General features: G+C 50.9%; 36 protein-coding genes and 1 tRNA gene (1 of these 37 running past the window's edge). 23 read left to right on the top strand and 14 right to left on the bottom strand.

From position 1 onward, the window contains the following. From tnpA to DZK30_RS22135, 3 genes are all read right to left on the bottom strand, one after another. On the bottom strand, positions 1 to 241 hold a 241-nt coding region (tnpA, locus tag DZK30_RS22145), incomplete at its 3' end, for an IS66 family insertion sequence element accessory protein TnpA (RefSeq protein ID WP_162903334.1). Positions 242 to 292: 51 nt separating this feature from the next. Next, positions 293 to 811 (bottom strand): Arm DNA-binding domain-containing protein, encoded by a 519-nt coding sequence (locus DZK30_RS22140; protein ID WP_118976363.1) that lies wholly within the window; start codon positions 809 to 811, stop codon positions 293 to 295. Between the two features lie 234 nt (positions 812 to 1,045). Next, positions 1,046 to 1,118 (bottom strand) — tRNA-Lys (locus DZK30_RS22135). Positions 1,119 to 1,284: 166 nt separating this feature from the next. Here DZK30_RS22135 and DZK30_RS22130 point away from each other — a divergent pair. Next, complete coding sequence (locus tag DZK30_RS22130; RefSeq protein ID WP_118976362.1) at positions 1,285 to 2,004, top strand: DUF4919 domain-containing protein; 720 nt, start codon at positions 1,285 to 1,287, stop codon at positions 2,002 to 2,004. A gap of 2 nt (positions 2,005 to 2,006) precedes the next feature. Continuing rightward, positions 2,007 to 2,450 carry a hypothetical protein gene (locus DZK30_RS22125; protein WP_118976361.1) on the top strand — a complete coding sequence of 148 codons (444 nt, stop codon included), beginning with the start codon at positions 2,007 to 2,009 and terminating at the stop codon, positions 2,448 to 2,450. Between the two features lie 24 nt (positions 2,451 to 2,474). On the opposite strand, the gene DZK30_RS22120 is transcribed toward DZK30_RS22125, so the two are convergent. From DZK30_RS22120 to DZK30_RS22095, 5 genes are all read right to left on the bottom strand, one after another. Further along, complete coding sequence (locus DZK30_RS22120) at positions 2,475 to 2,885, bottom strand: nuclear transport factor 2 family protein (protein WP_118976360.1); 411 nt, start codon at positions 2,883 to 2,885, stop codon at positions 2,475 to 2,477. A gap of 145 nt (positions 2,886 to 3,030) precedes the next feature. Beyond that, complete coding sequence (locus tag DZK30_RS22115) at positions 3,031 to 3,402, bottom strand: hypothetical protein (protein WP_162903333.1); 372 nt, start codon at positions 3,400 to 3,402, stop codon at positions 3,031 to 3,033. Between the two features lie 145 nt (positions 3,403 to 3,547). After that, positions 3,548 to 4,699, bottom strand: coding sequence for an FAD-dependent oxidoreductase (locus DZK30_RS22110; RefSeq protein WP_118976358.1), 1,152 nt, complete (start codon positions 4,697 to 4,699; stop codon positions 3,548 to 3,550). A 70-nt stretch (positions 4,700 to 4,769) separates the two neighbouring features. Beyond that, positions 4,770 to 5,375: a TetR/AcrR family transcriptional regulator gene (locus DZK30_RS22105; RefSeq protein WP_118976357.1), complete on the bottom strand. Its 606-nt coding sequence runs from the start codon at positions 5,373 to 5,375 to the stop codon at positions 4,770 to 4,772. A gap of 517 nt (positions 5,376 to 5,892) precedes the next feature. Continuing rightward, positions 5,893 to 6,885, bottom strand: coding sequence for a hypothetical protein (locus DZK30_RS22095; RefSeq protein WP_162903332.1), 993 nt, complete (start codon positions 6,883 to 6,885; stop codon positions 5,893 to 5,895). A 160-nt stretch (positions 6,886 to 7,045) separates the two neighbouring features. On the opposite strand from DZK30_RS22095, the gene DZK30_RS22090 reads away from it, so the two are divergent. The 4 genes from DZK30_RS22090 (at position 7,046) to DZK30_RS22075 (ending at position 9,356) form a co-directional block, all read left to right on the top strand. Beyond that, positions 7,046 to 7,633, top strand: coding sequence for a Crp/Fnr family transcriptional regulator (locus DZK30_RS22090; RefSeq protein WP_118976354.1), 588 nt, complete (start codon positions 7,046 to 7,048; stop codon positions 7,631 to 7,633). An 87-nt stretch (positions 7,634 to 7,720) separates the two neighbouring features. Continuing rightward, positions 7,721 to 8,074: a YciI family protein gene (locus tag DZK30_RS22085; RefSeq protein ID WP_205529528.1), complete on the top strand. Its 354-nt coding sequence runs from the start codon at positions 7,721 to 7,723 to the stop codon at positions 8,072 to 8,074. A gap of 12 nt (positions 8,075 to 8,086) precedes the next feature. Then, positions 8,087 to 8,533, top strand: a complete 447-nt coding sequence (locus DZK30_RS22080; RefSeq protein ID WP_118976353.1) for a DUF1569 domain-containing protein — start codon at positions 8,087 to 8,089, stop codon at positions 8,531 to 8,533. Between the two features lie 178 nt (positions 8,534 to 8,711). Then, complete coding sequence (locus DZK30_RS22075) at positions 8,712 to 9,356, top strand: hypothetical protein (RefSeq protein ID WP_162903331.1); 645 nt, start codon at positions 8,712 to 8,714, stop codon at positions 9,354 to 9,356. A gap of 77 nt (positions 9,357 to 9,433) precedes the next feature. Here the strand turns inward: DZK30_RS22075 and DZK30_RS22070 are convergent, their stop codons facing one another. Next, a complete protein-coding gene (locus DZK30_RS22070; protein WP_118976351.1) occupies positions 9,434 to 10,174 on the bottom strand; it encodes an SDR family NAD(P)-dependent oxidoreductase in 741 nt (246 codons plus the stop codon). A gap of 92 nt (positions 10,175 to 10,266) precedes the next feature. Here DZK30_RS22070 and DZK30_RS22065 point away from each other — a divergent pair, with 92 nt between their 5' ends. From DZK30_RS22065 to DZK30_RS22040, 6 genes are all read left to right on the top strand, one after another. Beyond that, on the top strand, positions 10,267 to 10,659 hold the full coding sequence (locus DZK30_RS22065) for a winged helix-turn-helix transcriptional regulator (RefSeq protein WP_118976350.1): 393 nt from the start codon (positions 10,267 to 10,269) through the stop codon (positions 10,657 to 10,659). Positions 10,660 to 10,993: 334 nt separating this feature from the next. Then, positions 10,994 to 12,979: a tetratricopeptide repeat-containing sensor histidine kinase gene (locus DZK30_RS22060; RefSeq protein WP_118976349.1), complete on the top strand. Its 1,986-nt coding sequence runs from the start codon at positions 10,994 to 10,996 to the stop codon at positions 12,977 to 12,979. After that, the gene (locus tag DZK30_RS22055) at positions 12,966 to 13,601 is read left to right on the top strand and encodes a response regulator transcription factor (RefSeq protein ID WP_118976348.1); all 636 of its coding nucleotides are present in this window, start codon (positions 12,966 to 12,968) and stop codon (positions 13,599 to 13,601) included. The genes DZK30_RS22060 and DZK30_RS22055 overlap by 14 nt, the downstream gene beginning before the upstream one ends. A 301-nt stretch (positions 13,602 to 13,902) precedes the next feature. Next, the gene (locus DZK30_RS22050) at positions 13,903 to 14,379 is read left to right on the top strand and encodes a low affinity iron permease family protein (RefSeq protein ID WP_118976347.1); all 477 of its coding nucleotides are present in this window, start codon (positions 13,903 to 13,905) and stop codon (positions 14,377 to 14,379) included. Between the two features lie 144 nt (positions 14,380 to 14,523). Next, positions 14,524 to 14,883, top strand: a complete 360-nt coding sequence (locus DZK30_RS22045) for a response regulator transcription factor (RefSeq protein ID WP_162903330.1) — start codon at positions 14,524 to 14,526, stop codon at positions 14,881 to 14,883. A 39-nt stretch (positions 14,884 to 14,922) separates the two neighbouring features. After that, positions 14,923 to 15,267, top strand: coding sequence for a nuclear transport factor 2 family protein (locus tag DZK30_RS22040; protein ID WP_118976345.1), 345 nt, complete (start codon positions 14,923 to 14,925; stop codon positions 15,265 to 15,267). Positions 15,268 to 15,290: 23 nt separating this feature from the next. On the opposite strand, the gene DZK30_RS22035 is transcribed toward DZK30_RS22040, so the two are convergent. Further along, positions 15,291 to 15,779 (bottom strand): GNAT family N-acetyltransferase, encoded by a 489-nt coding sequence (locus DZK30_RS22035; RefSeq protein WP_162903329.1) that lies wholly within the window; start codon positions 15,777 to 15,779, stop codon positions 15,291 to 15,293. Positions 15,780 to 16,096: 317 nt separating this feature from the next. Between DZK30_RS22035 and DZK30_RS22030 the strand changes: the two genes are divergently transcribed. The 3 genes from DZK30_RS22030 (at position 16,097) to DZK30_RS22020 (ending at position 20,301) form a co-directional block, all read left to right on the top strand. Then, a complete protein-coding gene (locus DZK30_RS22030; RefSeq protein ID WP_118976343.1) occupies positions 16,097 to 16,648 on the top strand; it encodes an AAA family ATPase in 552 nt (183 codons plus the stop codon). 400 nt (positions 16,649 to 17,048) lie between these two features. Further along, on the top strand, positions 17,049 to 19,037 hold the full coding sequence (locus DZK30_RS22025) for a T9SS type A sorting domain-containing protein (RefSeq protein ID WP_162903328.1): 1,989 nt from the start codon (positions 17,049 to 17,051) through the stop codon (positions 19,035 to 19,037). A 76-nt stretch (positions 19,038 to 19,113) separates the two neighbouring features. Further along, the gene (locus tag DZK30_RS22020) at positions 19,114 to 20,301 is read left to right on the top strand and encodes a T9SS type A sorting domain-containing protein (RefSeq protein ID WP_118976341.1); all 1,188 of its coding nucleotides are present in this window, start codon (positions 19,114 to 19,116) and stop codon (positions 20,299 to 20,301) included. A gap of 818 nt (positions 20,302 to 21,119) precedes the next feature. Here the strand turns inward: DZK30_RS22020 and DZK30_RS22010 are convergent. After that, positions 21,120 to 22,712 carry a bifunctional alpha,alpha-trehalose-phosphate synthase (UDP-forming)/trehalose-phosphatase gene (locus DZK30_RS22010; RefSeq protein ID WP_118976339.1) on the bottom strand — a complete coding sequence of 531 codons (1,593 nt, stop codon included), beginning with the start codon at positions 22,710 to 22,712 and terminating at the stop codon, positions 21,120 to 21,122. Positions 22,713 to 23,044: 332 nt separating this feature from the next. Between DZK30_RS22010 and DZK30_RS22005 the strand changes: the two genes are divergently transcribed. From DZK30_RS22005 to glgB, 3 genes are read left to right on the top strand one after another with little or no spacing between them, the layout of a single operon-like run. After that, positions 23,045 to 25,018: an alpha-1,4-glucan--maltose-1-phosphate maltosyltransferase gene (locus tag DZK30_RS22005; protein ID WP_118976380.1), complete on the top strand. Its 1,974-nt coding sequence runs from the start codon at positions 23,045 to 23,047 to the stop codon at positions 25,016 to 25,018. 26 nt (positions 25,019 to 25,044) lie between these two features. Continuing rightward, entirely contained in the window at positions 25,045 to 28,395 is a 3,351-nt protein-coding gene (gene treS / locus DZK30_RS22000; protein ID WP_118976338.1) for a maltose alpha-D-glucosyltransferase, read from the top strand. Next, entirely contained in the window at positions 28,364 to 30,352 is a 1,989-nt protein-coding gene (glgB, locus tag DZK30_RS21995; RefSeq protein ID WP_118976337.1) for a 1,4-alpha-glucan branching protein GlgB, read from the top strand. Before treS ends, glgB begins: the two co-directional genes overlap by 32 nt. Before the next feature lie 22 nt (positions 30,353 to 30,374). Here the strand turns inward: glgB and treY are convergent, their stop codons facing one another. Genes treY through glgX form a run of 3 tightly spaced genes read right to left on the bottom strand, consistent with a single transcriptional unit; the run spans position 30,375 to position 38,529 of the window. After that, a complete protein-coding gene (treY, locus tag DZK30_RS21990; protein ID WP_118976336.1) occupies positions 30,375 to 34,523 on the bottom strand; it encodes a malto-oligosyltrehalose synthase in 4,149 nt (1,382 codons plus the stop codon). Further along, positions 34,510 to 36,363 (bottom strand): malto-oligosyltrehalose trehalohydrolase, encoded by a 1,854-nt coding sequence (gene treZ, locus DZK30_RS21985; RefSeq protein ID WP_118976335.1) that lies wholly within the window; start codon positions 36,361 to 36,363, stop codon positions 34,510 to 34,512. Before treZ ends, treY begins: the two co-directional genes overlap by 14 nt. Continuing rightward, positions 36,364 to 38,529, bottom strand: a complete 2,166-nt coding sequence (glgX, locus tag DZK30_RS21980; RefSeq protein ID WP_240432971.1) for a glycogen debranching protein GlgX — start codon at positions 38,527 to 38,529, stop codon at positions 36,364 to 36,366. A gap of 351 nt (positions 38,530 to 38,880) precedes the next feature. Here glgX and DZK30_RS21975 point away from each other — a divergent pair, with 351 nt between their 5' ends. The 5 genes from DZK30_RS21975 to DZK30_RS21955 all read left to right on the top strand — a co-directional run. Next, entirely contained in the window at positions 38,881 to 39,159 is a 279-nt protein-coding gene (locus DZK30_RS21975) for an ArsR/SmtB family transcription factor (protein WP_240432970.1), read from the top strand. An 80-nt stretch (positions 39,160 to 39,239) separates the two neighbouring features. Further along, entirely contained in the window at positions 39,240 to 40,430 is a 1,191-nt protein-coding gene (locus DZK30_RS21970; RefSeq protein WP_118976334.1) for an MFS transporter, read from the top strand. 374 nt (positions 40,431 to 40,804) lie between these two features. Beyond that, positions 40,805 to 42,730 (top strand): gliding motility-associated C-terminal domain-containing protein, encoded by a 1,926-nt coding sequence (locus DZK30_RS21965; protein WP_118976333.1) that lies wholly within the window; start codon positions 40,805 to 40,807, stop codon positions 42,728 to 42,730. 145 nt (positions 42,731 to 42,875) lie between these two features. Next, positions 42,876 to 43,895, top strand: coding sequence for an aldo/keto reductase (locus DZK30_RS21960; protein ID WP_118976332.1), 1,020 nt, complete (start codon positions 42,876 to 42,878; stop codon positions 43,893 to 43,895). Between the two features lie 350 nt (positions 43,896 to 44,245). Beyond that, on the top strand, positions 44,246 to 45,379 hold the 5' portion of the coding sequence (locus DZK30_RS21955) for a T9SS type A sorting domain-containing protein (protein ID WP_118976331.1). The gene runs 567 nt beyond the window's last position; only the first 1,134 of its 1,701 coding nucleotides appear in the window; its start codon is at positions 44,246 to 44,248; the stop codon falls past the right edge of the window.

The following is a 45,379-nucleotide window of genomic DNA, read 5'->3' as shown; positions in this document are numbered from 1 at the left end:
TAAGGACCGTTATCTGTAGTGTTTGCTCGGCAACTATCCGCTTATACTGCGATAGCTCTGCCTCAAGCTCCTTAAGCTTTTTAAGCTGAGCTACCTCCATGCCTGAATACTTACTTTTCCACTGGTAAAAGGTGGGCTGGCTTATACCATGCTCACGGCAGATGTCTGCTACTGATTGCCCTCCTTCCTGGGCCTTGAGGATGCCAAGAATCTGGCTCTCTGTGAATTTGCTCTTTTTCATATTGTCTTCCCTTTTTAAAGATAGCACTTCTCTAATTTTATGTGCTACGGTTTATAGGGAAGCTTTCAAATAGATCTGCTCCAGCTTAATGTCGTTGATCTTGTATTCAAAATTCAGAAAAGCAAGTAATTTACTTCGTGTCGTACGCCATCTGCTAAGTGTCCCTTTAGCCAATTTCTGCTTCTCTACCTTTTTTTCCATTTTTTCAATCATGAAATCAATGGTCTGCAAAAGGGATTTGGTTTCATCAGGCTTCTTCTTATTCTGGTAAGATGCTTTTACCATTTCGGCGGAAACGTAATCGTGTTGGGCGGCAAGCAGGTCATAATGCTGTCGGAGCTTCGCCTTTACGCGGTCAATCGTTCCGTTGATCTGCCTGGAGTCGATACTGCTGCCTATAGCAATACCGGCTTCCTGGTTCCACATTTCAGGATTGACCTTGTGGCCTAATGACATTTCTGCCCGTTTACTGTCGACGGTCAGCCTCACAGTAATAGGGACTTTCCCATCTTTTGATGTTTTTGATTTCTCCAATATTAGAAGCATGGAGAGCTTTTCATTAACCTTCATAACACAACTTTTTAGGTGGACGAATGATCGCTCGAACCTAAAACCCTACCTACACAAACCTTCGGGTCAATCGAGGGTACCAAAATAAACAAATAAGTTTGGTACCCTTATGGGTACCCTTTTCGCTTGTTTTGCTTTGTATCTGATTGTTATGACTTTTTTTAAAAAACGCTGATTTTGAATTGTTTTAAGCGTTTTTAAACAAAAAAAGCCACTCTAGTGAGTGGCTTTCAGTGATTCCGCTGGGACTCGAACCCAGGGCCCATACATTAAAAGTGTATTGCTCTACCAACTGAGCTACGAAATCGACCGCTACTCGTTCGTTGAACGGAGTGCAAAAGTAAAGGCTTTGCTTTTAATTTCAAAAAAAGAGCCTCCTTTTCTTTCAAATATTTTTAGTATCTATACAAAGTAGCCAGGTAACTCCTTTTCTTATATTTGCCTCAACAAAAACTGACTATAGCATCTCCTTCATGAAATATTGCTTGCTATTACTGGCGGCTATTTGCCTTTTTTTCCCAGGCCAAGCCCAGCGTTTTAGCTACCGGCGGGATTATGAGCCTATGCTCCGGCGTAGCAAAGACCCGGCCGATGCGGTCTGCTATACCCGCCTGTTGCCCCGCTTTCTTAAAGGCGACAGCACCCTCAGCATATCGGAAATGCTGTACCTCATGATCGGATACACCGGACGAACACCCTTTACACCTTACGATGACTTGGTTACGGAAAAGCGGATATACGAATACAACAATAAAGCGCAGTACCAGACAGCAATTCACCTGTGTGATTCTTTCCTGAAGCGGCGTCCGCTCAACCAGCAGGCCATTATCGAGAAGGCCTATGCCTTCCACAAGCTAAACCGGCAGGATAGCGCTACCTGGTATAAGGCCCAGTTTGGCCGCTTGATGGCTGCAATGGATTGGAGCGCCGACGGGCGCACGCCCGACCATGCTATGTTTGCCATCGGTCCCCGTGACGGACAAAATTTCATCGACAAATATTACCATGCCGATCTGGGGCGTTCGGGCTCTGCAGAAGACAGCGACGGAAATTTTTGCGATATGTTGGAAATGAAATTCAAAAAAGGCGGGAAAGCACAATCCGTTACCCTTTATTTTGCCATACAGCATGCAGTCAATACTACTGCCGCGCCCCGGCGTCCGCAGCAACCATCTATGTCTAAACAGCGATAGTGATGAAAGCGCTTATACACCAATTCTTTGACGACTATACCCGGCGGTTCAACGATGCGCTCAATACTGAGACGCCCGATATCGAAGGCATGGCAGCGTGCTTTGCTTCCTGCTTTGTAGAGGCCGGACTAGCCGGTATTCATTGCAGCAGGAACAATACACAACTTCGCGACATGCTCCCTAAAGGATTTGCTTTTTACCGTAGCATCGGCGCCGTATCTATGAAGATAGGATCAAGGGTCATTACCCCACTCGACAAATGCCATGCCATGGTCAGGATCCACTGGCAAAGCCTCTATCGCAAACAAGAAGGGAACCGGCTGGAGATAGGCTTCGATGCGCATTACTTTGTGCAGGTCATCGATGGCACGGTGAAGATCTTTGCCTGCGTAACCGGCGATGAGCAAAAACAGCTTCAGGAAAAAGGCCTGACGCCTTATTCCTGATTTGAAGTACAGTCCCCGTCGACACTACAACCTGCGCTCCGCTTCGCTGATAGCCAGATCATTAATGCTCGCATAGCGTTTCCGCATAAGGCCCTGCTCATCAAATTCCCAGTTCTCATTGCCATAAGCCCGGAACCATTGTCCTTCAGCATTACGGTACTCGTACTCAAACCGCACGGCGATGCGGTTATCCATAAAGGCCCACAGCTCCTTCCTGAGCTTATAGTCCAGCTCACGCTCCCATTTGTCCTTGAGGAAAGCAACAATCTGCTCGCGGCCGTTAAGAAATACGGAACGGTTGCGCCATTCACTGTCGGGCGTGTAAGCCAGGCTTACCCTATGGGGATCTTTTGTATTCCAGGCATCTTCTGCCAGCTGTACTTTCAATGTCGCCGTCTCGAGGGTGAACGGCGGTAATGGCGGTCTCTGTTCCATACAGATCGTGTATTTGCGTCCTGCAAAGATAGACCAGATCCCGCTCCCGGGATGGTAGCGATCCACCGATATGTGGTATTTTTTACCGGTCGGCGCTTTCCATAAAAAGAAACAGCATTTCAGCCGGCCGCCGGAGATACGATGGTCAATTGCTTAAAGCCTGGAAAAGACTTTGCAGTTCGGGATAGCACTGCGGCCTTACTTTCCGGAACCGGAATTGTCCCTTTCCATTGTAGACCTGCTTAAGACAGGGATAGCCGGGGCCGTTCAATATAGTCCTTACTTTGTCGGGGTTGACATTGAGACAGAGATGATAGCCCACCATCTGCAAAGCCGCAAACAACTGCGGTTCGGCCCTTTCCTGGCTTTTGTGCACCAGGTAAATGGTATCTCTCTGGTCTACGACAGTCTCCATTTGTCCGGCATAGTTCCGGAGATAGCCCGACAGCTCCCTAAAGTGAGGCAGAAGCGGCTGATGATAATAGCTGGTCAACGGATGAAACAGTATTTTTTGCAAACATAAAAGATACCGCTAACCTGTGCGAACAGCCAACATCAATATGTGAGGATGAATGCAGGCAACGGTTTGCTACAGGCGTAGACACGTCAGCATGCGTTCAATACTATTTCATCCATGGATATGTAGCAACGGGCCACATGCGTTATTCTGTCAGGCCATCGAACATCGCCAGCATATGCGCCAGTCCTCCCGGGCTATGTAATATTTCTGTCTGGTCCATGGTAAGCCGCGCCGTCTCCCCTGCCCTGCTACGCATCTCCTGCTCGTATACTGCTATTGCCTGCCGGGTAGTAGCATGGTCTCCCATAAGGCAAAGACTCAGCTCCAGGGCATCGAGCATGGCCATGTTCACGCCTTCTCCCGCATAAGGCGGCATCAGGTGCGCCGCATCGCCCAGCAAGGTAATATCCGGCTGCGCTTCCCAATGCTGATCCGGTGGCATACAATATTGCGGGCGTGGCACAAAGGGCATAGTTGCCTGTTCTACCAGGGCCGACCAACTATCATCCCAGCCCTGGAACGCCTGACGGAACCAGGACAGTACCTCCCCTTTGTTCCCGAAGTCGATACCGCGCCACCAATCTTCAGCAAGCTTGCCGCCGGTGTAGAATACCAGGCTGCCGTCGCCCTTTGAGCTTAGTATTAATGTCTTTTCATCTCCCAGCACAAAAAGCTTGCCGCCATCGAGCCGCTGATGCAGCAAGGGTACGGTAACGGCCGACTGGTATACACTACCTTCAACCATGGTCACGCCGGAATAAAAGGGCTGCACAGCGGTGACCAAAGGCCTTACGACCGAGCGTGCACCATCGGCGCCGATGAGAACATCGGCCATTACCGTCTGGCCATTTTGAAAGGTCAGTTCCCAACCACCTTCCGCCTTCCGCTGCAAGGCCGTCAGCTGGCGATCCCATATTACGGTACCAGGCTGCAGCGACGCCAGGAGCAGATCGCGCAGGGGCCCTCTGTCGATCTCGGGCCGGAACAGGGCGCCATCATCATCATTCATCGGCTCGTCAAAGAGCAGGTTGCCCTGCTTATCCGCAATGCGCAGCTTATCGGCCCCGGGACGGTAACTCATCCGGAAGGCATCCATAAGACCTGCCGCTTCCAGCGCCCTTAGTCCCGACGCCACATGCAGGTCAAGCGTAGCGCCCTGTACCCGTACTTTTTCACTGGCATCGCGTTCGTATACCTGTACGGCAATGCCTTTCTGTTGCAGCAGCCTGGCAAGGGTAAGGCCTCCCGGACCACCGCCCACGATGGCCACTGTCTGATTCATGATCTCATTCATGTTATGATCGTTTGTACTTGTTTATTGATTTAAAAAACTGTCCATTGCGATATGCAAATAGGTAGACGATTTATTTTCCTGGCTTCTTCAGTCCCCTTATGACGGCTGCGGCAGCATCCAGCACCAGTTTTTCCGTAATGATCTGTCTGGGGCGGTCCCGGTATTCGAAATATTCCTGCACCAGGTCGAATAAAGGTGCAAACAGCAGGGCGCGGAGCACCTCATGCGGATAGCGGGGCAACAGGCCGGCACGAACGTGCCGTTGCAGGAACCGGTGTATGGGCGCAAAGAATGCCCCCATGCCGATATCCCGCTCCTGGTAAGCCTTGTTCAATAAAGGTGAAGACCGCCCATACTGCATGAGCACAAAACGCTCCCGGTTCTTCCTGAAGTAATGAAAAGTATTGCGCCAAATGGCGGTCACGCCCGCATCAAGCGTCATATCTTCGGAGAAATCCTTCAATACAGCTGTCTCATAAGCGCCCAGCACGACATCGATAAACAGCTTGACCAGCAGATCCTCTTTGTTTTCATATTTGATATAGATCGTACGCGGCGATATGCCTGCAGCCTTGGCCAGGCGCTGCATGCTCAGGTTTTCCAATCCTTCTTCGGCGATGATCCTGAGCGCTTCCTGCCGGATGGCCTCTTCTTTGACGACACTTTTGGGGCGCATATATAGAATAATTATAGCACAAAAGTAAGTAAACGATTATTTACTTAAAATAGATTTTAGCTATAGATAAAAAACACAAAGGATCGGGGGATTGCGGGCGGCATGACCTACTTGTATGTAACTGCCCAGTAGGACAATATCGTTCAGCTAAGTATTTTTCAAAGGAAAATTGCTTTAGTTAACCGCTGAGGTCGCTAAGGTGTATGCAAAGGGCCCAAAGACCTGCACGAAATACTTCATCAGGTAGTATTTTCCTGCTAAAAGGGAACAAGCCGGTAGCGTACGACGGAGCTGATCAGCTTGTCCCGGAGCGAAATGGAAGCGCTAAGAATATCTTGCTTCTTGAATAAGCAACCCTGCCATTGCTCCGTAGGAGCAAAAGGTCTGTAGACAAAGAAAAAAGCAATCCTGATATTGCTCCGTAGGAGCAAAATGTCTGTAGACAAAGAAAAAAGCAACCCTGCCATTGCTCCGTAGGAGCAAAATGTCTGTAGACGATTAAACGTCCCATATTGATTCAGCGGCAACTGACCTGAAAAAGAGAACCCGGCGCGATCGTAAATTCCCGTTTCAGGGACACGCCAGCTTTGAGTCTTCGGAATGGATAGACAATATTCATGCGGTTGAAATCATCCGCATCTTTCTCATATTCCTCGCCCTCGGTATAGTTCATCGGACTGACATATGCTTGCTTTTTGCTATTGTAGGTATAATTGAGTGTGTCTCCCGACACATCGGGCGCTTCGTTGTACCGGGGATTAAAAAACACGGTATCCGGGTCGGGGTTAGCGTTATTAAACGCGTCCAGGAATTCCCGTTCCTCCTCCGCATCGATAGCGCCGGCGGGGGCGATATCCTCTTCCGAAAAGGCCAGCCCTTTCGGTGTAAGGCGGGCCATAAAAGGGCGGTACTCGCCATGGGGCGTAAAGTAGGCCGCGATAAAATCGTTATAGCCTTCCAAGTTCTGAAAGGGATACAGCAAGGATGCCTCCGGCATGTCTCCGTTCCCATAAGGCTTATCTGCAAAAACAAAATCCTTTTTAACTCCCGGGAAGCAGTACACATAAGGATAGCTGAAACAGTTCGGATCGGGATTGAATACGCGCTGCAGCAAAGGCGTCGCCATCTCCACCCCAATAGTCCCGATAAAGGTCTCTTCATCGGAGAAGCGCTGAAAACAGATACGGGTGCTGTCCTTCTGATCCGGGTTGTGCCGGCCGTATAGCTGGAAACGGGCCGCGGGTGTACGCGGCGTAAAGGTCACAAGGTTATTTTTCGATAGCTCCCAGATACCCGTCTGTGCGCCTCCAAAAAAGACAATAACATAACGGTGGTTCTTCAATACATAAAGGTAGCTGGCGCCTTGCGGATCGCCTTTTACGCCGCGGTTGTATTTTCCATAAATGGCGCCGGTATCCTGTGCCATAGCAACAGGACCGGCATTGCCACATTGCAGCAGGAAAACAGTGATGGCTCCGGCCAATGCAGACTTCATACGGTTCCTTGACATAGGCTAAAGATAATGCATCCCCTTAAGACGCTGTACAGGATTGGATATCCGCTCTCTTCCGGAACGAATGTGCAGGAAGATAGATGCAATGTGCACACACTGGCACCTTACCTGCTGCAACATATTTTTCGTACCTTAACACCATACTGCCAAGAAAGCCATGCCCGATACCGCTCATTTCCTGGACCGCATCTTCAGCCCCGATCATTTTAGCAAAGAAGAGCTGGCGCTGATCCGTTCCCAATACACGCAGGTCCACTTTAAGAAACAGGACTACCTGCTGCGGGAAGGCCGCACCGCACAACATTACTGGTTTGTGGAGCGCGGGTTTATCCGCTCCTTTGCCATCGACACCCGCGGCAACGACATCAGCACCAATTTCTACACTACAGGGAATATCGCGATCGACTGGCCTTCTTTTTTTCTTCGCAGCCCTACCCGGGAAAACATGCAGGCGCTTACAGACTGTACCTGCTGGCAGCTGGGCTTCGAGCGCTTTCAATCCCTGTTTCACAGTATCGAACGTTTTCGCGAGCAAGGTCGCACCACCCTGGTGGGCAGCTATTTCGAGCTCAAAAACCGGAGCATATCCATGATCGCCGACCCGGCCAAAGACCGGTATAAGCGGCTGCTGGAAGAAAAGCCGCACATCCTGCAAAATGTTTCCCTGAAGCAGATCGCAACCTACCTGGGCATCACCGATACCTCACTCAGCCGCATCCGTAAGGAACTGGCGCAGGAACAATAGCCGCCGCATTATTTCTTGTCTTATGGCAAGTGCTTTCCTGTCAGCCGCCGGTAATTTTGTATCCATCATTCACACAAAAAAATGATTATGGAAAAGCTACAGGATTTTATGATGCTGTTCCGGCTGACACCGGACCCCAATCACCAGCCTACCGCAACAGAGCTGAGCAGGCAAAAACAACAATGGGGCGAATGGATCGCCGGTATTGCTGCGGCGGGCAAGCTGGTTGGCACCACCCAGCTCGGCTTCAATGGCAAACAGTTGTCGGCAGATAACAGGGTGCTGGATGGCATTCATCTTGCAGGGCAAACAGCCGTCGGCGGCACCCTTACAGTAAAAGCAGGAAGCCTGGACGAGGCATTGCAACTGGCACAGGGTTGTCCTATCCTTCATATCGGCGGCAACGTTGAGATCAGGGACACCATCCCTCATTCCTTTTAATACGACCTGCTTATGAAAACAATATTCGACCCCGAAACACGGGCTGCATTGACCGGGAGGATCGGCCGTCTCGAACAGGGATGTAAAGCGCAATGGGGAAAGATGAACGTATACCAGATGCTGAGGCACTGCCAGAAAAACGAAGAACTGTTCCTGGGACACAAGCTGTACAAAAGACTGCTGATGGGACGGCTGTTGGGGAAAATAGCGCTCAGGGACATACTCCGGGATGAGCGGCCCATGAAGCATAATCAGCCTACACACCCTGAATTCAGGATCAGGGAGAACGGCGACAACATCAAGGGCGAGCGAGAACGCTGGATCGCGCTGCTGAAAGCCTATGATGCTTATCCTCTCCGGGAATTGGTGCATCCTTTTTTCGGCCTGATGACGAAGGAGCAGATCGGCCGCTTCGTCTATAAGCATACGGATCATCACCTGAGACAATTCGGTCTTTAATAGCTGGCAATCGATGGTGCAATTTCCAAGTGATAATTCCAAGTGAATAATTGGCAATTTCCAAGGGAATAGTTGGCAATAGGTAGTTGGCAATATTCAAATCCCAATACCCAAATCCCAATACCTAATACCCAATACCTAATACCCAATACCTAATACCCAATACCTAATACCTAATATGCTACCCATCTTGTTTGCCGCGCTGCTGCCGACCGCAATGTTTTTATTATATCTGGGTACCGGAAGAGACAAGCGCCTGCTGGTCGTATGCCTGGCGTGGACTGTGGCCACGGGTATACTCGCCGGCTACCGCTTTTTTGAGAACACAAAGGCAATGCCGCCGCGGATGCTACTGGCCATCGTTCCGCCATTGGTTTATATTACCTGGTACGTAAGGAGAACGCCGGCCAGCCGCTTGCAGCCAGCATACCTGCTGGCGATACATACGCTGCGTCTGCCGGTGGAGCTTATCCTGTACCAGCTATATCTACAGGCAAAAGTTCCTGTATTGATGACTTACAGAGGCTGGAACTTCGATATACTGACCGGCATATCGGCGATCCTACTGCTGCTGACCGGCATTACCCGTCGCAGCAGCGCCGGCGCCGCTGCTCTTTTCCGGATCTGGAATATCATCGGGCTTGTTCTCCTGGCTATTATCGTTGGCATAGCCGTATTGTCGGCGCCGCTTCCCTTGCAGCGGCTGGCTTTCGACCAGCCCAATGTCGCCCTGCTTTTCTTTCCCTATACCTGGCTACCAGCCGTGGTGGTACCCGTGGTACTGCTATCGCATCTCCTTTGCCTGAAGCGTAAGGTAATATGATGGTAAAAGACCAACAGGCGAAGAGGCCATCTCAAAAGGCCTCTTCGCCTGTTACGATCCTAAATCCTGCCGATAGATCAGGCATTAAGGCCGCCGTCGATAGTAATCGCCGTGCCGGTAATGAAGCGCCCTTCTTCGCTGGCCAGGAAGGCCACCAGGCCGGCAATGTCGTCGCCGGTACCGTATTCAGACAGGGCCATCCGGCTCCGGAGGAAATCGGCCAACTCGGTGTCGGAAGGATTCATGTCGGTATTGATAGGACCGGGCTGTACCAGGTTAACAGTAATATCACGGCCGCCCAGGTCGCGTGCAAGGCCACGGTTGAAGCCTGTAAGGGCCGCCTTACTCATCGTGTACAAGGTAGATTGCGGTCCCAGGGCATTTTCGGCCATATTACTACCGATAGTAATGATCCTTCCACCGGCGGGCATCTGCTTTGCTACGGCCAGCGCCGCCACATAAACGGCGCGTACATTGACCCCCATTAGCTGCTCATAGTCGTCGAGAGTATGCTCCTCAAAGGCACGGCCGATGTAGATACCGGCATTGTTGACCAGTATATCTACAGGGCCTTCTTTGGCGATGGTACCGGCTATAGCTGCAGTAAGCGCCGCAGGATCGCCACTGTCGGCTTGTACGGCACGGGCATAGCCGCCATCTGCTTGTATCGCCGCTACCACCGCTGTGGCTTGTTCCTGTGACCTGGAGTAGGTCAATATAACCCTGGCGCCCTCGGCAGCCAGTCTTTTGCTGATCGCCACACCCATTCCCCGTCCGCCGCCGGTAATAAAGGCGGTCTTGTTTTCCAATCGTTTCATATACAGTTTCAAATTTTTATTCAAAAGTAGCGGCAACTGCTTAAATTTGTCCGTACGTATTAAATTGTATGGTACTAACAAAAAAGTAAGAAATGAGAAAAGAGAGCTCTACCAACGCCCTGAATGAAAAGCTGCTTAACGATAGCTGCGGCATGGCCAATGCCTTATCTGTACTGGGCGGCCGCTGGAAGCCGGCTATCCTGTGCCGGCTTGTTCATGGTAAGATGCGCTACAGCGATCTGAAGAACAGTATTGTCAATGTTTCGGAGCGTATGCTGATTGCGCAGTTGCGCGAGCTGGAGAAAGACCAGGTGATCCGCCGTATCGTGCATCCCGTAGTGCCGCCTAAGGTCGAGTATGAGCTTACGGAACTGGGAAAGACCATGAAGCCATTGCTGAAGGCTATGTCGGACTGGGGCAATATGCATCGGCGCAGTACGGAGCCGGAGTTTGAGCCGGCACACAATGATTGTGTGCTCACCTAAGCCGACCATAACAGGTAAAATGCCCGCCGCACAGCGCCAGAGGACAGTCTGGCCAATCAATGTTACCGTCTAAGCACTTTGTAGCGTATTTTACCTCCGGTAAATAAAAAAAAGCACCAGAAGGTGCTTTCCCTGTTGTATTGCCTGTACCAACATATATAACCAAAACCTTTTGCTGAGCGTCTTTTATGCTTGCATCAACCGGTAATATTACAGTAGACAAGTCAAAAGTAGGCCGCCTTCTCCAGGGACACAATACCCGCAAAAGAGTAGTTTCAACTACCTGCTTTCCCGGATTTTTATTCCGGTGAAATTCCTTTTATTTTGTTTTTTCATGATCCGTCCCTTTCACCTGCTCATCGGGCTGCTGCTATTGCTATCGCAAGCCGCGGCACTACCGGCGCAACCGGCAGGCGACCGCTATGATGACAGTATGCAGGTATTGCTCCGGCGCCCTCTTCCGGACAGTATCAAAGCGAGGTTGCTGCTTGAGCTGGCCAACTACTGGAAGGCTAACGACAAAAGCCGGTCGCGGCTTTACCTGGATCAGGCCAGGCCATTGGCTGAGCGGCACGACTATCTGCGGGGTATCTATTACTGGAGAGAAGGCAGTTTTTGGTACCCATCGGATCCGGACCGCTGTCAATCCTACTTGCTGCAAGCCGACAATCTGTTACAGTCCTACAAAAACAGGGAAGCCTTACAGATGCGATCCAAGATATGGTGGGGCTATGCCAGTTGCCTGCAGCTAAAGGAAGACGACCTGTCGTATGCCGACGTTATCATAAATAAGGCTATTCCGCTGGCACGCCAGGCCCGGGATTCGACGCTGATGGGGATACACTATAAGAGCCTGGGTGTTCTGTTTATGAATGCCGGTCAGTATGATAAGGCCGAACATTACCTCCATCAATCGCTGGCGCTCACACGTTCCGTCGCCAACAATACCAAAGGGCTGCTGCATATCTATGCATGGCTGGGAGAAACGTATATTTACCTCGGACGCTTGCCCAAAGCCAAAGCCGTGCTGGACACCATGCGATTACTACTGCCCGGGGTTCCGGGCGCTAAGATGCGTATGGGCTATCATAAGGTATCGGGGTTATATTTTCACCATGCACACCAATATGCCCAGGCCTTGTCCAGCTTCAACAACGGTTTGTCGGCTGCCGGCTCCGACGATTACCTGAGCCATAACGAGCTTACCTTCCTGAAGATAAAAACGCTGATCGCTGCCGCCCGTTACCAGGAAGCCGATACACTGATGAAGACATTCATGGCAGGGGAAGGCATCACTAACCTTACCGGGACACAGATGCCTGTTTATGAGGCTATGGCAGAATTATATGCAGGTCTTGGCCAGCCGCTCCGGGCCTATGAATTCCAGAAGAAATACAGCACACTACTGGACAGCCTTTACCGGAGCCGGCTGCTTATAGATGTCAATGCACTGGAGATCAAATATAAAAACACCGAGATCAGGCAAGAAATGGCTACCCTTAAAGCCCGGAACGAGCAGATCGCACTACGTGACCGGAACAGCCGTCTCCTGAGCTGGCTGATGGCGGTTATCAGCTTGTTACTATTCGTTGTAGCTTTGCTATCCTTACTATACTACCGGAACAGCCGGAAGCTGATGCGTCAAAGGGAGCTAAACTACCGGCATCATTTGAAAGAGGTTGCCCAACAACAGCAATTGCAGTTTGGACAGGCTGTGCTACAAGGCGAGGAGCAGGAACGGCGCCGGGTGGCGCGGGATCTGCACGATGGGCTTGGCGGTATGCTGGCCGGCGTAAAGATCAATTTATCGGGGCAGGTGGACGCGATACCCAATGGCAGGCGCACCGAGTGGACCAGGATCATGGGACAGCTGGATCATTCGGTAACGGAGCTCCGGCGCATTGCCCACAATATGATGCCGGTGAACCTGCTTAAATTCGGCTTGCATACCGCGCTGAAAGATCTCTGCGAATCGTTGATCACGCCCGCTACCCGCATCGATTTCCAGGCATTGGGTCTTGGGGAAAAGCTGGACGAAGAAACGCAGATCCATATTTACCGCATCGTACAAGAGCTGCTGTCCAATGCGATAAAGCATGCAGAGGCCCGGCACATTATCCTGCAATGCAGCCAGGACGGCAGCACCTTCCTCATCACCCAGGAGGATGATGGTAAAGGCTTTGATCCCGTGGCTACGCCGCCCGGCATGGGATTGAGCAATATCAGGAACCGTGTGGGCTTTCTCAACGGGCGTATGGAGATTGACTCGTCTATTAATGAAGGAACCATTATAAATATCGAATTATATGTTGGAGCATAAAGTAAAACTCGCGATCGTAGACGACCACCTAATCGTGCTGGAAGGGCTGCAAAAGCTGCTGACCAGCGCCGGAGACATTGAAATAGCCGGCAGCTTCACTACAGGCGCCGCTTTTATCGATTTTCTAAAAAGCAACACAGTGCATATTGTGTTGCTCGATATTACCCTTCCCGATGTCAATGGCATGGACCTGTGCCGTGATATCAAAAAGCTGTCCCCCGACACACATGTGCTGGGCCTGAGCAATCATAGCGAACGAAGCATGATCGTACAGATGCTGCACAACGGCGCGACCGGTTACCTGCTGAAAAATGTATCGGCCGAAGAGCTGACCCAATGTATCCACGAGGCGCTTAACGGCCAGGTCACCTTCAGCAAGGCAGTAAGAGAGATCATGGCCCGGCCATCTATGACGGAGCTCAAAGGCGTACCGCAGCTCACCAAAAGAGAAAAAGAAATACTTAAGTTCATCGCCGATGGGAAAACAACTTCCGCTATCGCCGCCGAGCTGTTCCTGAGCCCGCTTACCGTCGAAACGCACCGGAAAAACCTGATGCAGAAATTTGAGGTAAAGAATGTGGCGGCGCTCATTAAGGAAGCCGTACAGAGACATATGATCTAGAATTACCCCTGTAAATGCCTGCCGGGCCAAAACAGCTTGACGGGTCGCCAGCTGATCGCCGGCGACCCGTCTTTTTTTCCGACATCTCGCAAGCTTCCGGATCAAATCAAGTATCGCATTTTTCCTGGCTGCTGTATCCGGGACCAACCTGCTGATGCCCCCCCGGGTGATGCCGTCGCCGCCAACCCTTAACAGATACCCCGGTATATTGTCTACCAGTCCGAACCTTATGCATCGCCAGGGGTTATACAGGCGGTAAGCAGCCTTCACCAGGCGGTATTTTCCCCCAAATTTTCTCCCCATGAGCAGGAAAAAGCAAAGTTTTTTTGAGCGGACGGCCAACAGGATCACGCAATGGACCGGCTCTTCCTACGCCTTCGGCGCAGCGGCCTTATTGATCATTATCTGGATCGTATCCGGTCCTCTTTTCGGCTATTCCGACACCTGGCAGCTGGTGATCAATACCGGTACCACGATCATTACATTCCTGATGGTATTTCTTATCCAGAAAACGCAGAATAAAGATTCAAAAGCCATACAACTCAAGCTCAATGAGCTTATTGCAGCCAGCAAAGAGGCCAGCAATCGTATGGTTGACATTGAAGACCTGGACGAAAAAGAGCTCGATCTCCTGCACCAGTTCTATAGCCACCTGGCAGAACGGTCGCAAAAGGACATAGCCCTCCATCAGTCCCATTCGATCGACGCCGCCGACAAGATCCATGATAGTAAGCTACAGCTACGCCGCAAAACAGGAGAAGACAGCACGCAGCTATAAATTATGCCAACACCCAATAGTCTGGGCATAGAAGAAATATAATATTTTTGCGCGCAGCTTAGAACAAAATGACGAAATACTTGTTTCCACAAAGATTATCAGGACGGCTTAATGCCATTACACCCTGCTAATTTACCCTTGCATATGGGAAAAAATATCTACTTGGTAGAAGATGATCCTGACATTAGAACAATCGTGGAATACTTGCTTGCCGAACGGGGTCTACAGGTGACCAGTTGTGCCTCTATAGCCTATTTCAAACAGCAGCTAAGTCTCACCCTTCCCGACCTTATCATACTGGATATTATGTTACCCGATGGGAACGGCCTTCAGCTTTGTCATGAACTGAAGACTGGTGAACATACGCGTCATATCCCGGTCCTGCTGATGTCGGCCAATATCAACAATAAGATCGCAGCCCAGGATTCCGAAGCAAATGACTTTATCAGCAAACCTTTCGATATCGATGATTTTACTACCCGGGTGCAGCAGCAGATCGCCTGAACAATGACTGGATCAATCCTATAGCACAAAACCAATAATATGACAACAACCAACGGAACACCCCGTTCTATTGTACTCGCACTGATCGATGCTTTGAATAAAGAAGATTTTGAAAAAGCGCGAGAATATACCAGCGACAACATGACATTTGAAGGCGTGCTGGGGAAACGCGACGGCGCCGATGCCTATTTTGAGGATATGAAAAAGATGAAGCTAAAGTATAAGCTCCAGCAATCTTTCGAAGAAGGCAAGGATGTCTGCCTGTTCTATACCCTGGATATGGGCGGGGCCAATGTTTTCTGCGCGGCCTGGTACCAGGTAGCCGGCGATAAAGTCACTTCGCTTAAAGTCGTTTTTGATCCAAGACCTGTATTGGCACAGTAACATAGGTCCACTGCCTGAATCAGCTATCCCTCGTCTGTATCCTGCAGCGCCTTCCTGAGCACGATCATATGATTCAGCAATAAACGGTTTTCAAAGATGGGAACGGGATAATGATCCCGGTAAAAATGCTTACGGATACGGTCGATCTCGAAGCCCGCCTTCTGATACAGGTATAGCGGACCCCAGGCAGCGTTGGAAGTACCAACATCCAGCCAGCGGAAACCCATATCCCGCGCGGTTGTTATCGCATGGGTGAGCAGATGGAAGCCTATACCTCTACCCTGCCATTCTCTTGCTACCGCTATATTCATGATCTCGCACTGACGCGGACCGGTGATCGCCAATACATAAACGCCCACTATCTTTTCCGCTTCCTCCCACACATACAGCGAAGCGCCGTGCAAATAACGGCCGATCGCTTCCTTCGTTTCATCGGCGAGCAGCAACAGCTCAAATGGAATCGCTTCACCCGGCTGAAGCGCCCTGATCGGCTTTTGTTCTTTCGACCCCATAATCCAGTTCGTATTTTTCCTGCAAAGAAAAGGAAAGTGACTTGAGCAATAGACAAATCTGACTATCTGGATATAGGAAACAGGATACAATTCGCCTCCAATTAACGGCTGCTGAGCTTGTCGAAGCATCATCTTTGTCCTTTCGACGAGCTCGAGGACCGGCTTTGTTTCCTATATCCGGATAGTCACTTAGACAAAAACCCTGGTTTTGCCCTGCTTCTTATTACTGCTGCCGGTCCGGCCGCAATTTTACCAACTCATCATTTTATTCATCTAACCGGTGCCGGGAAACCCCCAAGAACCATTTTGTTGTTGCTATGCTTCACAGCGATCCATCCCGTTATTGTATTCTTTCCGGTGGCCCCGGCATGGGAAAAACAACCCTGATCCACCACCTGACCGACCTTGGTTACGCGAGCTTCCCAGAAAGCGGCCGCGCCATCATCAGGCAGCAGCAGGCGACCGGTGGACAGGCGCTGCCCTGGCAGGACCGTGAAGCCTTTGCAAGACTCATGTTCCGGCAGACACTCATCGACCGTAAAGAGGCTATGGACAAACAAGGGCTTGTTTTCTTTGACCGTGGGCTGCCGGATGTAATCGGCTATCTTGAATTTTGTGGCCTGCCCATCCCGCCGGAAATGGAAGCGGCAGCCCGGGATTACCGCTATCACCGGCTGGTAGCGCTTACTCCTCCCTGGCCCGGGATTTATACTAAGGATCCCGAGCGGAGGCAAACTTTCGAAGAAGCTGTAGCTACCTACCACATGATACAACAGGTCTATATCCGTTATGGTTACGAGCCGGTAGTGGTCCCCAAAGGCGATGTCCGGCACAGGGCCGCTTTTGTAATAGCCTGTATGTCCCGGTAGCGGTTCCGATACAAGAATACGCTGTATGATCAACCGGGAAAAGAGAAGGGTTTACGGCGCCTTGTAACCAGCCATCCTGTACAAATTAGGCTTCGTGGCCTACAAATAACGATCCGCTTCCACCGGATTGGGATCGGCTACCTGTATAGCCATATCCCTGCTATAGATTTGTTATCAGCATTACAGACCGGAATCCAAACCCGACCGAACATATCTAAAATCGTATAGCCATGGCCCAGACTCTTACACCCACCTCCCCTATCTCCACCTGACCTTACCGACAATTATTGTTGCTCCTTGCTTATCCAGCCGGCCTGCCTACGCAAGCCCGCCCCTCTTCTGTGCCGGACACGCAAGGCTATTGAAAAAATCCTTTTCCACAATTTAAAACGCAAATGCTATGCACACACGATTACCAAAACCGGGTGGTACCAATCAGAGGAAACCACTCCTTACCCGTAAGGGCGCTTGGGCCCTTTTTGCCTTCCACGCAGCGCTGATGACCGCGCCTTATGCCGGCATGGCACAGTTTACCGATGCAACCACATTCATCATGAACAACAATGATGTAAAGCATTATGTACTGGACAAGTTGCCCAAAACGGGTATCTGTATTACTGCCGGCACTATCTTTTACCCCGGCGGAGATCACGGTATCCAACTAAAGGTGATCCAGAATTATCCTGGCATGCCTCCCCTGACCATGGTGAACCGGGAGTTTAACAACAGTGGTTTTGACGAACGTCCCATTGGCGTGCATTTTATCAACGACAAAAGGGACCAGGTGGTAATCGTCGCTTCGAGGCGGAATATGACCCAACCGGAACCGGACAAGATCGAGATCCTGGTTTCGGGCGACGGTGGCGATCATATTGCTTCGCAGGTTATTGTTGCCGACGCGGGAGCCAATGACTGCCTGTATCCTATGTCTACTGCTATTTCGGGCAGCACCTTGTATATCTGCGGCTATAGCGCCGAGCCTAACGCCCTCTGGCCCAACGAGCCCGACAATTTCACGCCCAAAAAAGTATTCGTGCTCAAGTATTCTCTGGAAGATCAGGTAGTTGTCGCTTCCAGGCTCCTTGACTATGTGCCGCCCACCGGCGTGGTCTACGACTTTGATATGGCTACCAGGATAAAGCTGTTGGATAACGACCGGCTGTTTATTACCGGGAGCTGCAATGCCTACAATAGCCTGCTGATGCCGCAACTACTGGCCAATGAGCCGCAAAGCGCCGGTATGTATTGTGCTACCCTTTCGCTCATGATGGATAAGGATCTGAACCTACTCAGCGATAAACCCTTCAGCGAGTTCAATTATTTTGGCGGTAGTAACGGCCATGCCGAATACGGTACCGATATATGGGAAGATGTAAGCGGAACAGGCTTCTTCATCTTTGGCAACACGCGTTATGCATTCCCCAACAATGTTCCTTTTGACATGCGTTTTTATACCATTACGCATGTCGATCCCAATATGGATGTCGATCAGCTAAACCGTTATCGTGGTCCGGATTTCGATAATGGCTGGAGCGTGAACATTGTTGAGACCGACAAAAGCGACGAGGTAATTCTCAGTGGTTTCCAGAGCGGCCGGCCTTATGGCCCTTCGCAATACCCGACCAACACCGCTAATATCAATCCCTTCCTTACCCGCATCGCGCCCCGGTACAATGGCGACAGCATCATCATTGACACCAAATGGTTCAGTACCATTTTTTCCGCCGAAGGTACCGGCGATGCCAATATCTATACCAACAATTACCTTGGCCTGGGCAGCTATTTCAGCAGTATTGCCCATACCCCCGTTAATGCCATCACCGATCTCAGCACCGGCAGCAACGACGTCATCCTTACAGCGCCTATATGGAACAGCAATGCCAACAAACTCAATATGAAGCTGGCCCGTATGGACGACAATGGAGACATGGCTAAATGCCCTTATTATAAGGATCATATTCCCCAGCACATCCTGTACTCCGTCTATGAATCGGAAAAAGGCCAAAGTCTTCCTTCCGACCTGGTGGCATCGGCTACCGGTAACCCTACCGAGGACGATATCGTTCTGAAAACGGCTTCCTGCATCGATAAGGTGTTTAAACCTACCGGCATCGTATCGGGAAACAAGACAGCACCTGCGATATCGCTTCACCCCAACCCTGCCCAGGACTATATCCAGTTTGAGGCAAATGTAGCAGACGGCCAAAGCACCATTACCCTTACGCTCACCGATGTCAGCGGCAGGACAGTCGCTGCACTGTATTCGGGAAAGGCCGATGGACTGGTCAACAGGAAATTGTACCTGCCTAAATTGGCGAAAGGAGTATACGGGCTCTCGTATCGCATCAGCAACGGAACAAGTGGTGTGAAGAAGCTCGTCATCCGTTAGCTACCGGCAAGAACATCCTTATTTCCATTACACATCCATTTCAAACCATCCACTTTAATCTACAAACGACTTAAACATGAAAAAGAAAACGTTTCGCCTGCTAGCCGGCCTCATCGCGCTTACCGGCTCTGTCGCTACCGCCCAGAATGCTGTGGTTCCACTCTATTTCCATGGCAGCCCCGCCACTATGAGTACCCCTAATGCCATACAAGTCCTGTATAGCACGGTTTGCCAGATCAACTACAATTACAGATCCAATAACGTCGCTGTAAGCTTTTTCATTGCAGGTATCGATGATTCCAATCCTGCTTATGGCGCCAATGCCTATGCCGGGGGCATCAATATTTATAATGGCCAGAATGATAATACCAGCGATGGATATTCGAAGATCAAGGCTGCCGGGATCGATGCATCGGTTCTTACCCATGAGATAGGTCATTGCCTCAGCCTGCTACATCCCGAAGGCAACAATCCTCCCGGCAGCGGTTGCAGCGGCGCTGGCGACCCGGATTGCTGCAGCGATACACCACCGGTTATCAATGGCAACTGGATGAACCAGGGCAATATGGGTACCGGCACATTCACTGCCTGCCAGGCGTCCAGGGTATATTCCAGCTGTATCGGCCATGGCTTCAGCACTTCCGGAGCACTTAGCTTTTCATCCAATTATGTGGTCCCCGTGGAATCACTGAACCCTGCAACTGGCTTGCTGGGCTTCAGGTTTGACAATGGCTGCCCGGGTGCGGCCCTGCCCAATTATATAACCTGCGAGATACATACCTACTGCGGTAATGGCGCCGACCAGTCGGTGATCAACCAAACGATCACCAATTACAGCCAGCCTACATACATCAGCAATTGCTGGGGTATCCGCTATATCATCTATAAGTTTGCCTACAACGGCGGTAATATGATCCATACAAAAAGGGTAGATTACAATTATACCAACCCCAATGCTTGTGCCTGTACGCTCACACCACCGGGCGGCGAATCCAAACCAGCCGCTCCCGGTAGCCCTGATCCACTTATGACAAGCGATGAAAATAAGCTCTATATTCATACCGATGCCACACAGCTTTTCTATCATGCCAATAATGACTACGAGCGTATGGTGATCTATGATATGGCCGGCCGCAACCTGAGCAGTCAGCAGCTTACCGGCAAAGAAGGCCACATTGACATCAGCTCACTACCCCATGGCATCTTCCTGTTCAAAGCTATTGGTCATGACGGGAAAATCAAGGTATTGAAATTCCAACGCTAATTCCGGTGAATTGATCCGCCACCCAAAAGGACCCGCACTACTGCGGGTCCTTTTTACTATATGCCAAGCGGATATGGCTGTTTTCGAAAATCATGCCGGGTGCCGGAAGGTCGCTTCCGATTGCATCCCTGGCCTCAATTATAAACATTGCTATGCCGGCATCGGATCAAGCGGAATTTCCGGAAGATTGATAAAAAACAAATGGCTATCCGGATAAAGGAAACAATTTTTTGTACGTCTATAAATACCAGCCAACACGCTTTGGTTTACCCGTCTTCTTGTTTGATGTTAATATATTTTTCTTTTTTGCTCCGCCAAAAAAGAAACAAAAAAGGCGGCAAAAAAACAATGCTCCGCTGTTTTTTTGTGGCCAACACACCCGGGCTTAAAAACAGCTATCAACGTCAATACCGCATTGCCAGGCATAGGATCGCAGATCAACATTTTAATAAATTAACCAACAGGATCTTTTTTTCTTTGCTCTAATCTCCCTCTGCTTCCTGCTGCCGGAATCCAGACCTGGTGGAGCAAGCTACCAATACCCGCCAACGACCATTGGAAAATGGCTCGCAATACCCGTACGCCTAAAATTTGTTTGATTAAGTCTTGACGTTACCGCCTATACTCTTTAGCGCTAAACCTTCAAAAGATCATCAAGACATATCTCTACCCAAATTTTTCTATTGATTCGTTCTTTCCCCAACTTTTCCGCCTGACCCCTGGCATCTGCGTGACATTGGTATATCTTATCACAAATAAATGTCCTCGCTATCTTCGGATAACGACTAAGTCAGGAAACCCCTTCCCTCCGCATACGGTTAACTAACGCGTTTAGGAGAACGGATGGGAATGCCTCTTACTATCGGAGGCGGCGGTGTATTTGCTTCCGGCTGCAGATGGTCCATGATCGACGCTACATCATCGCGGGAAATGAACTGTTGCAACATGTGCTCCTCCATTTCCCTGCTGAAAAAATATTCATTGAAGGCATGTTGCTCAGTCTTATTCCTATCCAGCGCATCGAGGAAACCGGCAGCCCAGCGTTGTACTGTATGGCGCGACAGGCTTCGCTGCATGGCGCCAAGGCGTCGCAGCTGCTCCCGCACGGGCATGATCAAACCTTCAAAAATGGCATCTGCCAATTCCTGCTCGTTATGCGGGTTAATGATCAACGCCTGCGTCAGCTCCTGTGCAGCGCCAGCCAGCTCGCTGAGGACCAGCACGCCTGGCGATTCCGTTTTGCTGGCGATGTATTCTTTACTCACCAGGTTCATGCCATCGCGCAAGGGCGTTACCAGTGCCACGTCAGCCGCAGCATAGAGACCCGATAACATTTCCGGATCTAACGAGCGATACCAATAGCGGATGGGCTCCCAATCAAACCCGCCATAACGCGTATTGATGTCGGAAACCAATTGGTTGACTTCTTCTTTAAGCTTGTGGTACTGGGATACCTGGTCTCTCGACGGCACGATCAGCTGGATAAATATCACTTTTTCATGAAATTCGGGATGCTGCTCCAGGAAACGATCGTAGGCTTTAAGCCGGTGCAGGATACCCTTACTGTAGTCCAGCCGGTCTACAGAGACCATCAGTTTGCGACTGCCACAAAAATCAAGGATGCGATCCCGCACCTTCTTTACTATGGGCATGCAGGATAGGCTCCTGTATTTTTCATAGTCGATACCCATCGGGAAGGCCTCTACTGTTATGGTCCTGTCTTCCACCAGTATCTCATTGGACAATACCGAAGCATCCAGGAACCCTGTATCTGTTAGCTGCTGCGTCACTTCAATAAAATGATCAACATCCATTTGCGTATGAAAACCGATAATATCTGCGCCGAGCAGTCCTTTCATCAACTCATTACGCCAGGGCAGGAAACGGAACATTTCAAAATTGGGGAAAGGAATATGCTGAAAGAATCCTATCGATGCCCCCGGCAGCCGTTCCCGTACCATATCGGGCACCAGCAGCAAATGATAATCATGGATCCATATTTTGTCTCCGGGCGCTGCCAGCGACACTATCTTCTCGGCAAACCTCAGATTAACCATTTTGTACACTTCCCATTGATCTGCCTTGAAGCATGCATAATCTGGGAAGTAATGAAAGAGTGGCCATAGGGTCTCATTGGAGAAGCCTTCATAAAAATCCCTGACCTCCTTTGTGCTTAGCGGAACCGGCGCCAGGCGCTGCTTTTCGAGATGTGCCTCGATGCGCCGGAATTCCTCTGCGCCGGTGGAGACGCCGGGCCAACCGATCCAGATCGTATTATCTTTACCATAAATGCTGGACAAGCCTGTTGCCAGGCCACCCTCGCTACCCTGGCTCAATATCTCACCCTCCTGCAAAGTAATTTTTACAGGCAGCCGGTTAGAGACAATTATCGTCCTGGATTCCTTCATCATGTGCTTGGTGGTTAAATGGTAAAGCGGAGGTAAATAATACCGCAAAAAACGTTCCTTAAAGGCGCCCGGCACCAACAATTCTGCAATCGTTAAACATTCAGCTGCTTACAGATAAGCCGGCAGATATAGGTTTGTTTTCCATGCTTGGACATTGCCACAGGTTGTGTAAATAAGACCCCGAAGCGATGCCGGGCAAGGATTTCCCCATATGGTAAGGTTATCTTAATATTGACAGGACCTATCCGATATCAGGCTGATTATACCCTATCTGCGCTAACCTTTTATACCGGTTGTTGTTACTTCTGACCATCCTTAAAACAATCGATTCCATTATGAGTACGAAGGCCAGGGTATCGCCGGCAATACCACCGGACGGTATCAAAAGAGTCGTGATCAAGAATGTAAGGCCGGCCGTAGACGGAGGACAATATCCGGCAAAAGGGGCCGAAGGTTTCCTGCAGTACTTCAAAGCAAATATTATTGCCGATGGCCATGATAAGCTTTATGCCCGTGTGCTGTTGAAAATACCCGGAAGCAAAGCCTGGCAGGCGATCCCTATGACGCTTGTGCATAACGACCTCTGGCAAGCCAGCTATAAGCCCGAAATTACCGGCCTGGTGGAATTCAGAATCCAGGCCTGGATAAGTGAGTTGGATAGCTGGCGCGACGCCACGGAAAAGAAACGGCAAGCCGGTATCGATACTACGCTGGAAGAAAGAAGGGGGTTCATGCTATTGCAACACCAGTTGAAGCTAGCCTCAAAAGCAGAAGAAAAAACATTAAAGGGATTCCTGGACAGCCGCGAGGGTATCCTGCCTTCAGATATACCCGGGGAACTGTACAACTGCCTCCTTCTGCTTGTACCCAAAGAACGCATCAGTGTAACGGATAGTTATTTTATCGATATCGAACGCACGCGCGCCCAATTCAGCACCTGGTATGAGCTGTTCCCCAGAAGCTGTGCAGCAGCACCAGACCAGCATGGGACCTTCGCCGACGTTGCCCGTCAACTGCCTTACCTGGCCGCCGCCGGCTTCGACGTGCTTTACCTGCCACCCATCCATCCTATCGGCAGGCAGAAACGTAAGGGAAAGAACAACAGTCTTATCGCAGGGGAATCTGATCCTGGTTCGCCCTGGGCCATCGGCAGTGAAGAGGGCGGGCATAAGAGCATTCACCCGCAATTGGGGAACATGGCCGATTTTAAGAACCTGGTGCGGGAGGCCAAACGGCAAGGGATTGACATTGCCATGGACATTGCATTTCAATGCGCGCCTGACCATCCGTATGTCCAGCAGCATCCCGAATGGTTCCGGTGGCGGCCCAACGGTACGGTACAGTTTGCCGAGAACCCGCCCAAAAAATATGAAGACATTTTGCCTTTCGATTTTGAATCGACCGAATGGCCCGCTTTGTGGGAAGAGCTGCTCAGCATCTTCCTGTTCTGGATCGGGAAAGGGGTCACCATTTTTCGTGTTGATAATCCCCATACGAAATCGTTGCGGTTGTGGGAATGGCTGATCTCATCGGTAAGAGCGGAATTTCCAGAGGTGATCTTCCTCGCGGAGGCATTTACCCGTCCACACATTATGGAACACCTGGCCATGGCCGGCTTTACCCAATCTTACACTTATTTTACCTGGCGCAACAGCAAGCAGGAGTTGCAACAATACCTGACAGAGCTCACTAAGGGACCGCAGCAGTATTTCTTCCGCCCCAATTTCTGGCCCAACACGCCCGATATTCTCCCGGAACACCTGGTCACCGGCGGCGACAACATGCATGTGATCCGCTTATTGCTCGCAGCCACACTGTCTTCGAGCTACGGCATTTACGGACCGGTATTTGAAAGAGGAATCAATAAGCTCATGCCAGGCAAGGAAGAATATAGCGACAATGAAAAATACGAGATCAGGCATTGGGATACGCTTCCCGATACGGCGATCAGCAGAGCGATCGTAAAGATCAACCACATCAGGAAAAGGTTCAGGGCCCTGCAGCAAACCAATAATATCGAATTTCTCGATACATCTAATGAGCAGATCATGGCTTATGTCAAATACAGCGAGGAAGACGGGGAGCATCTGCTCATCGTCATCAGCCTTGATCCGCACCACGCGCAAAGCGCCTGGATCCATACGCCCAGGGCCAGGCTGACTGGCGACCGCGGCGATATCTTGTATCTATCCGATGAGCTGAACCAGGAACATTACCAATGGGACCAGGACTGGAACTATGTAGCCCTGGAACCTGGGTTCAAACCGGCGCACATTTTCAGCATAGCCAACCAACCCACGCAATCTTAATTAAACACCCCCTCAAGTTGAGACCGATGAACCGCGAACAGGACGACCGTCACTATTGGTATAAAGACGCTATCATTTACGAATTGCACATTAAGGCCTTCTTCGACAGTAACGGCGATGGCGTAGGCGATCTGCAGGGATTGATGCAGAAGCTGGACTACCTGCGCGACCTGGGTATTACGGCCATATGGCTTTTGCCTTTTTACCCATCGCCGCTGAGAGACGACGGATACGATATTGCCGATTATTATACATTCAATCCGGCCTACGGCGACGTGGACCTTTTCCGCGAATTCCTGACCGCAGCGCATCAACGTGGGCTTAAAGTGATCACCGAGCTGGTGATCAATCATACTTCAGACCAGCATCCCTGGTTCCAAAAGGCAAGGCAGGCGCCCAAAGACAGCCCTGACCGCAGCTTCTATGTATGGACCGATAACCCGGCACAATATAAAGACGCCCGTATCATCTTCCAGGATTACGAGACCAGCAACTGGACCTGGGACCCGGTAGCGGAGCAGTATTACTGGCATCGTTTCTTCCACCACCAACCGGATCTTAACTTTGACAACCCCGAAGTCCAGGCCGAAGTTTTCCGTATACTGGACTTCTGGTGTGGGCTGGGCGTGGATGGGTTCCGGCTGGACGCCGTGCCCTACCTGTTTGAAAGAGAAGCAACCAATTGCGAAAATCTGCCCGAAACCCATGCCTTCCTGAAGCGCCTGCGCCGGCATGTGGACACTCATTATCCCAACACGTTACTGCTCGCAGAAGCCAATATGTGGCCTGAGGACTCCGCGGCTTATTTCGGTGAAGGCGACGAGTGCCATATGAATTATCACTTCCCGGTGATGCCCCGCATGTTCATGGCCCTGCAAATGGAAGACCGCTACCCTATCACGGATATCTTCGACCAGACGCCGGCCATACCGGACAACTGTCAGTGGGCAATATTCCTGCGTAATCACGATGAGCTGACACTGGAAATGGTGACGGATGAGGAGCGTGACTACATGTACAAAGTATATGCTACCGATCCGAAAGCCCGTATCAACCTGGGCATACGCCAGCGCCTGGCGCCACTGATGCAGAACAACCGCCGCAAGATAGAGCTTATCAATTCGCTGCTGCTATCACTACCCGGCACGCCCGTGATCTATTACGGCGACGAGATCGGCATGGGCGACAACTTCTACCTTGGCGACCGCGATGGCGTACGTACACCCATGCAATGGTCGCCAAACCGTAACGGCGGCTTTTCCGAAGCCAATCCGCAAAAACTTTACCTGCCCCTGATCCTGAGCCCCGAGTACCACTACGAGATCGTCAATGTCGAGTTGCAATCGGCCAATCCCTCCTCCCTGCTTTGGTATATGAAGCGGATGATCGATCTCCGCAAGAAGTTTAAGGCCTTTGGCCGTGGCGACTTCCGGTTCCTGATGGTCGACAATCCCAAAATACTGGCTTTTATTCGTAGCTATGAAGAGGAGACCTTGCTGGTAGTGGTCAATCTTTCCCGCTATGCACAACCCGCAGAGCTGGACCTGCACGCGTTTGAAGGCTTTCAGCCGATAGAACTTCAAAGCAGGAATAAATTCCCGGTGATCAAGGATACACGCTATTTTCTGTCCCTGGGAGGTCATAGCTTCCAATGGTTTGCCCTGCAGAATCTATCCGCTGCCGTGATCACCGAAAAAGACCTGCCCGAGTACAGTCTGGAACATTTTGATGCGCTCACAGAAGGCCTGTCAGGAGAGTTGCTTCTCAACACGATCCTTCCCGAGTGGCTGAAACGGGTGCGCTGGTTCGGCGGGAAGGGAAGAGAGATCCATCACATCGAGCTCGAAGACCAGCAAAACCTGGTAGTTGAGGGTACACAGACAGTAGCATGGCTATTGCTCAAAGTCCACTATTACTACGGCTTCCCGGAGATCTATCAGCTACCCCTGGTGTTTATTCCTAAAGGAAGTGCAGAAGATATGACGAGGGATTATCCGCAAAGCATTATCGTCAACCTTAGCCTGGGAGCAGAAGAAGGCTATCTATGCGACGCCCTGTATGATACGCGGCTGCATCGCTACCTGATGCAGCGGCTGGCAGCAGGCGAAGGCTATTTGAAGGGAATGAAAGTATCTTGTAACAGCACTGAGGCGCTTCGCGAAATAGCGGCTGCGACAGGCCGGCAGCTTAAGTCCAGACTATTGCATGCCGAACAAAGCAATACTTCTGTCATCTTCGAAGATAAATTTTACCTGAAGCTCTACCGTAAGGTGGATTATGACATTAACCCCGACCAGGAAATGATCCGGATGCTGACCGGGCCATTGCAATTTGAATATGCACCGGCCTTTATGGGTACTGTCGACTGGATATCGGGGAAGGGAAATATTACCCTGGCTATGGTGCAGCAGCTGGTCGAAAATCACGGGGATGCCTGGTTGTATATGCAAGAGAAACTTACTGCTTATAACGACCTCATTCTTTCCCAGCCTGCCGATCAGCTTCCCGGTACGGACTTATGCGGTACCATTACGGCTCCCTGCCGCTTCGAAGAGCTTCCCGACCAGATACGGGAACTTATCGATCCTTCCCTGGCGGCACAGGCCCGCCTGATCGGTATCCGCACTGCTGAAATGCATTTGAAACTGATGTCGGCAACGGGGTATCCTGCCTTCCGCCCGGAGCCATATTCCCTGCACTACCAGCGCTCTATCTATTCCAGCCTCATTACACAGGTACGGGAAGCTTTCGATAACCTGGAAAGAAACCTGCCCAACCTCGATGTTTCCATCCGGGAGGTAGCGCAAACTGTGATCGCATCCCGCAGCACTATCATGTCGGCCATGAAGGCTATCTATCGCCGCAAGCTCGACCTGATGAAAATAAGGATCCACGGCGATTACCACCTGGGGCAGATCTTATTTACCGGAAAGGACCTGGTCATACTCGATTTCGAAGGAGAACCTGCCCGCAGTTACAGCGAACGGCGGCTCAAGTTCTCTTCCCTGAGAGATGTGGCGGGCATGATCCGGTCGTTTCACTATGCCGCTTACGGCAGTCTTTTCCTGGAAGGCGAAACACGTAATGAGGACGTGCAGAAGCTGACCCCTTATTCAGAGCTGTGGAGCCATTACATGTCAAGCTTTTTTATGCAAGCTTATCTTGAAATGGCCAGGGGAACAGGCTTAATACCGGATGCAGAAGAAGATATCCGTATACTACTTGATGTCTTCCTGTTGTCTAAGGCTTTCTATGAGCTGAATTATGAATTGAACAACCGCCCCGGCTGGGTAATGATCCCCTTAAAAGGTATTATGAGTATTCTTCAAAACGAAACGGCAGCACATGAGCTCACAGATAGTAAAGCGTCCCAATAAGAAGACAGATGTGGAGCCGGCACCTCCCAGCCTGCTTTCGGAATTCGATATCAGCCTTTTCCGCGAAGGGCGCCATTATATGCTGTATAAGCATCTCGGAGCGCAACCCTTCGCCCACAACGGCCGGCAGGGTATTTTGTTTTCTGTATGGGCGCCGGGCGCCAATTATGTATCGGTGATCGGCGACTTCAACCACTGGGACAAGAGCAGCCATAAGCTACAGCCCCGATGGGATAGCAGCGGTATCTGGGAACTATATGTCCCCAACGTACCTGCAGGCGCGCTTTATAAATTCCATATCGGTAATGCTTCGGGATCCAATGCCGACAAAGCGGATCCTTTCAGCTTTGAAATGGAAATGCCACCCCATACTGCATCCCGTATCAGCGCTCCCTCCTGCTTTACCTGGAATGACGAAGCCTGGATGGCACAGCGAGATCAGGAACCCATTACCGGGATACCGCTCAGTATTTATGAGATGCATATCGGTTCCTGGCGCAGGATAACCGAAGAAGGCGACCGATGGATGAGCTATCGCGAGGTTGCCGAATGGCTACCTTCTTATTGCGGGACTATGGGGTTTACACACGTAGAGTTCCTGCCCGTTATGGAACATCCTTTTTTCGGCAGTTGGGGTTACCAGCTAACCGGTTATTTTGCGCCTTCCGCACGATTTGGAACACCCGATGATTTCCGCTACCTGGTCAATGCCTTGCACGAAAGTCATATCGGCGTTATCCTGGATTGGGTACCCTCGCATTTCCCGGGCGACGCTCATGGGCTGTTTCATTTCGACGGCACCCATTTATACGAGCATGCCGACCCCAGGGAAGGTTATCACCCCGACTGGCAGAGCTATATTTTCAACTACGGCCGCAACGAGGTAAGATCCTTCCTGATCTCTAATGCTATTTACTGGCTCGCCGAATTTCATATTGACGGCCTGCGCGTGGATGCGGTTGCTTCTATGCTCTACCGTGATTATTCCCGCAAAGAGGGTGAGTGGATACCTAATCATCTGGGCGGCAGGGAAAACCTGGAGGCGATCTACTTCCTGCAGCAGCTCAATGATGCCGTGCATACCTTACAGCCAGGAACATTTACCATAGCCGAAGAATCGACGGCCTTTCCCGGCGTAACGCAGCCCATCGCCGAAGGCGGCCTGGGCTTCGACTTTAAGTGGATGATGGGCTGGATGCACGATACGCTGGCGTATTTCCATAAAGATCCCGTTTACCGTTCTTTTCATCAGCACCAGCTTACGTTCAGCATGCACTATGCTTATTCCGAGCGTTTCGTCCTTCCCCTATCGCACGATGAAGTGGTACATGGCAAAGGAGCCCTGATCGCCAAAATGCCGGGCGACGAATGGCAACGTACAGCCAACCTGCGGCTGCTCTACGGTTACATGTTCGGGCACCCCGGCGCCAAGCTGCTGTTCATGGGCGACGAATGGGGCCAGGACCACGAATGGCGGCACGATCACAGTCTCAGCTGGCATCAGCTGGATCATCCTTTTCATAAAGGAATATCGGAACTGGTACGCGATCTTAATCACCTGTACACAAGCGAACCGGCGCTGTACCAGAATAATTACAGTCCTGAAGGCTTTGAGTGGATCGATTTCAACGATACACAAAACAGCGTCTTCTGCTGGATGCGAAAAGGGAAAACAGAGGATGATTACCTGCTGTTCATCGCCAATGCCACGCCGCGTGTACTACGGCAATATGAACTGGGCGTACCCGGCGAAAGGCCCCTAAAGGAACGGCTGAATACAGATAACGCAAAGTATGGCGGCAGCGATGTGCGCCATGCAGACTTATTGTACCCGGTCAAACAGCCGATGCACGGCAGGTCTTGCTCCGTATCGCTAACATTGCCGCCACTGGCACTGCTGGTGCTGCAACCAGAAGGCAGCAATGTGCCGATACAAGAGGAACAATTTGAATCGTAACATTACATCAGGGAACAAGCGTTTAACGATTATAGCGTCTTACCCATTCCCGTAAATGCCGGGCGATCGTTTCGTCCGGTAATTGCTTCAGCCGCCAGTTCCAGTTACCGTCCGTAGTTGCCGGTACATTGATACGACTGTCCGAATCAAGTCCCAATATATCCTGAAGCGGCAAAATAAGAATACGGGCTACGGATGCGTAAGCCATGCGGCACATTGCCTCTGCGACATTATTTTCTGTAATATCAAAACCGGAATAGGCCGACAAAGCGGCCTTCGCATCGGCATCCAGCTGCCGGTACCAACCCAGCGTCGTATCGTTATCATGAGTGCCGGTATAGACCACCGATTGCCTGTCGAAATTGTGCGGCAGATCACGCAGTGTACTGTCATCGCCACTGAAACCAAACTGCAACACACGCATGCCGGGTAGCTGGTAATGATCTTTGAAATCGAATACCTCCTGGTGGAGATCGCCGAGATCTTCAGCAACAAAAGGCATTGTAGGGAAAGCTTGCTGCAGCAGCGCAAACAGGTGATCCCGGGGTCCGGCACGCCATTGACCATCCACAGCCGTAACGGCATTGCCCGGCAGCTCCCAGTAATCATAAAAGGCACGGAAATGATCCAGCCGTACCAGGTCGTACATGGCAATATTGGCTGCAAGCCGTTGTAGCCACCAGGAATAACCCTCTTTACGCAGGGCATCCCAATTGTAAGTAGGCATCCCCCACAGTTGGCCGGTTTCGCTGAAATAGTCGGGGGGTACGCCGGCCTGCGCCTGCTTGTGGCCTCCGGCATCTACCATAAAGCAACGGCGATGTACCCAGGTATCCACCGAATCATGATTCATATAAAAAGGCAGGTCACCCATCAACGCCACACCGTATTGCACGGCGACATGCTTCAACTGACGCCACTGCCGGAAGAAAAGGAATTGCAGCCACTGCTCATAGTCTATGGCTTCCCTATCCTCTTCTTTGATCGCGTCCAGGGCCGGCCGATGCCTGTCCCGTAGGGGCTCCGGCCATTCGTACCAGGGTGCGTCTTTATATTTTTGTTTGAGCACCACAAACAATGCATAATCTTCCAGCCAAAATACCTGCTCCTTGAGAAAGCATGCGAAATCTCTTTTCAGTATAAGGAAATCATCCAGAAGAAAGGTTTTCCAGGCCTGCCACAACAAAGCGGCTTTCCATTCCCATATTTCCTTATAAGACACTTTTGTACTTTGGGACCAGGCCGTGTTTTTACTATCATTTCCGCATAGCAATCCATCTGCAACCAACAACGCCATATCGATATACAAAGGCTCGCCCGCAAAAGCCGAGCTGGCGGCATAAGGCGACCATCCGCTTGCTTCCGATATAGGATTGAGTGGTAATAGCTGCCAGATCCGCTGCCCCGACCGGGAAAGGAACCGGACCCATTCCTGCGCGCTCTGGCCCAGGCTACCAATACCCTGCTCCGAAGGAACTGAGAAAAGCGGTAACAGCGCACCTGCGTTACGGCCACGATCAGGGATCACGCCGGTAAAGACCGCCACCGGAAACACGGCCAGCTGCGCCCGCCAATCGATCTGATCGGCAGACATGACCATTCCGGTAAAGAGGGCTTCCCATTGTACTGGCGCACCCGGAGGCGGCTCAGGCGCTTTGCTCTCAATACCCGGTGTTGGTGCTAACGGTAAGACCACCCATACCCACCGTTTTTCGTAACGACGTAAAAAGGAAAGATAGGGCCCGTGGCTCGTCAGCGGTTCGTACAACCCGAGATTAAACACCTCGGGCCAGGTATGCCGCAGCTGCAGCAGACGATGCAGGGCAAACAGCTTCTTCGCTGCCTGCGTTTCCTCCTTTAACCATGATAAGTCTGCAACATTATTTTCCACTATACGTCGCAGCAGCTGCCACCTGTCTTCATAGTCGACAGGGCGCCGGTTGTCCGGATCCACAAAGCTCAGGTCGGGATATTCCGTACCCTGGTAGATATCCGGTATGCCAGGACAGGTGCATTGCAACACCAGCTGAGAAAGAGACTGCCGTTTTATCTCATCACATTGTTGCTTTAGCCTATTCCTTATAGCCTGTCCCACAACTGTAGTACCATCTGCCAGTACAAGACCATAGCGGATCAACTCGCTTTCATAGGCTTCATCGGGGTTCTCCCAGGAGGAATGGCTTTTGGCTTCCCTTGCAGCCTTTTGCAGATACTCCGATAACCTTTCTGCGTAGTCTTCCTCACCGGTTTTTTCCAAAGGCAGGCTACCATATACGGCCAGAAGCACCATATACTGATCTTTGGCACTTAGCGAACCTGCGCTGTCTTTGGCACTTAGCGAACCTGCGCTGTCTTTGGCCCCTTGCAGCCAACGATTGACATCATTTTTCCAGGCTTCGGGATCATGGCTGGTTGCCCGCAACCGGGCTCTTGTTTCTTCTCCTCTTTTGGTATCGTGCGTCGCCGTAGCATTCAGTGCGAACGGTGTTTCCTGCTGTCGCCGCTGCATACGTTCATGAAAGACAGCGACGCTGATACCAAAGCTTTCCGGACTGTCTCCTACCTCATTATGCGCAGGGAACCGCAAGTAGTTGTACATAAACGTGTCTTCGACACCTTTGGCCATAAGCGGCCCGCTCAACTGCATAAAGCGACGCCAGAAATGCAGCAGGCGTTCCCGGTAAGTCACATCGCTTAAGGCATCGGGCATAAAGCAGCTTTCGAAAAAGGAAAGCGCTTCGCCGCCGACCGATCCCATGTGGCCGGCCAACGACAACAAGCGCTCAAACTGCTCCTGCTCTGTTTTGCTGAACGGCAGCTTATTCGGATAAAAACGATAAACGGGACAGCAAACCAATAAGACCGTGAACAGTTCTTTTAAAGATCCCTCGCCGATACCTGCAGGCAGCTGCATTTCAGGCAGGGCTACCCATAACCGCAGCAGGTTACTGAGCTCTCCCTGCATATGCACGTCCAGTATTTTCCGCTTATAACGGTAAACCTGCTGCTGCACCGGTCCTTCACCGGGCGCCAGGGTCTCATAGAGATGGGTAAATGTTTTTTCCGCCGCACAGCTCGTCAACACCTGGTTGACCGATGCCAGGAAATCGTATCCGGTAGTTCCCTGTACCGGCCACACAGCGGGAAGCCGCTCCTCTGCCGCCAGTATCTTTTCCACAACAACATATGCGCCGGGACCTGCATGTTGCCGCAACTGGTCCAGGTAAGCATCAGGGTCGTATAAACCGTCTATATGGTCAATGCGGATCCCCTGGATCACTTCTTCATCTATCAGCTGGAGCAACAGCCGGTGGTAATGGTCAAACACATCGGGATGCTGCATATTCATCCCGATAAGGCTATTGATGGTAAAAAAACGGCGGTAATTGATCCGCTCATCTGTTTCCTGCCAATAGCATAGCCGGTAAAATTGCTGTTCACATAAGCGCTGTAGCAATACCTTATTTTCACTGATGAGGGCAAGCCCCTGTGTGAAGCGCTTGCTAACAGCTGTATCTGCCAGCGACCAATCCAGGTGATTCAGCAAAAGCTCCCAGGTATCCTGGAAAGCCTCGCTTTCTGTAACCTCCGACAGCTGGTCCAGTTGCTGCCGCACCTGCCCAAAAGGAAGATCATCGAAATACTCGTGATAGAGGATATCATAGCAGGCGGTATAATTGAGCGGATAGCAATTATCGAAATAGCGCAGCCGGAGACGACCCTTTTCATAAACCACTTCCAGCTCGCCCGCATCCAGCACTTCGGGGAAAGGGCGGCCCAAGAAGGGCGCCATCAGCGGCTCATCGGGATTCTTATCAAAATAGTGATCGTAAAAGGACATCTTTCCTTTTTCCAGAAAATCGCAAAGCCAGGGATTGAGCGGCGAAAAGGCCATATGATTGGGTACAAAATCCTGGACCCATCCCATTCCCCGTTGTTTCAGCGCCGATGCGATCTCACGCAATTCGGCCAGGGTGCCGATCTCAGGATTGATCGCATTGGGATCGATACCGTCGTAGCCATGCGTCGATCCCGGCACTGCGGCAAATATGGGCGACGCATATACGGTACTGATGCCGAGCTGGTGCAGGTAAGGAATCACCGTACGCAGACGGGCAAAGGTGAACTGCTTACTGAACTGTATCCGGTATGTTGCTTCAGGAAGGTACATGGTAGTTGGCGAGAATAATGGCAGATCGGGGTTGAAGGGTCAGCAGCGTGTCGTGATCGTATCGCGGATAGCTATCGGCATCGCCCATCCAGGTCTTATCGGAAGAACACAGGAGCACTTGTAAGGGAAATAGCTCGGGCCGTAACCGCACTTCATGTGGCTGTGTAGAGAAGTTGAACAGGCAATATACATGCTGCTCTTTGTAAGACCGCTCCAGGATAAGCGTTCCTTTGTCTGTATCGCAAAGCACCTCAACGGCGGACCGCTCATAGTGCTTCAGGGCCGGATGGGCTTGCCGCAACCCGATCAGCCGGGCATAGTACCGGAACAAAGTATCTTGTGCCTTGCCTGTCCTTTCGGACCAGTCCAGCCGCGAACGAAGGGACGTGCCTTCTTCGTTGGCGGGAAAGGGTATGCCTTCGTGCTGAAAGGCAGCGAACTCTGCTTTTCGACCTTCTTCCACTGCCCGGATCAGGTCCTTATCCCCGTGATCGGTGAAATACAGGAAAGGCGTGGTTGCGCCCCACTCTTCGCCCATAAACAATAAAGGAACGAAGGGTGCTGTCAGCACAACGGCAGCCAGCAGCTTCTGCATTTCGTAGTCCACCAAAGCGGACAGGCGCTCGCCCAGCATCCGGTTGCCCACCTGGTCATGATTTTGGGCAAACACGACAAAATGATCGCCGCTAATGCCCCAGGTCGGCGTGCCGAAATTCCGGTGCCGGTGCCCGGAATACTGGCCGGTAAAGACATAGGCATTTTTCATCGACACCGCAAGATCTTCCAGGCCATTAAAGTCGGCGTAGTATCCTTCCCGTGCCTGGCCGGCAGCGACCCTTAAGGCATGATGAAACTCATCGCTCCATTGCGCCCTGAGCCCGTATCCTTGCTCTGCCAGTGGCCGCACAAATCGGCTGTCGTTGAGATCCGTTTCCGCGATCAGGTATTTCCGGGTACCAGAAAGGCTTTCAAGCAGCATCACCGCATCATTTATGGCTTTGACAATGTGTACCGGGCTAAAATCCCGTATCGCATGCACTGCGTCCAGCCGCAGCGCGTCAATGTGAAAGTCGCGAAGCCACATCAAGGCATTCTCAATAAAAAAGCGACGCACCGGGTCGCACCAGGCGTCGTCAAAATTCACCGCTTCACCCCAGGGCGTCTTATACCGGTCTGTAAAGTAAGGTCCATAAGCCCTGAGGTAATTGCCTTCGGGACCCAGGTGGTTGTACACCACGTCCAGGATAACGGCAAAGCCTTTGCTATGGCAATGATCCACCAGCTCCTGCAGCGCCCGCGCACCGCCATAGCTTTCCTGTACAGCAAATGGATAAACGCCGTCGTAGCCCCAGTTACGCCTCCCTGGAAACTGCGCCACGGGCATTAGCTCGATGGCATTGATGCCCAGGCTTTTCAGGTGATCGAGCTTTCCGGTGATGCCGTTGAAATTACCTTCTTCGCTGAAGGTGCCGGTATGCAACTCATAAATGATATAATCACCAAAGTCCGGGTTGTGCCAGTGTTCATCGGTCCATGGAAATTGAAGCAGGTCCAACGCCTGCGAAGGCCCATGCACACCATCGGGCTGTGACAGCGATACTGGGTCGGGCAAAGGTTTTGCGCCATCAATAGCGACGCGGTACAGGTCATCGTCGCGTATACGGTCTGTCCTTAAGTGCCAATAGCCGAGCGCTCCTTTTTCCAACGGTAACTGCTCGCCGGTACTCTCATTGTGCAATACCACACTTTCCCTGGCGTTAGGCGCCCAAAGCAACACTTCGGCAACGCCCTCCCGGAAATGGACGCCAAGCATTCTTCTTTTAATTTCTGGCTGGTTCATTTATTGGGTCTTTTGCTGTAAGACAATAACTGAGCGGGCTGCCGCCGTCAGCTCCTGGCCATAACGGTACACCTGCTGGTCGTCTTCTTCCAATGCTGTATCGACGATCTTTAACCACTGCTCGCCGTAAATTGCCTCAGGCAACCGGTATACCAGGTCTTCATAGTGGGCATTGAAAATGATATAGAAATGACTGTCTATAATGGGCGCACATTCGTACGTATGGGCATTGATCCCCTGCCCGTTCAGGAACACAGCCAGCGACTTTGCATAATCGTGGTTCCAGTTCTCTTCGGTCATCTCTTTTCCTTCCGGCAGGAACCAGGCAATATCGGCCACCGCGCCGCCTTTCACCTTTGCTCCTTTGAACCAACGTGTACGGCAAAAGATCGGATGCTCCTTCCTGATCCATATCAGCTTTTGCGTAAAGGCCAGCAGGGCTTCATCTTTATTGGGCCAGTCCATCCATGATATTTCATTGTCCTGGCAATAGGCGTTGTTGTTACCTTTTTGCGTGCGGCCGATCTCGTCGCCCGCCAGCAACATCGGAACGCCTTGCGATAAAAAAAGCGTCGTCATGAAATTACGTACCTGCCGGCGCCGGAGCTTCAGAACAGCTTCATCTTCTGTATCACCTTCTTCTCCGCAATTCCAACTCCGGTTATGGCTTTCACCATCATGGTTCTCCTCACCATTCGCCTCGTTATGCTTTTCGTTATAAGAGACCAGGTCGTGCATGGTGAAACCATCGTGGGCCGTAACGAAATTGATGCTCGCCGTGGGATAACGATCGTCTTTATAGAGGTCGGCCGAACCGGTAAAGCGGCCGGCAAATTCAGCCAGCATGCTGTCGGCGCCACGCCAGTAGTCCCGTATACAATCCCGGAACATTCCGTTCCATTCGGCCCAGCCCGGCGGGAACTTGCCTACCTGGTAGCCGCCCTCGCCTACATCCCAGGGCTCGGCGATCAGCTTGACCTGTGAAATAACAGGGTCCTGGTGAATGATATCGAAGAACGATCCCAGGCGATCCACCTCGTGCAACTCACGGGCCAGCGTCGACGCCAGGTCGAAGCGGAAGCCGTCCACATGCATATCCAGTATCCAATAGCGCAGGCTGTCCATGATCATGCGCAGCACATTGGGCTGGACAGTGTTGAGGGTATTGCCGGTGCCGGTATAGTCCATGTAATAACGCTTGTCATCCTGCAAACGATAATAGGACGCGTTGTCGATTCCCCGGAACGACAAGGTAGGTCCGAGCTCGCTCCCCTCGCCCGTATGGTTATAGACCACATCCAGGATCACTTCGATCCCGGCCTTGTGCAGGTCCTTTACCATTTGCTTGAATTCGTTGATCTGTCCGCCGCATTCGGGTGACGAAGAATAGCGGATATCGGGCGCATAATAATTGATGGTGTTATAGCCCCAGTAATTGATCAGGCCTTTGTCCTGCAGGTAGCGATCGGTAACAAAATGATGCACCGGCATCAGCTCAATAGCCGTAATGCCTAGCTCCTGCAGGTACTTAATAGAAGCGGGATGAGCGATGGCCGCATAAGTACCCCTTATCGCTTCCGGTATTTCCGGGTTGAGCCAGGTATATCCTTTCACATGGGCCTCGTAGATAATCGTATTCTGATATGGGATATTTAATGGCTTATCCTCTTCCCAATCAAAATCGTTGGCTACTACAATCGCTTTCGGCATATAAGGAGCGCTATCCGTCGTGCTCATCTTCATGTCCTTTTCCTTGCTTCCTACTTCGTAGCCAAATAAAGCATCGTGCCATTCCAGTACGCCCGATATAGCCTTGCCATTGGGATCGATCAGCAGTTTATGGGGATTAAACCGCAACCCTTCTTCGGGCTGGTAAGGCCCATGCACCCGGAACCCGTATAGCTGGCAGGGTTTTATTCCAGGTACATATACATGCCATACACTATAGGTACGATCCGTCATGCGCAGACAGGCCGATGGCACCGTATCGTTCTTGCTATCAAAAAGGCAGACTTCCACTGCTGTAGCATTGTCGGAGAACAATGAGAAATTAACGCCTTTGCCATCCCAGGTGGCACCCAGGGGAAAAGGAAACCCTGTATACGTTTTCAATTCCATAGGGAAGATCAACAACACAATATCGTTATTGTTGGGCGGCCACATCATTCATCTCCTTAGTATAACGATTCCTTATCAACTCCCTTTTTATAAGGTGCCATCGTTACAGACAAATGCCTTTCGCTCATAAAACATTACCGTCAGACGTATCGTTTAAACTGCTTTGAAAAGCATTTTAACCACTCCTGGCCGGCCTATCAAAACCGATAAACTTATTAAAATAAGGCAATAGCCTAACCATCACCAGCACTAACCGGGAGTAGGCGATCGCCTGCTCCTTTTTCATTGTTGCTACAAGGTATTAAAGAAGACAATGGGTACTTAAGCAATGACGATAGAAACATTTACATGTTTCTATGTTTTACTATTACCTTTGCCCCGGAATTTCATCTGTTTCTAATGATGGATAATAAAAAATTTGAAAAGATATCCCGCGCGTTGAGCGACGCCAGCAGGATTACCATTCTCCAGCAATTCAAGCGAAAGAAAGGCTGCCTGTACTGCTCAGAGATCACCGAAATGCTTGAGTTGACCCAGCCTTCCGTATCGCATCACCTGAAGCAATTGGTCGATGCCGACCTGCTGATACCGGAGAAAGAGGGAAGGAACCTGAAGTACGTTTTAAATGAAAAAGTGCTGGACGCTTATATTAATGGCCTCAATGCTTTAAAAAAATAGCCTTTTTCCTATACGCTTAACGCAAGTAACCCACTTTTATAATACATCGAAACATTTAAATATTTAAATAAATAAAACCAATGAAAAGATCGATCTATGCAATGGCCCTTGGCGCATTTGGTATTATCACCACCGAGTTTGGCGTTATCGGTATCCTACCCAACCTGGCCAAGGTGTTTGGCGTATCGCTGGATACTGCGGGCTGGCTGCTCAGTGCCTTCGCCTTGACGGTAGCGGTGTCGTCACCACTGATCACCGCGCTCACCGCCAGGCTTAACCGTAAGTTGCTCATGTCTGCCGTCCTGGCCGTATTTATAGTATCTAACCTGCTTTCTGCATTTTCACCCAATTTTACTGTACTGATGATCGCCCGTGTGCTCCCGGCCGTACTGCACCCGCTTTTCTGGAATATCTCTCTGGCAGTGGCCCTGAAAGAATCGGGAAGCAAGGGCGTCTCCGTAGTCATGTCAGGTGTGAGCATTGCTACCGTTATGGGTGTTCCCATCACCACCTACGCCGCTGAGTTCTTCCACAACTGGCAGGCCTCCTTCTACCTGTCCAGCCTGCTGAGCCTGATCGCATTCCTGGGCCTTCTGTTCTTTGTACCCTCAATGCCCACACCGAAGAAAAAAGCAGGTGCCAGCCAGCTGTATGTATTGAAAAACCCGCAGCTATGGCTCAACCTGGTCTCTACCGTACTCATGCTGGCCGGTATGTTCTCCAGCTATGGCTACCTCGCCGCCTATATGGAAAAGATTACCCACATGAATGGCACACAGGTGAGCATTATGCTGTTGCTGTTCGGTGGCATGGGTGTACTGGGCAACTGGCTCACCGGCATTGCCCTTAGTAAGAACGTAATGCTGACCACACGCATCTTTTTTGCATCGTTGATATTGGCCCAGTTGCTTGCCTATACCTTCGGCGGCATCTTTATAGCGATGGTGTTTATCCTTTCGCTGTGGGGCGCCATACATACCGGCGGATTCCTTATCGGCAATATCCGCACTACCCGTTCGGTGCCGCATAGTGCACTGGAATTGGTCAACAGCTTATTGACTTCCTGTTATAACATTGGCATATCGCTGGGCACTATGCTGGGCGGCTTCGTGATTGCGCATTATGGTGTGCACGAGGTGGTATGGATGAGCATTTCACTGCTGGCCGCTACCCTGGCGCTAAGTTTTATACGGGTAGGCAAGCAACATCCGGTGGTGACAGAAGCCACCGAAGCGGAAAAAGAAGCGATGCCTGTAGTGATGCATGCCTGAGCATAGTTTGCCTTAAATTGAAATTGCCGTGATGGTCTGTTCCCTGAGCCTGTCACGGCATTTTTGTGACATGCCAGGACCAGAAGTTTTTTTACCTGAGCGCTGTTGTACCTGCTGCCCATACACAAAGAATTTCATCTGCTTATTGATACGCTGCAGCCACTACAAGAACTATTGCCGGTTTACAGCCAGAAAGTATCCCGGAAAACCTGTATTTTTGGCTAACTCCGGGCTTATGCCCAACGGTGGGAAATCGTAGAGGGTCTTACTTTAACTTGCCATTCCTACTGACAGGACCAAAGTATCGAAAACTGCAACGGCAGCAGATCCGCGCTTTACCGGGATAGCACAATCCTTTGTTTAACCCTATTCTCATGAACCGGCCCCTATTGTATACCCTCATCATCTTGATGCTTTGCTGCAGCTGCACCAGCCTGCAGGCACAATACTACAACCAGGAGTCGGGCTTTATCAAAGCCAATAGCGTATGGGTCTTCGGCCAGAAAGCAGGGATGGATTTTAATACCGGACTGCCCTTTACCTCGGCGGTGGATTGCTGGGAGGGCGCTGCATCTGTAGCCGATCCACGTACCGGAGCACTTCTTTTTTACTGCGCGGGTCCCATATGCTTCAACCGCGACCATATGCCCATGCCCAACGGAGATTCGCTGCTGGGCAACAGTTCACAGCCCTTTAATGTGCCCGGCAGCACCATCCAGGGTGTTTGTATCGTTCCCGTTATCGGCACGCCGCATCAGTATTATATCTTTTCACTAAGAGGCGCCAGTACAGCGGCCGGCAACCCGCCCATGGGTGGTAATTTGTTTTATTCCATAGTGGATATGAGCCTGGACGGAGGCAAAGGTGATATTGTACCTGGACAAAAGAATATACCGCTCAATACAGCACTGATGAGCGAAGGCATGATCGCCATTCCCGGCACGCAATGCGACATCTGGCTCATGGTCCACCTGCAAACAACACCCGTCTTCCTAGCTTATCACATTACGGCATCGGGCCTGAATCCTGTTCCCATAGCGACTCCCACTGCCTCCTATTTTTCTTCTTATAGCTGTCATAGCATGGCAGTCACTTCGGATCTGAAACGGATGGCTGTAGCGGAATGGGGCTTTAATGATATGAACAATCCGGGAGGTCTGCTGATCTATAAGCTGGACCGGTCGACCGGCACGGTATCGGACCCGGTGCACCTGGGCGGCCTGGTCCCCAACGGTACTTATATACCTGCCTTTTCTCCCGACGGCAGCAAGCTGTATGTAACCTACAGGGCCCATCCCGAAATATTCGGCTCCGGTATAGACATTCTTCAATATGATGTGAGCAGTCACGATTCGCTCGCCATTACGGCCTCAAAGGTGCTTGTCGGACGGGTAGATACAACCGGTAACCTGCCCGGTTACCTGCGGCAATACAACGGTAAGATCTATATCACCAGCGCCTGCCCTTTCCTGCATACGATCAACAAGCCTGATCTGGCCGGCCTGGCATGCGACTTCCAGATCAACAGCGTACCGCTATTGCATCAAAGCCGTACCGGCCTGCCTGCCGAGGTATTGCTGTCGCCGGTGGATACTGCATTTAACCAGCAGGATACTGCATCTCTTTGTATCGTCGACGGGAACCAGCAACCTGTGGTATTGTCCGCAGATGCCGGTTCTGAGTACCACTGGAATGATGGCAGTACAGAGCGCACTCTAACGGTGAAGGCTTCAGGCGTTTACTGGGTAAGCTATAAAGACCAATGCCGCACCCGCGTTGATACGTTTGCCGTAAAAGAGCATACCCTATCGCTGGACCTGGGGCCCGATACCCTGCTTTGCGATGAATCAGGGTTCACACTGAATGCGGACTTTCCCGGCGCCTCGTATCTGTGGCAGGATGGCAGCACCGGAAGCCGCTATGCTGCTACCCAAACGGGCCGGTATTGGGCCCGTATCGAAAATGAAGGCTGCACTGCTTCCGATACGGTTTCGGTCCGACTCATCTCCTGCCATTGCGGCTTTAATGTACCCAATGCCTTTTCCCCTAACGGAGACGGCATCAACGATCAACTGCTCCCGGTCATCGCGCCGGATTGTCGCGTACAGCATTTCGCATTTGCGGTGTTTAACCGTTACGGGCAGCGGGTGTACCTGAGCAATGACCCCGCAAAAGGCTGGAACGGCTATTTCAATAACCGGCCTGCGGACCCCGGGACCTATTTTTATGAGCTCAGCTTCAGTGGCGGTATTCGCCAGGAGTCCTTCTACCGGAAGGGGGATGTTGTCCTGCTCCGCTAAGCCTGTTGTACACGCTTGTTGTGACGTGACGCTACCAGATGCTCATCCGGGCGGCAGGTTTTCATTTTTTATTACCATAGCCCGCAGCTGCCTTTTTGTTTTGCGGATCGATAGTGTGTACTTTTAAGTCACATTTATCTACAGGATGAAATACACCACACTCGGCCATTCGGGCCTCATTGTTTCCCGGCTTTCTTTCGGCGCTATGACTTTCGGCAGCGACCCTTCGATGCCCAGCGTTTACAAAGTATCAGACGCTGACGCCTCGGCCATGGTAGGCAAAGCCCTGGACAACGGCATTAATTTCTTCGACACGGCAGACGGCTACTCCGGCGGGCAATCGGAGCTGATGCTGGGCAAAATACTGGCGCCCCGGCGGCACGACGTGATCATTGCCACCAAGGTAGGTTTTCGCACAGGCCAACCTGTTACCCAGGCCGGTCTTTCCCGGCGACACATCGTGTACTCCTGCGATCAGAGCCTGAGGCGCCTTGGGACAGATTATATCGATCTTTATATTCTTCATAAGGAAGATCCCTGGACGCCGCTGGAAGAATCGCTTTTGGCGCTGGACCAACTGGTAAAAGCAGGTAAAGTAAGGTATGTAGGCTTCTCCAATTGGTCGGCCTGGAAAGCGGCAGTGGCTTACCAGATGCAGCGCGACAATGGCTGGGCTACCTTCATTAACGCACAGCTCAATTATTCGCTCACCGGCCGGGACGCGGAACAGGACCTTATCCCCTTCATGCAGTATGCAGGCATGGGTATGACGGTGTGGAGCCCGCTGGCCAGCGGATTCCTGAGCGGCAAGTATACCCGCGAAAACCTGAAAGATGAAAATAACCGCCTTTCCGGCTTCGACCTGCTGCCTACCGATAAGGAACAAGGTTTCCTGATCATTGATAAAATGAGGGAGATGGCTCCCGGGTACCAGGCATCCGTAGCGCAAATAGCGTTGGCATGGCTGCTGAGCAAGCCTGTTGTTGCCAGCATCATTATCGGCGCCAGCAAAATGCATCAGTTGGAAGATAACCTGGGTGCTATTGACGTACCCCTTTCGGCGGCCGACATCGCTACCCTCGACAAGCTGTCGGAAAAAGCGCCGTTATACCCGCATTGGTTTAACCAGATGCTGCAGGATACCGTGCATAAAGATATCCTTTAAAAGCGCCGGACACTACTGGACTGCAACAAAGAGCGATTGCGATCATTCATGTAAAGAGCATGCTGCGTCCCAAAAGAGACTGTATCCTATGTTTGCGCAAGCAAGTGTAGGAGACAGCCTCTTTTTTTAAAAACTCCTATCCCGATTGCCGTTCCGTCCTCCGGATACCATCCCGCCGCAATTCTTTAGCCAGTGCAGATTTTTTTTTCCTTGACTAAGAACGGGAGTTTGGTTACCGTCTAAGAGTTAATCACTATTGTACAGCAAGTTGTCGCCTGTACAATATATGATTATAATCATTTTAAAAAAAGTATATTACATTTTCACCACCAAACCAACATTCAAAACTTATGAGATCTACCATGATCCCCCGGCTGATAGCCCTTCAATTACTGACGGCCGGTATTGCCGCCCAGGCCCAGAGTTATTACATTAAGATCAACGGCGACAAATACACCCGTATTGCCGACCATGCTGCCTGGGAGCAGAATAATGCTACCCTGGCCGAAACGCTGGACGCTTACAACCTCGACCTCCCCAGTGGCAATACGGCCATCGGTACCATGCGCTTCCGGGGCGCAACGGGTAGTATGAGCTATGCCACGCATTATCGCCTGAATAGCACCAGCGAACAGCTTGTGGCACGTAAGCTGCAAGTATCGGGCGTCGTGGGTACGTCCTTCTTTTTACTTGCGGAAAAGGTAGTATCGGGCACGGTAAGAAGTGCAGCCATACTGTATTACAACAGGATTAACGGCAATCTCGACAAAGCCTGGGAACTTAAGGCTTTACCTTCCGGGTTTACTTTACTCCGTGCTTTTGATGTCATCATGGATGCAAATCACGCTGAGCTGCATGTACTCTGTACAGTAAAAAAAGACGGTAAACAAAGTGTAATGGAATTGTTGTTCAACCCTGTTACGGCTCAGTACAAGGTATTACAATACAACCCGGCATCACTTCTCCCGGAACAATACAAATCCGTTTATTATTTGCGTTTAGATCATTATGGCTTTATCAATCCGGGCACGAAAACATCCTTCTATGGTACCGGCATAGCACAGGGCAAATCCATAGCTTTCTGCAATTGGGGTAACAAATACGAACAGTATAATCTCCTATCGCTAACGGGGACCGATGAAGTAGCCGGCGTACAGATGAACGGATCTTATGCTAACAATGGCAGCCAGTATCAGCTCTCCATGGCTTTTATGGATGCAGATGGCGATATGTGCATACAGCAGAAAACAGATCCGACCACACGTAATTGGAGAAGGGCTTATCACCTGACAGGCGGCAAATGGCGTATGAGCATGGGTCACGATGGCCATGGTATCAAGGGATACACTGGCATGGATTACTTTATTGTGAGCGCGCTACACCTCAATTTCAGCGATCATGAAGGACAGATAAGCACCTTACACTATAATTTGCTTAACGGAGACATCAATAAAGCCAACATATGGCACTTCTCCGGTATTGGC

Source organism: Taibaiella koreensis (genome assembly GCF_003545715.1).
Lineage (GTDB): Bacteria > Bacteroidota > Bacteroidia > Chitinophagales > Chitinophagaceae > Taibaiella > Taibaiella koreensis.
The sequence above is the reverse complement of the archived record's forward strand: the minus strand, read 5'-3'. Positions and strand labels throughout refer to the sequence as shown.

Bases quoted from the DNA above. Each gene is read 5' to 3' on its own strand.
- DZK30_RS22140 (WP_118976363.1), bottom strand. From the start codon at position 811: ATGAAGGTTAATGAAAAGCTCTCCATGCTTCTAATATTGGAGAAATCA.
- DZK30_RS22130 (WP_118976362.1), top strand. From the start codon at position 1,285: ATGAAATATTGCTTGCTATTACTGGCGGCTATTTGCCTTTTTTTCCCA.
- DZK30_RS22125 (WP_118976361.1), top strand. From the start codon at position 2,007: ATGAAAGCGCTTATACACCAATTCTTTGACGACTATACCCGGCGGTTC.
- DZK30_RS22120 (WP_118976360.1), bottom strand. From the start codon at position 2,885: ATGGAACAGAGACCGCCATTACCGCCGTTCACCCTCGAGACGGCGACA.
- DZK30_RS22110 (WP_118976358.1), bottom strand. From the start codon at position 4,699: ATGAATGAGATCATGAATCAGACAGTGGCCATCGTGGGCGGTGGTCCG.
- DZK30_RS22105 (WP_118976357.1), bottom strand. From the start codon at position 5,375: ATGCGCCCCAAAAGTGTCGTCAAAGAAGAGGCCATCCGGCAGGAAGCG.
- DZK30_RS22095 (WP_162903332.1), bottom strand. From the start codon at position 6,885: ATGTCAAGGAACCGTATGAAGTCTGCATTGGCCGGAGCCATCACTGTT.
- DZK30_RS22090 (WP_118976354.1), top strand. From the start codon at position 7,046: ATGCCCGATACCGCTCATTTCCTGGACCGCATCTTCAGCCCCGATCAT.
- DZK30_RS22085 (WP_205529528.1), top strand. From the start codon at position 7,721: ATGGAAAAGCTACAGGATTTTATGATGCTGTTCCGGCTGACACCGGAC.
- DZK30_RS22080 (WP_118976353.1), top strand. From the start codon at position 8,087: ATGAAAACAATATTCGACCCCGAAACACGGGCTGCATTGACCGGGAGG.
- DZK30_RS22075 (WP_162903331.1), top strand. From the start codon at position 8,712: ATGCTACCCATCTTGTTTGCCGCGCTGCTGCCGACCGCAATGTTTTTA.
- DZK30_RS22070 (WP_118976351.1), bottom strand. From the start codon at position 10,174: ATGAAACGATTGGAAAACAAGACCGCCTTTATTACCGGCGGCGGACGG.
- DZK30_RS22065 (WP_118976350.1), top strand. From the start codon at position 10,267: ATGAGAAAAGAGAGCTCTACCAACGCCCTGAATGAAAAGCTGCTTAAC.
- DZK30_RS22060 (WP_118976349.1), top strand. From the start codon at position 10,994: ATGATCCGTCCCTTTCACCTGCTCATCGGGCTGCTGCTATTGCTATCG.
- DZK30_RS22055 (WP_118976348.1), top strand. From the start codon at position 12,966: ATGTTGGAGCATAAAGTAAAACTCGCGATCGTAGACGACCACCTAATC.
- DZK30_RS22050 (WP_118976347.1), top strand. From the start codon at position 13,903: ATGAGCAGGAAAAAGCAAAGTTTTTTTGAGCGGACGGCCAACAGGATC.
- DZK30_RS22045 (WP_162903330.1), top strand. From the start codon at position 14,524: ATGGGAAAAAATATCTACTTGGTAGAAGATGATCCTGACATTAGAACA.
- DZK30_RS22040 (WP_118976345.1), top strand. From the start codon at position 14,923: ATGACAACAACCAACGGAACACCCCGTTCTATTGTACTCGCACTGATC.
- DZK30_RS22035 (WP_162903329.1), bottom strand. From the start codon at position 15,779: ATGGGGTCGAAAGAACAAAAGCCGATCAGGGCGCTTCAGCCGGGTGAA.
- DZK30_RS22030 (WP_118976343.1), top strand. From the start codon at position 16,097: ATGCTTCACAGCGATCCATCCCGTTATTGTATTCTTTCCGGTGGCCCC.
- DZK30_RS22025 (WP_162903328.1), top strand. From the start codon at position 17,049: ATGCACACACGATTACCAAAACCGGGTGGTACCAATCAGAGGAAACCA.
- DZK30_RS22020 (WP_118976341.1), top strand. From the start codon at position 19,114: ATGAAAAAGAAAACGTTTCGCCTGCTAGCCGGCCTCATCGCGCTTACC.
- DZK30_RS22010 (WP_118976339.1), bottom strand. From the start codon at position 22,712: ATGATGAAGGAATCCAGGACGATAATTGTCTCTAACCGGCTGCCTGTA.
- DZK30_RS22005 (WP_118976380.1), top strand. From the start codon at position 23,045: ATGAGTACGAAGGCCAGGGTATCGCCGGCAATACCACCGGACGGTATC.
- treS (WP_118976338.1), top strand. From the start codon at position 25,045: ATGAACCGCGAACAGGACGACCGTCACTATTGGTATAAAGACGCTATC.
- glgB (WP_118976337.1), top strand. From the start codon at position 28,364: ATGAGCTCACAGATAGTAAAGCGTCCCAATAAGAAGACAGATGTGGAG.
- treY (WP_118976336.1), bottom strand. From the start codon at position 34,523: ATGTACCTTCCTGAAGCAACATACCGGATACAGTTCAGTAAGCAGTTC.
- treZ (WP_118976335.1), bottom strand. From the start codon at position 36,363: ATGAACCAGCCAGAAATTAAAAGAAGAATGCTTGGCGTCCATTTCCGG.
- glgX (WP_240432971.1), bottom strand. From the start codon at position 38,529: ATGATGTGGCCGCCCAACAATAACGATATTGTGTTGTTGATCTTCCCT.
- DZK30_RS21975 (WP_240432970.1), top strand. From the start codon at position 38,881: ATGATGGATAATAAAAAATTTGAAAAGATATCCCGCGCGTTGAGCGAC.
- DZK30_RS21970 (WP_118976334.1), top strand. From the start codon at position 39,240: ATGAAAAGATCGATCTATGCAATGGCCCTTGGCGCATTTGGTATTATC.
- DZK30_RS21965 (WP_118976333.1), top strand. From the start codon at position 40,805: ATGAACCGGCCCCTATTGTATACCCTCATCATCTTGATGCTTTGCTGC.
- DZK30_RS21960 (WP_118976332.1), top strand. From the start codon at position 42,876: ATGAAATACACCACACTCGGCCATTCGGGCCTCATTGTTTCCCGGCTT.